Consider the following 57,671-nt stretch of genomic DNA (forward strand, 5'->3'; position numbering starts at 1 on the left):
TCCAACGCCCTGGCCGCGCACTTCGACCGGGTGGTGGGCGTGGACATCTCCGCGCCCATGCTGGACGAGGCGCGCCGCCTGGACCGCTCCGGGAGCCGGATCGACTTCGTGCTGAACGAGCGCCCGGACCTGTCGCTGTTCTCGGACGACTCCTTCGACCTCGTCTACACCGACCTCGTCCTCCAGCACCTGCCGACCGACCTGGCCGAGGGCTACCTGCGCGAGTTCGCCCGGGTGGTCCGCCCCGGCGGCGCCCTGGTGGTCGGCGTGCCCGAGTCCGAGCGGCGCACCTTCAAGGGCCTGGTGTTCCGGTACGCGCCGTGGCCGCTGGTGGCCCTGGCCCAGCGGGTGATCCTGCGCTACCCGGCGCCGATGCGGATGCACACCCTGCGGACAGGACGGATCGCCGAGCTGCTGCCCGGGTCGCGGATCGCCGCCTCCGACGAGTACTGGGGCGGCGACCACTGGCGCCACCTGCGCCACTACGTCGAGGTCGGTGGCGCGCAGTGACCCCGACCGCCACCCGTACCGACGGCACGGTGCCCTTCCGCGCCACCCTCGCCCGCTCCGTGGGGCTGTTCACGGCCTTCCGCAGGGAGCAGACCGACCCGGCGTTCTTCTACGGCAGGCTGGCCCGCGACACGGTCGACCAGTTGCGGTCCTACACCCCGTTGGCCGGGGAGCTCGTGGTGGACGTGGGCGGCGGCCCCGGTTACTTCGCCGACGAGCTCCGGGCCGCGGGCGCGCGCTGCCTGTGCGTGGACTCCGACGCGCACGAGATGACCCTGCACGGCCGCGAGGCCGACTCGGGGGCCGTGCAGGGCAGCGCTCTGGACCTGCCGCTGCGCAGCGGGACCGTGGACGTGTGCTTCTCCTCCAACGTGCTGGAGCACGTGCCCGACCGCGTCCGGATGGCCGACGAGATGGTGCGGGTGACCCGGCCGGGCGGTCTGGTGTACCTGTCGTACACCCTGTGGCTGTCGCCCTGGGGCGGGCACGAGACCTCGCCCTGGCACTACCTGGGCGGGTCCTACGCGGCCGAGCGCTTCACCCGCAAGCACGGCCGGCGGCCCAAGAACGACTTCGGCCGGAGCATGTACGCGGCGCACGCCAAGGAGATGCTGCGCTGGGTGCGGGGGCGTTCGGACGTGGACGTGGTCGACATCCGGCCCCGGTACCTGCCCTCGTGGATGAAGCCGGTCGTGCACGTGCCGCTGCTGCGGGAGGTCGTCACCTGGAACCTGCTGATCGTCCTGCGCAGGCGCTGACCGGTGCCGACCCCCGCGTCGCCCGCACCCCGGCCCCCTCGGGCTTTCGCGGGGTTCCGGCGGGCCCCGGAAGGGCTTTTGGGTCGCCGGAACCGTTCCGTGTTCCGCCGAAACCGGGACACGGGGAGCACACGCGGTTACGCTCCCCCGGGAATGATCACGGTGAGACGCTGGGGGCGGCTGGTGCGGGAGATCGAGGCGAAGTACAGGACCGGTGACCTGGAGGCCCTGCTGGCCGCGTTGAGGTCCGCCGGGGTGGTGGTCGCCGACCCGGTCTTCCAGGACGACCAGACCTATGCCCCGGCCGGGTGGGAGCCCGGGTACGGGAAGGTCGGGCACACGTTCGCCCGTCTGCGCACGGAGGACAACACCCACGTCCTCACCACCAAGACGCCGCTGGGCAACGCCATGGAGTGCATCGAGTACGAGACCGTGGTGGCCGACCGGGAGCAGACGCACGGTGCGCTGTTGGCGCTGGGGTACGAGCCGTTCGTGCGCATCGTCAAGGACCGGCGCAGCGGGGCCGTCGGGTCGGTGGGGGTGTGTGTCGACGTCGTCGAGGGCGCGGGCACCTTCCTGGAGCTGGAGCTGGTGGTCGACGACGACCGGGACGGGCGGGCCGCCCAGGAGGAGCTCGATGCCTGGGCGCGGGGGCTCGACGTCGAGCTGGAGCGCACCACCGAGACCTACGACGCCCTGGTGCGGCCCGGCGCGCGGTCCCGATGACCCTTCCCCGCACGGGTTTCCCCGTCCCCGACCCTCCGTGATCTTGCTACCGGGGGCGATTCCGGCGCCGGAATCGCCCCCGGTAGCAAGATCGCCGCGAAGAGGGGGCCACCCTACTCCGCCTGGCTGGCGCGGGGGCGCGGCACGACGCCGCCCTCGCCCCGGTCCAGCAGGGACAGCGCCCGGCGCGGGGACCTCGCGTGCCTGCGCATCCCCGCGAACGGGCACTCCCGGCGTTCCAGGCCGATCGTGAAGTCCCGCGACGAGGTGAGCTGGTCCAGTTCCTCCCAGGTCACCGGGGCGGCCACCGGGGCCCCGGGCCTGGCCCGGACCGAGTACGGCGCGACCGCGAGCTGGGCGGGCCCGTTGCGCAGGTAGTCGACGAACATCCGGCCGCGCCTGGCCGCCTTGCGCACCCGGGTGGTCCACTCCTCGGGCGCGCGGGCCGCGACCCGGTCCGCGACCGCCTTGGCCAGCCGCCGCACCTCCAGGTCGCCCGCCTCGGGTCGCAGCGGCGAGTGGACGTGCAGCCCCCGGGAGCCGGTGGTCATCACGTACGCGGCCAACCCGAGTTCGGTCAGGACCTCGCGCACGCTCCAGGCGGCGTCCCGGCAGGACTCGAAGGCGTCCTCCCCCTCGCCCACCGGGTCGAGGTCCAGGACCATCCGATCGGGCAGGCCCAGGCGCGGAGTACGCGAGGACCAGGTGTGCAGGGTGATGGCGGCCTGGTCGGCGCACCACACCAGGGCGGCCGCCTCCTGGCACTCCATCATCCGTCCCGAGGAGGTCCACACCGTACGTATCCACCTGGGGTGCGGCGGGTGCTGGGACAGGAAGCCGGAACCGTCGATGCCGTCCGGGAAGCGCTCCAGCGCGACGGGCCGGTCCCGGACCAGCGGCAGCATGAGCGGCGCGATCCTGGCGTAGTAGTCGGCGAGGTCGGCCTTGGTCGCCCCGTCTGGCCCGAAGAGCGGCTTCTCGGCGTGCTTGACCTCCACCTTGCGCCGCCCGGCCCGTACCGTCGTCCGCATCGACCGAACCCCCTCCGGTCAGGAACATCGTGCGCCGGACTTACCCGGACATACCACGCGAAAACCACACGGAACCTTTCACATAGGGCAAACCACCTGCCCTTCCGCACACAAAAGCCAACGCCCGGCCGGACGGGAACGGGCACGGCCCGGTGAACGGTTCCGGGCGGGCGAACGTCGGAAGGAATGTGAACGGCAGCCTTGCGGTGACGGCCCTCCCTGAAGCCGCACCCTGCCCCGGCCCCGGAGGAGCCCCGTGCCCGACCAGTTCGATCTGCGCGGCAGCCGCGCCCGGGGTGATGTCATCGGCAAGCAGGTCAATCAGTACCCGGCACCGAAACCGCACGGCCTGAACGCACTCCCCGCCCCGCCAATCGGCTTCAGCGGACGCGAGAGGGAACTCACCGGGCTCCTGGCCCTGCTCGACCCCTCCGCCTCACACACGTCAGGCGGGGGGCCGGTGTCGGCGATCACCGGAATGGGAGGAGTCGGCAAGACCGCCCTTGCGGTGACGGCAGCCGACACCGCGTTCGAGCGAGGCTGGTTCTCGGGGGTTCTGTTCGTCAACCTGCGAGGCTACGATCCCGAACCGCTCTCCCCCGAACAGGGTCTGAGCTCGCTGCTGAGTCTTATGGGAAACCAGGACCGGAACGTGGCGGACCGTGGGGCCCTCTACCGGCAGGAACTCACCCGGGCCGCGTCAGCACTCGGCGGCCCGATCCTGGTCGTGGCTGACAACGCCTCGTCGGTCGCCCAGGTGGAAGCTCTTGAGCCAGGAGGATCCCACCGGCTCCTGGTGACCTCACGCTCGCCTCTGCCCGCGCTCTCTCCTCGGCGCGTCGAGCTCGATCCGCTCGGCGAGGCGGCATCGCGGGAGATGCTGAGCTCACTACTGACCGACCCCGATGACGAACTGGCCCTGGTCCAGGAGCCAGAGGCAGCGCGGTCGATCATCCGGGCCTGTGAGGGTCTCCCCCTGGCCCTCCGTGTCTGCGGGACCCTGATCCGTTCCATCCCCTACCCCGACCGTGTGCTGGCCGAACTCGCGGCGTCCCTCGCTCCGGAGCGGCGTCTGGAGACCCTCGACGACGGGCATCTGTCGGTCTCCCACATGCTTGACCGCACGGTCGCGGGGCTCAGCTCCGAGCAGGTCCGGATGTTCGCCCTCCTGGGCACGGCGCCCGTGGAGAGTGTGCCACTCGGTGCTGCGACCGCCCTGTCCGGTCTCACCGGGGCGGAGACCAGGGCGCTCCTCAACGGTTTGGAGAACGCCCAGCTCGTTCAGTGGGCCCCGGAACAGCGCTGGTCCATGCACGGACTGACCCGTGACCACGCCCGGCTCAGAGCACCGCGTCCCCCGGCCGGGGAAGTCCGCGCGGCGCTGGTCAGGCTGGTGGAGTACTACGCGGACACCGCCAGGAAGGCCCTGGCCTGCCTCGACAACGAGGGGGACGACGACCTCGCGCTCAGCCGGAGCGGCCGGGCCAGCTCCTGGTTCGATGACGAGATCGACAATGTCGCGGAGATCGTGCGAGCAGCGGACGCCCTCGGGCGCACCGACGTCTCTGTGAACCTGCCGCTTGAACTGGGCGAGGTCCTGTTCCCGAACTGCGACACGGGTCCGGGCACGACCATGCTCACCATCGCGCGCGACAACGCCCGAAGGGCTGGCGACCGGGCCGGGGAAGCCCAGGCGTCGTTGCTGTTGGGATCACACGAAGCAGTCTGGGGAGCGCCCTCGCGGGCCGAGACGGACCTCCGGCACGCTCTGGGGCTCTTCGAGGCGGACGAGGACCGGATCGGTCAGGCCATCGCCTGGACGGACCTCGCTCTGCTCTTCGCCAGGACCGGCGAGGACCGCAGGGTCCTCCCAGCGTTGGAGAGGGCCCTGTTCCTGACCGACGGGACGGAGTCACCGTTGGCCGAGGACGTCCGTGCCCTCATCGACGAGCACCGTCGCAGCTGAACGAAAGCCAACGCCCGGCCGGGGCGGACCCCGGTCGGGCGTTGGCTCGGATACGCGAAGCGCTCGCTACTACTTGCGCTTGTTGATCTCCTCGGTCAGCTGCGGGGCGACCGTGTGCAGGTCACCCACGACGCCGAAGTCGGCGAGCTCGAAGATCGGGGCCTCGGGGTCCTTGTTGACCGCGAGGATGTTCTTCGAGGTCTGCATACCCGCCCGGTGCTGGATCGCGCCGGAGATACCCAGGGCGACGTACAGGTTCGGGCTGACCGTCTTACCGGTCTGGCCGACCTGGAACTGGTTCGGGTACCAGCCGGAGTCGACGACGGCGCGCGAGGCACCGACGGCGGCACCGAGGGAGTCGGCCAGGTTCTCGACGACGGTGAAGTCGTCGGAGCCCACGCCGCGGCCACCGGAGACCACGATGGCGGCCTCGGTGAGCTCGGGGCGCGCGCCCTTCTCCTGGACGACGCGCTCGACGACCTTGGCGCCCTTGGCGGCGTCGGAGATGTCGACCGAGACGGCCTCCTCGGCGGCAGCGCCGGCGGCGGCCTCCGGGACGACCGAGTTCGGGCGGACCGCGACGATCGGCACACCGGTCCGCACGCGGGCGTGGGTGACGGTGGCGCCACCGAAGATGCTGTGCTCGGTGACGAGCTCAGCGGTGACGTCGACGACGTCGGTGAGCACACCGGAGCCCAGCTTCACGGCGGTACGGCCGGCGACCTCCTTGTTCTCGGCGGTGGCCGAGACGAGGATGGCGGCGGCGCCCTTGTCCTGGGCGAGCTTGGTGAGCAGCTCGGCCTTGGGGGCTACGACGTAGTCGTTCACCTCGGCCGGAGCCACGTAGACCTTCTCGGCGCCGAACTCGGCCAGCGCGGCCTTGCCCGACTCCGCACCTTCGCCGACCCACACCGCGGCGGGCTCGCCGATGCGGCGCGCAGCGGTCAGCAGCTCGGTGGTGACCTTCTTGACCTGTCCGTCGACGTGGTCGACGAGGACGAGGACCTCAGCCATAATCCTTGAACCTTCCTGAGTCTCTCGCCTGACCTACACGAACTTCTTCTCGGCGAGGAAGTCGGCGGCCTTGGCGCCACCGTCGCCCTCGTCCTTGACGATCGTGCCCGCGGCACGCGGCGGCGCGGCGGCGAAGTCAACGGTCTCGGTGGTGGCGTTGGCCAGACCGACCTTGCCGGTGTCGATGCCCGCGTCGGCCGCGGACTTCTTGTCGACCGGCTTCTTCTTCGCCTGCATGATCAGCTTGAAGGACGGGTAGCGGGGCTCGTTGATCTTCTCCATGACGGAGACGACCGCCGGGAGCTGAGCCTCGACCACGTCATAGCCGTAGTCGGTCTGACGCTGGATCTTGATGGCGCTGCCGTCGATGTCGACCTTGCCGGCCAGCGTGAGCTGGGGCAGGCCGAGGTACTCGGCGAGCGCGGCACCGACGACACCGGTACGGGCGTCGGTGGACTCCGAGCCGAGGACGACCAGGTCGTACTCGATGGTGCCCAGGGCCTGCGCGAGCGCGTAGGCGGTCTGGATCGCGTCGGAGCCGTGCAGCGCCTCGTCGTTGACGAAGACGGCCTTGTCGGCACCCATGGACAGGGCCTTGCGGATCGAGTCCGTGGCCTGGTCCGGTCCCATCGTCAGGATGGTGACCTCGCCGCCGTGCTTCTCCTTGAGCAGGAGAGCCTCTTCGATCGCGTACTCGCACAGCTCGTTGATGACGCCGTCGGACGCTGCGCGGTCCAGCGTCTTGTCATCGGCGTTGAGCTTCCGTTCGGTCGCCGTGTCCGGGACCTGCTTGACCAAAACGACAATATTCATGGCCGGTGGCCGACCTCCCTGCACTCCCATATCCGCCGTCAGGCGGGTGGGCGCTGGCGCGCCCCGTTACTGCCAACAATGCCGAATGCCGTTCGGTCATCCGACGGCGGGTCCGGTGTACACGTCTACACCCGCCCCGCCAGTGCTCATAACACAGATGTTACTCGCTAGTAGCTTGAAGGCCAACCCGTGACCCCAAGTTCGACTTAGGAAACCCTAACCAAGATGCCCGCGGCGGTCGTCGCCGGACCGCGGGCACTGCGCCCACCAGCGTCGACGGACCGGGAACGCGGGGCCCCTGCCCCCACCTTAGTGACCGGTTCCACGCCGTTGGCGGGCGCACCACCGCCAACGGCCGGGGCGCTCCCCTCCCGGTGGGAGTGGGAGCGCCCCTGATCGCCCCGTGCCCCGGCCGGGGCCGGATCGCCGCCCGCTAGTCGCTGAACCAGTCGGACGGGCCGCTGAGCGAGCCCATCGTCCAGATCGGCAGCGAGGTGAGGCCGGTCGACAGGACGAGCATGGTGAGCAGGATGATCGCGATCACCACACCCGCGTACACGTACAGGTTGCTGAACCGGATCCGCTCCACCAGCCAGACCGCCTGGTGACGAGTCTCACGCCCGCTCGGCATGATGTAGCTCAGCAGGATCATCACGAACACCGCGAAGGCACCCGTGTAGTTGGCCCCCTCGCCCGGCGTGTCCATGATCCTCGCGTAGACCATCCCGATCAGGATGCCGCCCAGCAGGTAGATCAGGCCGAACCCGACCGTGCGCACCGCCATGCGGCCGAAGGCCCACGGGAAACTGAGCGCCACCACCATGCTGTCGGAGTTGCGCGGCCCCCGGGTCTGGAGGCGCCGGGCGTGCTCGGACTTGACCACGTCCAGCGCGCCCAGCCCCGCGATGACCACGATCCCCAGGAAGATACCGATCCACGGGAACCACAGGGCGATCCCTGCCAGCATGAGCATGACGGGGACGAGCACCAGCGGGTGCATCCGCCAGGACTCCTCGTACTCGTCGTCCTCGTCGTCGTAGTCCTCGTCGCCGCCCCGGAAGTAGTCACCGAACCGGTCGCCGCCGCCGCGCCGGAAGCGCGCCAGCAGGCCGCCGCGTTCCTGGTAGTCCTCCTCGTCGAACTCCTGGGTGCTGTTGGGCCTGTTGTCCCGGCCCACCGGGGTCAGGATGTCCTGGAAGGCGTTCGGGTCCAGCGGGGAGTTGAAGAACTGGGTCTGCGGGGCGTCCTGCGGCCCGCCGCGGTCGTGCTGGGGCTGGCCGGGCTCGACCGGGCCCATCATCATGGTCCCGGCCGGGTCCTCGGGCCGCACCGGGTCGCCAGGGGCGATCCGCTGGGTGCCCTGGACGTCGTTCTGGACGGGCTGGATCCGCGTCGTGCCCTGCGGGTCGTTCAGGTCCTGAGGGGAACGCGGGGCGATCCGCTCCGTGCCGGGCAGGTTGTCCGACAGGTCGTCGGTGGCCTCGTCATCGGAGGCCCGACCCGAACCGGAGGCGGGGCCGGCACCGGCGGAACGGGCGCCGCTCAGGTCGTCGGTGGCCTCCTCGTCGGAGTTCCACCCCGAACCGGTGTTGGCGGGCCGTCCTCCGCCCAGGTCGTCGGTGGCCTCGTCGTCGGCTGCCCAACCGCCGGAGCGGGCGTGGCTGGTCTGCGGCGCCGAGGGGTTGGACCAGGCGCTCACGGTGTTGGGCGGGGTCGCGGCACGTGTGTGGGAGGGCCCCCAGCCCTCGCTGGCCCGGCCCGCGAGGTAGCCCGCGGCACCGCCCATCCCGGCGCCCGCCGCTCCGGCCGCGGCCGCGCCGCCCGCCCCGGGGCCGCCGGCGCCGCCGTCCCGGGTCCCGGGTCCGTGGGCGGGCGCGGGCGCCTGCATCGTGTGGTTGCCGGTCAGGCCCGTGTCCGGGGCGGTTCCGGTGGTCTCGGTCCAGGGCAGGTCGAGGTTGAGCCGACCGGTCTCGGCGACCAGCTCCGCGGCGGTGGGCCGCGCCGACATGTCCCGGGAGACCGCGCGGTTGACGAGCGGGCGCAGCGCCTCGTGCATCCCGTCCATGTCGATCTCGCCGTTGAGGATCCGGAAGAAGATGACCTCGAACGAACCCGCGCCGTAGGGCGGGCGCCCGGTCGAGGCGAAGGCCACGGTGCCGCCCCAGGCGTGCACGTCGGTGGCCGGGCCCAGGTCCGTGCCCTCGATGACCTCCGGGGAGAGGTAGCTGGGCGTGCCGACGAACGTGCCGGTCTGGGTCAGCTTGGCGCCGTCCACGGCGTGCGCGATACCGAAGTCGATGACGATCGGCTCACCGTTGGAGATGATCACGTTGCCGGGCTTGAGGTCGCGGTGGATCACGTCCACCGCGTGGATGTCCTTGATCGCCCGGGCCATGCCGGTGACGAAACGGGTCAGAGCGCGGCCGCGCAGGGGCCCGTGGTCGGTGACGGTCGCGTCCAGGGTGGGCCCCGGAATGTACTCGGTGACCACCCAGGGCAGTTCGGCCTGGGTGTCCGCGTCGATGACCTCGGCCACGTTGGGGCTCTGTACACGACGCATCGTCTCGACCTCGCGGGCGAGCCGGGCGCGGGCGATGTGGTCTCCGGCGACCTCGGGCTTGAGGACCTTGACCGCGACGAACTGGTCCGTCCGGGTGTCCTCCGCCTGGTACACCACGCCCATCCCACCGGCACCGATGCGACGACGGATCACGTAGTGGCCGATGCGCTCCGGCAGCTCTTCACCCGTGGGGAAACCTGCCGACATTGACATCGAGAACTCATCCCCTCAAAAGACCGCATACCGCCACGTCCAGCTTATCGGCCGGGGGGATGGGTCAACGTTGGCTTGTGTGGCCCCTCCGAGGGGCGCGTGCGGTCTTCCCCGGCCCCCGCCGGAGGGTGCGGACGCGGCGCGCACCACCGGGAACTCCGGGCGGACCGTCCGCCTCGGACGACCATTGACGAGTATGACGGAAAAACCACGTGAGCGGTTCCCCGCCCTGTGTCCCGGTTGGCCGGATCCGGACGTCCTGCCCGGTTCGAGCGCTGCCGGGCGGCCGGGAACCGGCCGCCCGGAGCCGTCAGCGGCCGTTGAAGACGGCCTTGCCCGGACCCTGCTCGACGAAGCTGCGCATACCGGTCTTCTGGTCCTCGGTGGCGAAGAGGCCGGAGAAGTGGAGGCGCTCGATCTCCAGACCGGTGTCCAGGTCGCTCTCCAGGCCGCGGTCGATCGACTCCTTCGCCGCGGCCAGCGCCACGGCCGGGCCGTCGACGTACCGGGCGACCAGGGCGACGGCGGCCGAGTAGACCTCCTCGTCGGCCACGACCTCGTCCACGAGGCCGATCTCCCTGGCCTCCTCCGCGCGCACGTGACGACCGCTGAACACCAGGTCCTTGGCCCTGGCCGGGCCGACCAGGCGCGGCAGCCGCTGGGTGCCGCCCGCGCCCGGGATGACGCCCAGCTGGATCTCGGGCTGACCGAGTCTGGCCTTGGTACCCGCGACCCGGAAGTCGGCGCACAGCGCCAGCTCGCAGCCGCCGCCCAGCGCGTAGCCGCTGATCGCCGCGACCACGGGCTTGGGGATGCGGGCGACCGCCGTCAGGGCGCGCTGGAGGGCACGCGAGTACTCCAGCATCCGGGCGTGGGTGAGGTCGGCCATCTCCTTGATGTCGGCCCCGGCCACGAACGCCCGCTCACCGCCGTAGATCACCACCGCCCGCACGGAGTCGTCGGCGGACACGGCGGCGGCCGCCTCCCCGATCTCCTTGGTGACCTGGCCGTTCAGCGCGTTCAGCGCCTTGGGACGGTCAAGCCGGATGACGGCCACACCGGGGTTCTCCGGATCGGCCTCGACTCGCACGAACTCGCCCACGTTGGACACCTTCCTCACTTCGACGTCTGTGTCAGTTTCCCACCCAACCACCAGGGTCAGGAGAACAGCAGCACCAGGGTCCCCAGCCGGGCGGACAGGGCGTAGGCGCCCACGAGCAGCAGGACGGTCCCCGCCAGCAGCAGGGTGTCGGCCGCGCGCCAGCGGCTGTACCGCGCGTGCGTGCGCCTGCCCGTGCCGAAGGCGCGCGCGTCCATCGCCGTGGCCAGCAGGGTCCCGGTCCGGATGGAGCGCACCAGCAGCGCGAACAGCCGCCCGAAGAACAGCGTGACGATCCGCACCGGATTCCGTCCGGCCTCCAGCCCGCGGGCCCGACGGGCGAGCGTGATGGTCCGCCACTGGTCGGCGAGCAGCGGGATGAGCCGCAGCGCCGCGAGCACGCCCATGGCGGGCCGCTCGGGCACCCTGAGCTTCTGCACGAGCCCGTCGGACATCTCCGTGGGGTCGCTGCTGACCGCCGCGAGCAGCCCGGGCAGGGCGATGGCCAGCAGGCGCACCGCCGCGCCCACCGCGCCCTCCAGCCCGTGTTCGCCGTACAGGTAGTTGACCGCTCCGCTGCTGAGCCCCATCAGCAGGAAGGGGCCGCCCAGGACGAGCAGGGTGCGCCGGTCGACGCCGCTGAACGGCACTGTCAGCAGGACCGCGAGCAGGACCACGCCGCCGGTGACCGCGTCCACGGCGGGGATCAGCCCGACCCCGATCGCCAGCGCGGCCAGCAGTTTGGCGGCCGGGTTCAGGCCGGTGAGCCAGTAGCGGGCTCCCCCGCCTCCGGGCACGTCCAGGGTCAGCGTGTCCCCGCCCGTCGCCCGGGTGTGCTGTGGGGTGCTCACGAGTCCCCCTTCCGCGTCTGGGCCGGGACCGCGGCCGGGGGTTCCGCCGCGGGGCCGGGGACGGCACGGCCGTCGGCCACCCGCACGCGCACGTCCGTCAGACTGCGCAGGAGCAGTCCGTCGTGCGTGGCCATGGCCACGGCCCGGCCCTCGGCCCGCAGGGCGCCGAGCAGCTCCACCAGCTCCGTCCAGGTGCGGGTGTCCTGGCCGAAGGTCGGCTCGTCCAGGGCCAGCACGTCGGGTGCGTGCGCGGGACCCGAACTGAGCGCGGTGGCCACCGAGAGCCGCCGCTTCTCCCCGCCGGAGAGCGTGTACGGGTGCGCGTCGGCCAGGCCGCTGAGCCGCAGCCGTTCCATCAGCTCACCGACCCAGCGTTCCGTCCCGGCCTCGTCCAGCCCCGCGCGCAGCGGGGCGAAGCGCAGCTCGTCGCGGACGGTGCCGGTGACGAACTGGTCCTCGGCGTGCTGGAAGACCGTGCCCACGTGCCGGGCCAGTCGCCGTGCTGGCCAGCGCACGAGCGGACGCCGGTCGGCCTCGGCCAGCGGTCCGCGCGGCAGCACCCGGCCCCGGTGCGGTTTGGACAGGCCGGCCAGCATCGTGAGCAGCGTGGACTTGCCCGCGCCGTTGGGGCCGGTCAGGGCGGTCGCCGTTCCGGCCGCCAGGGAGAGGTCCACCCCGTCGAGCACCGTCCGCCGGGGTGCGGCCCGCACGCCCACCTGGAGGGGGGTGCGGGCGGTGACACCGACGGCCTCGACCAGGGCCGGGCCGCCGGGCGCGGGCGGCACCTCGGGCACCGGTTCGTTCCCGGGGATCCACACGCCCTGTCGGGCCAGGGAGCGGCCGTGCTCCGCGAACACCCTCCCCGGCGCCCCGTCGGCGATCACTCCGCCGCCCGGCTCGACCACCACGACCCGCTCCACCAGGTCCACGACGTCGGCGACCCGGTGTTCGACCAGCACGAGGGTGGCCTCGGTCTCGGTGAGCAGACGGGCCAGCAGCGCGCGTACCAGTCCGGCCCCGGCGGGGTCGAGGTTGGCGGTGGGCTCGTCCAACAGCAGCAGGCGCGGACGCATCGCCAGCGCCCCCGCGATGACCAGGCGCTGCTTCTCACCGCCGGACAGGGCCCCGGTGGAGTGCCGGAGCCCGTAGGGGAAACCGACCTCGGCCATGGACCGCTCCACCCGGGGCCAGATCAGCTCCGGGTCCACACCCAGGTTCTCCAGACCGAAGGCGACGTCGTCACCGGCTCGGGCCATCACCAACTGGGTCTCGGGGTCCTGGCTGACCAACCCGACACCTCCCCTGCCCCGGTCGGCCGGGCGGCCGTTCACGAGCAGCGAGCCCTCCTGGTCTCCGCTGATGGCGCCGTCCTGGCCGGTGAGCCCGGCCAGGGAGTGCAGCAGGGTGGACTTACCCGCCCCGGAGGCGCCCAGCAGCAGTACGCGTTCCCCGGGTTCGACGGTCAGGTCCACGCCCCGCAGCGCGTGGGCGGCACGGCCCGAGTGCTTCCAGCCCCACCCGGAGAGTTCCACGCGCGCGCCGCGGGCGTTGGGTCCGGCCACGGGTCAGCCCTTGGCCGACGGGAAGGGCGCCAGGGCACCGGAGCGGGCCAGCGCCGTGGTGAGCAGACGCGCCCCCACACCCGCGATGACCGCCGCGCTGATCACCACGATCACCCCGTAGGTCACCTGGTAGTGGAGCGGCCAGGTGACGTTGTAGGCGATGTTGTCGCGGATGGCCGGGGAGACGCCCGCGACCGCGGCCGCGAGCACGGCCACGCCCATGTTCCACCGCCGGTAGGCGAAGGCCAGGAAGACCAGTTCGGGCAGCAGCCCCTGGAGGGTGCCGTCGAGGATGACCATGATCCCCCACTGGGTGCCCAGCACCGCCGAGACCGAGGCGGCCGCGACCGAGGTGAGCAGGGCCGCGCCCGGCTTGCGGATGATCAGGCCGCCGAGCACGCCGGAGATCAGCCACATGCCGTAGACGACGGCCTGCCCGGGCGGGAAGGCGACGAACAGCGGCGTGGTGACCGACCAGACGATGTTCCACAGCCAGAAGACGACGCCGACGGCGACGCCGATCACGGCGGCCACGACGATGTCGACGGTGCGCCAGCTCCGGAACCTCTCGCGGATCTGACGGACGAAGCCCGTCCGCCCGGTGCCGGTTCCGGGGTCGGATTCGGTACTCATTCTGGTGATGTCCCTTCGTCGGGGGTGACGAGGGCCCATGTGGCCAAGAGCGCCACACCGGCGTACCCGGGTACGCGCACGGTGACGGGTTCCTATGACTTCCTTCGCTGGCATGACCCAGATCAGGTGTGTAAGGGTCTGCGGCTCGGTGCCGCACTCTCAGCGCTCACGCGCTCCCCTGTCGGATTGGCTCCATTATGGGGCAACAAGGAGGGCTGTGGGATGTTTCCGCCCCACAGCCCTCCCTGTGACCGTTTGGAGGTTCAGCCCAGTGACGGCCCCGTTCCCGTTCCCCGCAAGGGATCCGGTCCGGGTGTCGAACCCCGTTCCAGGCCTCGGATTCCGCCCTAGGCGTCGGAGTCGTCCTCCTTCTCCTTGGGCGGTTCGGCCTTCGGGTCACCGAAGGCGCCCGGCGAACCGGCGAAGCCCTCCGCGGGCAGCGAGGCGGTGGCGCCGCGCATGCTCTCCTGCCAGATCGGACCGGGCAGGGTGCCGCCGTAGACGATGCCGTAGTAGCGGCCGCCGATGCTCACGCCCTGGAGCGGGTGCTTCTCACCGCCGCGCACGTCGCCGACGGCCACCGTCGAGGCGAGGTTCGGGGTGTACCCGGCGAACCAGGCGTAGGCGGCGCTGTCCGTGGTGCCGGTCTTGCCCGCGACCGGACGGCCCAGGCCCAGACCGTTGGCGGTACCGCCGTTGAAGGTCTGCTGGAGCAGGTGGTTGACCCCGTCGGCGGTCCGCTTCTTGATCACCTGCTCGCACTCGGAGCTGGCCTTGGTCTCCTCACCCGTCTCTTCGTCGGTCACCGAGCGCACCGGGCGGGGCTCGCAGTACTCGCCGCGGGCCGCGAAGGTCGCGTAGGCGGCGGCCATGGTCAGCGGGGAGACCTCCTGGTCACCGAGGGTGAACGAGCTCCACACCCCGAGTTCGCCGCCGTCGGCGCGGTGCACACCGAGCTTCTTCGCCATCTCCGCGGTGTCGCACAGGCCCACCCGCTTCTGCAGCTGGGCGAAGTAGGTGTTCACCGACCCCTTGGTCCCGCTGATCATGTTGTGGCTGCCCCCGTCGCTCTCACCGGCGTTGCGCACGCTCCACGAGGACATCGTGCCGCCCTCGCAGTTGGTCATACCGCTGATCGACATGCTCTTGGGCGCGGAGAAGCTGGTGCCGTACCCCAGGCCCTCGTCCAGCGCGGCGGCCAGCGTGAAGGGCTTGAAGGTCGACCCGGCCTGGTATCCGGTGGAACCGCCGTCGGCCTGGTCGACCGCCAGGTTGATCGAGGTCGTGCCGACCTGTTCGTCGTCGAACCCGTGGCGGAGGTTCTGGGCCAGACCGCGCACCCGGCCGGAGCCGGGTTCGACGAAGGCCTGGGCGGCGAACTTGGTGGAGTCCTCGTGCGGGACCCGCTTGTCGATGGCGGCCTGCGCGGCGTCCTGCGTGGCGGCGTCGAGCGTGGTCCGCACGGTGAACCCGCCCCGGCTGATGAGCTGTTCGCGTTCGGCCTCGCTCCCGCCGAGCAGGTCCGACTCCTTCAGCCAGCGCATGGTGTACTCGCAGAAGAACGGGTAGTCGCTCTCCGAACAGCTGCCCGCCCGCGGGGTGGGGTCCAGACCCAGGTCGCTCTCCTTGTACCCGGCGGCCTCCTCGGCCCCCAGCACCTCGGTGGCGACCATGCGGTCGAGCACCAGGTTCCGGCGCTCCAGCGCCGCCTCCGGGTTGCTGAGGGGGTCGTAGAACGAGGGTCCGCGGACCAGGCCGGCCAGCAGGGCGGACTGCCCGGGGTCGAGTTCGGCGGCGGACACGGAGAAGTACCGTTGCGCGGCGACCTCGATGCCGTGCGCCCCGGCGCCGAAGTAGGAGAGGTTGAGGTAGCCCTCCAGGATCTCGTCCTTGGTGTGGCGTTCCTCGATCTCGATGGCGTAGCGCAGTTCGACGAGCTTGCGGTTCAGGGTCTGCGCACTGGCGCTCTCGATCTCCTCCTCGCTCTCCGCGGTCTCGATGAGGAGGTTCTTCACGTACTGCTGGGTGAGGGTCGACCCGCCCTGTGTGTCGCCCTGGGCCGTCCGCGTCGCCGCACGCAGGACACCCCGCAGGTCCAGGCCGCTGTGCTCGTAGAAACGGTCGTCCTCGATCGCCATCAGGGCACCGGTCATCCACGGACTGATCTCGTCGAGGCCGACGACCTCGCGTTCGCGTTCGGCGACCTCCGCGAAGGGCTCACCGCCGTCGGTGGTGAGCAGGACGCGCGAGGACAGGGGCGGGACCTCCAGATCGCTGGGCAGGGCCATGAACCCGGCGGCCGTGTCCCTGGCGACCAGCCCGATGCCGCCCGCCCACGGCAGGACCAGGGCCGCCGACAGGAGTCCGGCCACCACGCCGAGCCCTGACAGGCGCAGCAGCGCGTCGCCCCTCCCCTTGAGCGGGTCACCCTTCAGGAACTCCCGGGCCCCCCGGAACGGACCACTCCGGTTCGACTCCGTCACGTCGCCCCCCTACGGCCGTGTGCTGTCCGTCCGCGGTGCGGAACGAACACTGCGCCGCCCACACTCGCAGGGACGCCGTAAAGGGAACTCCGCCAAATCGGGCGTGTCGCCGAAAAGCTTCCCCAATCTACGGCAAAACACACAGATCACCCATGAGGCACGAGCAAGGGCGCATCACACGAAACCCACCACCCTCTTTCTTGACGTCAAGAAGAGTTGGCCAACAAAGTCGGCCCCGGAGCGCCAGCCCGACCAGATATGGGGCGAATGCTTCGCATGGGACCCAACGGACACAAGGGGATGTCCGGAATACGGCTCGACTCCCGCTGGATACATTCGGTCATCCCTACCCGCCCCGAAGGCATCGACAACATGCGAGGGGAATTTTCCGACTTTTCATGAGGGGGAATGCGAAAACAACCACAGAGACCCCTGAATCGCATGTGTACTTATGCCCGCTTTGAGAGGTTCGCCCGGGCGAAACGCGGCAAATACCAGGTCTTGGCACTGACAGCGAGTGTGATGAGTATCACATAAATTATCCGGCCCCGACACTCCGCCAAACCCCGCCAGAGGACCGACGATAGACAGGGGAGAGCACCGAAGCCGCAATCCGGACAGTTTTCGATCCAGCACTTCGTTAACTCCACCTCACCCCGGATTAAGTTCCGATTATTTCCGCACGCAAGCCACTGCGTGCTGCCCCATAACGCCCGAACCACGACAATTACGGTGTAGCCAGTGATCGGACGCCTGCCCATCCTCGATATCTCTCCAGACAACGACCTGGGACCGGTGAAAGCCGTTCCCGGAGAGCGCTTCACGGTGAGCGCCACCGTGATCCGGGAGGGGCACGACTCCCTCGCCGCGGGAGTGGTGGTCCACCCGCCCAAAGGTCGCCGGAGGGTCCTGGCGCCGATGCGCGAGAAGGCCCCCGGAACCGACCGCTACGAGGCCGAGATCAGCATCCCCCGGGAGGGGGACTGGTCGTTCTCGGTCGAAGCCTGGAGCGACCCCTTCACCACCTGGCTCCGCGTCGCCCGCGTGAAGCTGCCCCTGGACACCGACACCGACCTCGTCCTGGAGGAAGGCGCGCGCCTGCTGGAGCGGGCCGGCCGCCGGGTCCCCCGCGTACCCGCCCTGAACAGGGCAGCCAAGATCCTGCGCGACACCTCCCTGCCGCCCGTGGAGCGTTTCGCCGCCGCCGTCACAGACGACGTCCTCGCCCGGATGGAGCGCAACCCCCTGCGCGAGCTCCTCACCCGCTCCAGGCGCACCAGGGTCGTCGTCCACCGCGAACGGGCCCTCTTCGGCTCCTGGTACGAGTTCTTCCCCCGCTCCGAGGGCGCCCAGGTGGACACGGCGCCCGGCCAGGAGGTGTCAGGGACCTTCCCGACCGCGGCCAAACGCCTGCCCGCCATCGCCGACATGGGCTTCGACGTCGTCTACCTGCCGCCGATCCACCCCGTCGGCGAGTCCCACCGCAAGGGCCGCGACAACACGCTCCGGGCGGGCCCGGGCGACCCCGGCTCGGTGTGGGCGATCGGTTCGGCCGACGGCGGCCACGACGCCGTCCACCCGGACCTGGGCACCCTCACCGATTTCGACTCCTTCGTCGCGGAGGCCCACGAGAACGGCCTGGAGGTCGCGCTCGACCTGGCCCTGCAGTGCTCCCCCGACCACCCCTGGGTGGCCGAGCACCCCGAGTGGTTCACCAGGCGCGCCGACGGATCGATCTCCTACGCCGAGAACCCGCCCAAGAAGTACCAGGACATCTACCCGCTCTGCTTCGACCACGACTTCGAGGGGCTCTACCGGGAGTGCCTGCGGGTGGTCAGGCACTGGATCGACCACGGCGTCCGGATCTTCCGCGTCGACAACCCGCACACCAAGCCGGTCGCCTTCTGGCAGCGGCTGCTCGCCGACGTCGCCGAACGGGACCCGGACGTGCTCTTCCTCGCCGAGGCCTTCACCCGCCCCGCGATGATGCGCACCCTGGCCAAGGTCGGCTTCCACCAGTCGTACACCTACTTCACCTGGCGCAACGGTAAGGACGAGCTCACCGAATACCTCACCGAGCTCAGCCAGGAGACCGCGCACTACCTGCGCCCCAACTTCTTCGCCAACACACCGGACATCCTCAACGCCTACCTCCAGGAGGGCGGACGCCCCGCCTTCGAGGTGCGCGCGGTGCTCGCCGCACTGCTCTCCCCCACCTGGGGCGTCTACTCGGGTTTCGAGCTGTGCGAGAACACCCCCGCCGCCCCGGGCAGCGAGGAGTACCTGCACTCGGAGAAGTTCGAGTACCGGCCCCGAGACTGGGCCGCGGCCGACGCCTCCGGCGAGACCATCGCCCCGCTGATCACCAGTTTGAACAGGCTGCGCCGGGCCCACCCCGCCCTGCGCGAGCTGCGCAACCTGCGGTTCCACCACGTGGACCGGCCCGAGCTGATCTGTTTCTCCAAGTACCGCCCCGGATCCCCCGGCGAGCCCGACGACGCGGTGATCGCCGTCGTCAACCTCGACCCGCACCACGCCCGCGAGGCGACGGTGCATCTCGACCTGCCGTCGATCGGCCGCACGTGGGAGGAGGACCTCAGGGTGACCGACGAGCTGACCGGACGCGACTACACCTGGCGAGCGGACAACTACGTCCGTCTCGACCCGGCGACCGGACCCGCGCACGTGTTCACCGTCAACGGCAGATGAGGGGCCGGGGCGGAGTGCCCGGCCCGAGCGCCGTGCTCCCGCCCGAAACGCCTGTTGATCAGATGTCGAACATTCTTGGTGGGGAGCAGTAGATGAGCAACGACGAGCCCGGACCCGGTGCCCGCGAGCACGCCGAACACGGTCCGCTCGCCCCAGCCACCGGGGCCGCCACCGGCCCGCTCATGTCCTCCGGCGGTACCAGTGACCCCCACTGGTTCAAGCACGCCGTCTTCTACGAGGTACTCGCACGGGGTTTCTTCGACTCCAACGGCGACGGCACCGGCGACCTGGCCGGGCTCGTGCAGAAAATGGACTACCTCCAGTGGCTCGGCATCGACTGCGTCTGGCTGCTGCCGATGTACGAGTCCCCGCTGCGCGACGGCGGATACGACATCTCGGACTACTTCAAGATCCTCCCCGAGTTCGGCAACACCGCCGACTTCGTGGAGCTCCTGGACGAGGCGCACCGCCGCGGCATCCGCGTCATCACCGACCTGGTCATGAACCACACCAGCGACCAGCACCCGTGGTTCAGGGCCTCGCGTGAGGACCCGGACGGCCCCTACGGCGACTTCTACGTGTGGTCCGACACCGACGACCGCTACGACGAGGCCCGGATCATCTTCGTCGACACCGAGACCTCCAACTGGACCTACGACGAGGTCCGCGGCCAGTACTACTGGCACCGGTTCTTCTCCCACCAGCCCGACCTCAACTTCGAGAACCCGGCGGTCCAGGAGGCGATCCTGGAGGTGCTGCGCTACTGGCTGGACCTGGGCATCGACGGGTTCCGCCTGGACGCCGTGCCGTACCTGTACGAGCGCGAGGGCACCAACTGCGAGAACCTCAAGGAGACCCACGAGTTCCTCAAGCGGGTGCGCGCCGAGGTGGACCGCCTGTACCCGGACCGGGTGCTGCTGAGCGAGGCCAACCAGTGGCCGTCGGAGGTCGTCGACTACTTCGGCGACTTCGAGTCCGGCGGCGACGAGTGCCACATGAACTTCCACTTCCCGCTGATGCCGCGCATGTTCATGGCGGTGCGGCAGGAGCAGCGCTTCCCGATCTCGGAGATCCTCGCCCAGACCCCGGAGATCCCGCGCAACTGCCAGTGGGCGATCTTCCTGCGCAACCACGACGAGCTGACCCTGGAGATGGTCACCGACGAGGAGCGCGACTACATGTACTCCGAGTACGCCAAGGAACCCCGCATGCGTGCGAACGTGGGGATCCGGCGGCGGCTCGCCCCCCTCCTGGACAACGACCGGAACCAGATCGAGCTCTTCACCGCGCTCCTGCTCTCCCTCCCGGGCTCACCGGTCCTGTACTACGGCGACGAGATCGGGATGGGCGACAACATCTGGCTGGGCGACCGGGACGCCGTGCGCACACCCATGCAGTGGAGTTCGGACCGCAACGCCGGGTTCTCCCGCGGCGACCCCGCCCGGCTCTACCTCCCCCTGGTCCTGGACCCGGTCTACGGTTACCAGGCGCTCAACGTGGAGGCCCAGCGCGACAACCCGGGCTCCCTGCTGCACTGGACGCGCCGGATGATCCAGATCCGCAAGCGCCACCCCGTGTTCGGCACCGGGGAGTTCACCGAACTGAACGCCACCAACCCCAGCGTGCTGGCGTTCATCCGGGAACACGGCGACGACCGCATGCTGTGCGTGAACAACCTGTCCAGGTTCCCGCAGCCCGTGGAGCTGGACCTGCGCCGCTACGCCGGAGTGAGCCCGGTGGAGTGCGTGGGCGGGGTCCGCTTCCCGGAGATCGGTGAGCTGCCGTACCTGCTCACCCTCCCGGGCCACGGCTTCTACTGGTTCCAGCTCCCGCCGGAGCACACGGGTGAACCGCGCTCCGAAAGCCGCGAGGGCGTGCCCTCCTACGGGCTGCCCGAGGCGGGGGTCAGCGCCCGGGACGCCTTCGACACCGGCCGCCCCACCGCGACCACCACAACGTCGGACGCCCAGCGCAGGGGCGGCGGGAAGGGACACAGGGCTGTCTGAGATGTCGCAACTAGAGGAACTCCTGGCAGTCTGGCTACCCCGGCAGCGATGGTTCTCCGGCAAGGGGATCCCGATCCGGCAGATCCGGGTCGAGAGCAGGTACACCCTGGTCTCGGCCGGTCCCGGCGGGCCGGACCTGAACGTCCTCGTCGTGCAGGCGGGGCAGCGCGGCCTCAGCTCCCGGTACCAGGTGCTGCTCGGTTCACGGCCGCCCCGGTCCCTGCCGCCGAACCTGGCCCGCGCCGCGATCGGTGTGTGCCAGGTCGCGGGCGGCCGCCCCAGGGTGGTCTACGACGCCGCACACGACCCGCAGCTCACGGCCCTGCTCCTGGAGCGGTTCACCGTCGGGGAGGACCCGGGGCGGCGCGGCCGGGTACGGTTCCGCACGCTGCCGGGCACCACCGTCGACGCCCGCGGACCGGGGCGGCTGCTGACCGGGGAGCAGTCCAACACCTCACTGGTCTACGGCAGCGAGTACGTCCTCAAGACCTTCCGCAGGCTCTGGCCCGGCCGCAACCCGGACCTGGAGCTCAACGTGGCTCTGTCGGGTTCGCCGTACGTGGCGCGCCCCTGCGGGTGGATCGAGGCGGACCTGTCCGGCCACACCACGCCGACCACGCTCGCCCTGCTCCAGACCTTCGTCCCGAACGCCGCGGACGGCTGGGTACTGGCCACGGAGAACGTGCGCACCCTGGTGGAGGGCGAGGACGCCGACTTCAGCGAGGAGGCCGCCCGGCTCGGCCACACCACCGCGCAGGTGCACAGTTCGCTGGCGCAGGCGCTGCCCACCGACGTGCTGGCGCCCACCTCGGCGGCCGAACTGGCCGACGCCATGGTGGAGCGCCTGGCCATGGCGAGCGCGGAGGTCCCGGAACTCGCGGAGCACGCGCCCAGGGTGCTGGAGGCCTACGCCGACTTCGCCCGGGTGGACGAGCCGCTGCCCATCCAGCGCATCCACGGCGACTACCACCTGGGGCAGGTCATCCGCCCCGAGCGGGGGTGGGTGCTGCTGGACTTCGAGGGCGAGCCGACCGTCCCGGTGCGCGAACGCCAGCGACTGTCCAGCCCGCTGCGGGACGTGGCCGGGATGCTGCGTTCCTTCGACTACGCGGCCGGTTACCTGCTGGTCGGCGAGGAGGAGGACCCGCAGCTGTCGTGGGCGGCGCGGGCCTGGGCCCGGCGCAACCGGGAGGCGTTCTGCCGGGGCTACGCCGACGGCGGCGGGGCCGACCCCGACAAGCACCTGACGGTGCTGCGGGCCTTCGAGTTCGACAAGGCCGTGTACGAGGTCCTGTACGAGGCACGCAACCGGCCGAACTGGCTCCGGGTGCCGTTGGAGTCCATCGCCACCGCGGCCATGGCGGCCACGGGAAGCTCGGGGCCGCCGATGCCCGGCTGATTCCCGGGCGGCCGCCGTTCGCGCACGGCGGCCGCCCTCCCGCACCCCCGTTGGCCCCTCCCCTCTCACCACCCGTCCACCACGAGTCACCACGGAGTCGAATTGTCACCGCGTCCGACCAACAAGTCCGCCACCGCCGACGAGCAACCGACGGCAGCGGAGTCCGCGGCCGCGAAGAAGGCGTCCGCCAAGGCAGCGCCGGGGAAGGCTGCGCGGACGGCACCGGAGAAGAGCTCGAAGACCGCGGAGAAGGCCCCGGCCGCGAAGAAGACGACGGCCAGGAAGACGGAACCGAAGAAGACCGCCGCGAAGAAGACCACTGCGAAGAGGACCGCGTCCGGGAAGGCGGCGCCCAAGCGGACCCGCACACCCGCCGCCCTCGCCCCGGAACTGGTCGCCGAACTGGACCGGGTGGTGGACGGCTGGCACCACGACCCGCACTCCGTTCTCGGACTGCACGGCCGCGACCTGCGCGTGCTCCGACCGGGAGCCGTCGAGGTCGACGCTGTCCTGCCCGACAACACCCGCGTCACCCTCCCGCACCGCCACCGCGGGGTGTTCGCCGCCCGCCTCCCGAAGCAGACCGACGACTACCGGATCGCGGTCCGCTACGAGGAGGGCGGACCTGAGCTGGTCGAGGCCGACGCCTACCGGATCGCGCCCACACTGGGCGAACTGGACCTGCACCTGATCGGCGAGGGCCGCCACGAGGAACTGTGGCGGGCTCTGGGCGCGAACACGGCGACCGCGGACAGCCCCATGGGAGAGATCGCGGGTACGGGCTTCGCGGTCTGGGCTCCGGACGCCCGCGGGGTGCGGGTGGTCGGTGACTTCAACCACTGGAACGGAACCGCGCACCCGATGCGCAGCCTCGGTTCCAACGGCGTGTGGGAGCTGTTCGTGCCCGGGACGGGCGACGGCGACCTGTACAAGTTCCAGGTCCTGGGCGCCGACGGGCACTGGCGGGACAAGGCCGACCCGATGGCGCGGCGCACCCAGATGCCCCCGGCGACGGCGTCGGTGGTCACCACCTCCGAGCACGTGTGGTCGGACGAGCAGTGGATGGCCGAGCGCAAGGGCGTGCAGGCGCACCGCGCGCCGATGAGCGTGTACGAGGTGCACCTCGGTTCCTGGCGCCCCGGGCTGGACTACCGGGAACTGGCCGAACAGCTGGTGGAGTACGTCAGCGACCTGGGCTTCACCCACGTGGAGTTCCTGCCGGTGGCGGGCCACCCCTTCGACGGTTCCTGGGGTTACCAGGTCACCTCCTACTACGCGCCGACACCGCGTTTCGGTTCACCGGACGAGTTCCGGCACCTGGTGGAATCGCTGCACCGGGCCGGTATCGGGGTGTTCCTGGACTGGGTGCCCGCGCACTTCCCCAAGGACGAGTGGGCGCTGGCCCGGTTCGACGGCACCGCGCTGTACGAGCACCCGGACCCCCGTCGCGGCGAACACCCGGACTGGGGGACGCTCATCTTCAACTACGGGCGGACCGAGGTGCGCAACTTCCTCGTGGCCAACGCCCTGTACTGGCTGGAGGAGTTCCACATCGACGGCCTGCGCGTGGACGCCGTCGCCTCGATGATCTACCTCGACTACTCGCGGGACTCCGGGCAGTGGGAACCGAACATGTTCGGCGGCCGGGAGAACCTGGAGGCGATCGACTTCATCAAGGAGCTCAACACCACGGTCTACCGGCGCAACCCGGGCGCGGTGATGATCGCGGAGGAGTCCACGGCGTACACGGGTGTGACCCAGCCGGTCGACCTGGGCGGACTCGGCTTCGGGTTGAAGTGGAACATGGGCTGGATGCACGACTCCCTGGAGTACGTGAAGAAGGAGCCGATCCACCGCAAGTACCACCACAACGACATCACGTTCTCGATGATGTACGCCTACAGCGAGAACTACGTGCTGCCGCTGTCGCACGACGAGGTGGTGCACGGCAAGCAGGCCCTGTTCAACAAGCCGCCCGGTGACGAGTGGCAGCGCGCGGCCACGCTGCGGGCCCTGCTGTCGTTCATGTGGTCCCACCCGGGCAAGCAGCTGCTGTTCATGGGCGGCGAGATCGCTCAGGGGGACGAGTGGTCGCACGAGGCCGGGGTGCCGTGGTGGCTGCTCCAGTTCGAGCACCACGCCGGGACGCAGAAGCTGGTGAAGACGCTCAACGACACCTACCGCCCCCGCCCCGCGCTGTGGTCCCTGGACACCGACCCGGCCGGTTTCCGCTGGCTGGACGGGGGCGACCACGAGGGGAACACCCTCAGCTACCTGCGCCACGGCGAGGACGGCTCGGTGCTGGCGTGCGCGGTGAACTTCTCGCCGGTGCCCCGACCGGGCTGGCGGGTCGGCCTGTCCTCCGAGGGCCGGTGGACGTCGGTGCTCAACTCGGACGACCGCCGTTTCGGCGGCTCCGGGTACGAGGCGCCCTCCTCGGTGGTGGCCGAGCCCCGGGAGTGGCACGGCCAGCCGTACTCCGCGGAGATCACCCTGCCCCCGCTGGGCGCGGTCTGGTTCGAGCCGGAGCGGTAGCCCGGACGCGGCCGGTCCGCGGCTCCGCGAGGCGAAGGGCCCCGGAACGCTCGCCCGACGGTGAGCGTTCCGGGGCCCGTCTTCGCTCCGTGAGGAGCCGGAGCGGAGCGTGGGCTACGCCCCGGCCCCGTGCCAGGCGGTCAGGCGGCGGACCGCCTCGTCGAGGACCCCGTCCTTCTTGCAGAAGGCGAAGCGCAGCAGGTGCCGCCCCTCCTCCTGGTGGTCGTAGAACACCTTGGCGGGCACCGCCGCCACACCGGCCTCACGGGGCAGCGCCCGGGCGACGTCCTCGCCGTCCAGGTAGCCCAGCGGGCGGATGTCGGCCATCAGGAAGTACGTGCCCTCGCAGACGTTCACGTCGAAACCGGCTTCGGCCAGCCCCGTCGCGAGCCGGTCCCGCTTGTCCTGGAGCGAACGGCGCTGCTGCTGGATCCACTCCCACTCGGAGTCCAGTGCGTCGGCGACCGCCAGCTGGAGGGCGCCGTTGGCGGAGAAGGTGAGGAACTGGTTGACCGTGCGCACCGCCCGGACCAGCGGTTCGGGGCCGGTGACCCAGCCGGTCTTCCACGCGGTCACCGCGAACGTCTTGCCCGCGGAGGAAACGGACAGGGTCCGCTCCCGCATCCCCGGAAGCGTGGCCAGCGACACGTGCCGGCGGTCGTCGAAGGTGAGGAACTCGTACACCTCGTCGGTGACCGCGAGCAGGTCGTGTTCACGGCACACCCGGGCGATCTCCTCCAGCTCGGCAGCGGTGAACACCGTGCCGGTGGGGTTGTGCGGGGTGTTGACCATGATCAGCCTGGTACGCGGGGTCACCGCGGCGCGCAGTTCGGCGGGGTCGAAGGTGAGGCGCCCGCTCGCCGGGTCGCGGCGCAGGGCCACCGGACGGCGCACCCCGCCCGCGAGGGAGATCATCGCGGCGTAGGAGTCGTACATCGGCTCGAAGACGACCACCTCGTCCCCGCGCTCCACCAGGGCCAGCAGCGAGGCCGCGATCCCGGCGGTCGCGCCGACGGTCACGTACACCTCGGAGTCCGGGTCGAAGTCCAGCCCCTGGTGGCGGGACCGGTACCGGCTCACCGCCCGGCGCAGCTCGGGGCGGCCCGGACCGGGCGGGTACTGGTTCACCCCGGCCGTGATGTTGCGGGTCGCGCCCTCCAGCAGGGATCGCGGCCCGTCGGTGTCGGGGAAACCCTGCCCGAGGTTGACGGAATCGGTCTCGACGGCCAGGCGCGTCATCTCGGCGAAGATCGTCTCACCGTAGGCGCGCATTCGTTCGATCAGCGGTTCTTCCACCCGTCGAGCGTATCCATCCGGGCGCGCACGGACGGCAGCCCGCCCCCGGACACGGCGAAGGCCCCCGGTCTCGTGGCATCCGGCCGGTTACCGGGTGCCACGAGGCCGGGGGCCGGTCCCCCGTCTAGGGAAGGAGGAGGCTCAACACGACCCAGACCACGGGACCCGCGATGAGCAGCGAGTCCATGCGGTCCATCAGGCCGCCGTGGCCCGGCATGAACCGGCCCATGTCCTTGACCCCGAGGTCGCGCTTGAAGAGCGACTCGATGAGGTCCCCGACCGTGGCGGCCAGCACGACGGCCAGACCCAGGACCACGCCGACCCACCAGGGGCCGTCCAGGAGCAGGGTCACGCACAGCGCGCCCGCCACCGCACAACCCAGCACGGAGCCGCCGAAGCCCTCCCAGGTCTTGTTCGGGCTGATCACCGGGGCCATCTTGTGCCGCCCCAGCATGATCCCGGCGAAGTAGCCGCCGATATCGCTGGAGATCGTCACCACGATGAACACGAGGAGCCGGTACTGGCCGTCCTCCGGATGCGCGATGAGCAGCAACCAGGTGGCCAGCAGGAACGGCAGGTACACCAGGACGAACAGGTTGGCCGACGCGTCGGCGACGAACCCCTCCGCGCCCCCGCGCAACCGCCAGACCAGGCAGACGATCGCGGTGAGGGCGGTGATGCCCACCAGCCACTCCGGCCCGCCGAAATAGGCACCGGCCTGCATCGCGACCCCGCCCGCGGCCAACGGGGCCAGGGCCAGGGTCACGCCCTTGCCGCCGAAGGCCCGGTTGAGTTCGCGCAGCCCGATCAGCGCGGCCAGGGAGGTGATGACCGTGAACAGCTCCGGTCGGGGGAAGACCGAGAAGAAGACGAGCGCGCCCAGGACGCACCCGCTGGCGATGGCCACCGGGAGGTTACGGCCGGTCTTGACCGGATCGCCCCCCGGTTTGTGCAGCACGAAGCGCTGCCCGGCGGCCGTGTCCGTCACGGAGGACTCCGCCTCGGACGGGGAGGTGTCGTCGGGTCTGTGCTCCGGCGATTGGTCATCGCCTCCGGAGCCGTTGGAAGGTGTGGTCACCGGCTAAACCTCGAGAAGTTCAGATTCCTTGTGCTTCAGCAGCTCGTCGACCGAGGCCACGTACTTCTGCGAGAGCTCGTCCAGTTCGGCCTGGGCGCGGTGCGCCTCGTCCTCACCGATGTCGCCGGCCTTGACCGCCTTCTCGAAGCTGTCCTTGGCGCGGCGGCGCACGTTGCGGATCGAGACCTTGCTGTCCTCGGCCTTGGTGCGCGCGACCTTCACGTACTCCTTGCGGCGCTCCTCCGACAGGTCCGGGAACACCACCCGGATGACCTGGCCGTCGTCGGAGGGGTTGACCCCGAGGTCGCTGTTGCGGATCGCGTTGATGATCGAGGTGCGCGCACTGACGTCGAACGGGGAGATGACGACCATCCGCGGCTCGGGCACCGAGAAGGAGGCCAACTGGTTGATCGGGGTGCGGGCACCGTAGTAGTCGACGGTGATCTTGTTGAAGGTGGCGGGGGTGGGACGGCCGGTCCGGATCGTCGCGAAGTCCTCCTTCGCCACGGTCACGGCCTTCTCCATCTTCTCTTCGGCCTCAAGGAGGGTTTCATCGATCATTGGGGCGCTCCCGGATTCTCGGCTGGATGTTCGTGGCTTGGTGCGTGGCCCGACGCCGTCTAGACGGAGGCCGGACCGACGATGGTGCCGATCTTCTCACCGCGGACGGCTCGCAGGATGTTGCCCTGGCTCATGAGGTCGAAAACGACGATGGGCAGACCGTTGTCCATGCACAGGCTGACGGCCGTGGCGTCCATGACCTTCAGGCCGCGGGTGAGGACCTCGTTGTAGTTGAGCTTGTCGAACCTGACCGCGTCCGGGTTGCGCTGCGGGTCGGCGTCGTAGACCCCGTCCACCTGGGTGCCCTTGAGGACCGCCTGGGCACCGATCTCCAGCGCCCGCTGGGCGGCGGTGGTGTCGGTGGAGAAGAACGGCGCGCCCAGACCGGCACCGAAGATGACCACTCGGCCCTTCTCCAGGTGGCGAATGGCGCGACGCGGGATGTAGGCCTCGGCGACCTGGCTCATGTGGATCGCGGTCTGCACGCGCGTGTCCACGCCCAGGCGCTCCAGGAAGTCCTGGAGGGCGAGGCAGTTGATGACGGTGCCGAGCATCCCCATGTAGTCGGCGCGGCCGCGCTCGATCCCGCCCTCGGTGAGCTGCGCGCCGCGGAACATGTTGCCGCCGCCGACGACAACGGCGACCTGGATCCCCTCGGAGACCGCCTCGGCGATGGACTCAGCAACGTACTGGACGACCTCGGGCTCTATCCCGAGACCGCCACCGCCCGCGAACGCCTCCCCCGAGAGCTTGAGCATGACACGCTTCCAACCGGAATTGTGCATGGCGGGTGCGGTGGTCATCGCTTCGTTCTCCGACACGGCCTGCGGCCTCCCTTATTGTCCCCGAGTGGCACAGGGTCCCCCGAGTGTTCCTGCTGCGGGCGGGGCGCACGACAACGACCCGAATCCGCCCATATCCACCGAAGGTGCCGGGGAGAGAAGTCTCCCCGGCACCTCCATCATCCCAAAGCCCTAGGCCTGGCCGACCTTGAAGCGGACGAAGCGCTTGACGGTGACGCCGGCCTCGTCGACGACCTTCTGGACCGTCTTCTTGTTCTCCTTGACGAACGGCTGGCCGAGCAGCGTCACGTCCTTGAAGTAACCGTTGAGGCGGCCCTCCACGATCTTCGGGATCGCCTGCTCGGGCTTGCCCTCCTCGCGGGTGGTCTCCTCGGCGATGCGGCGCTCGTTGGCCACCACGTCGGCGGGAACCTCGTCCTTGCTGACGTACTGGGGGGCCAGCGCGGCGATCTGCTGGGCGAGGTCCTTGCCGACCTCCTCGTCCTTCTTGTCCAGCTCGACCAGGACACCCATGGTGGGGGGCAGGTCCGGGTCGGACTTGTGCAGGTAGCTCGCGACGTAGGCGCCGTCGAACTTGGCGATGCGGCGGAACTCGAGCTTCTCGCCGATGATCGCGCTCTTGCCCTCGATGTAGGCCTGGAGGCTCTTGCCCGGCTCGATCTCGGCGGCGGCGACGGTGGCGAGGTCATCGCTGTCCTGCTCGGCGACGAAGTCGGCGACCTGGTTGGCCAGCTCGATGAACTGCTCGTTCTTGGCGACGAAGTCGGTCTCGCAGTTGAGCTCGACCAGGGTGGCCTTGCCCTCGCCCTGCTCGCGCAGGACCACGGTGCCCTGGGCGGCGGTGCGGTCCGCGCGCTTGTCGACGGACTTGGCGCCCTTGATGCGCAGGGCCTCGACGGCCTTGTCGTAGTCGCCGTCGGCCTCGGTCAGGGCCTTCTTGCAGTCCATCATGCCGGCGCCGGTCGCGTCGCGCAGCTTCTTGACGTCCGCGGCGGTGAAGTTCGCCATGACTCTTCTCGGTTCCCTTGGAGTGAAGTCTGATCTGGAAGTGGAGCGACCCGGGTGAACACCGCGCGGGCCGCCCCGCCCACGGGGGCGAGGCGGCGCTCAGGCGACGGTGCGCCCGGAGGGGGCCGCTGACTACTCGGCGGCCTTGTCCTCGGCGGGGGCCGAGTCCTCGGCGGGAGCCTGCTCGGGAGCGTCCACCGGGGACTCCTCGGCGACGGCCTCGGCCGGAGCCTCGGCAGCGACCTCGTCGGCCGGAGCCTTGGTGGGGGTCTCGTCCGGAGCCTGCTCGGCGGCGGCCTCGGCGGCAGCCGTCTCGCTCTTGCCTTCGAGGAGCTCGCGCTCCCACTCGGCCAGGGGCTCCTCGGCGGCCTTCTCCTCGGTCGCGCCGGAGGCACCGGAGCGGACCAGCAGACCGTCGGCGACGGCGTCGGCGACGACGCGGGTGAGCAGGCTGACGCTGCGGATGGCGTCGTCGTTACCCGGGATCGGGTAGTCGACCTCGTCCGGGTCGCAGTTGGTGTCGAGGATCGCGACGACCGGGATGTTCAGCTTGCGAGCCTCGCTGATCGCGATGTGCTCCTTCTTGGTGTCCACGATCCACACGGCGCTGGGCACGCGGGCCATGTCGCGGATACCGCCGAGGGTGCGGTCGAGCTTGTCCTTCTCACGGCGAAGGTTCAGCAGTTCCTTCTTGGTGAGCGTGGAGCCGGCGACGTCGTCGAAGTCGATCTCCTCCAGCTCCTTGAGGCGCTGGAGCCGCTTGTGCACGGTGGAGAAGTTGGTGAGCATGCCGCCCAGCCAGCGCTGGTTGACGAAAGGCATGCCGACACGGCGGGCCTGCTCGTCAATGGCCTCCTGCGCCTGCTTCTTCGTGCCGACGAACAGGATGGTGCCACCGTGGGCGACCGTCTGCTTGACGAACTCGTAGGCGCGGTCGATGTACGCCAGCGACTTCTGGAGGTCGATGATGTAGATGCCGTTGCGCTCGGTGAAGATGAAGCGCTTCATCTTGGGGTTCCAGCGACGAGTCTGGTGCCCGAAGTGGACGCCGCTCTCCAGGAGCTGGCGAATCGTCACGACTGTGGCCATGACCTGGTCCTCCTTGCGGTGGCGAAAGCTTTCTCCGCCGTCGGTTGATCCTGACGCCCCGGCCGTACCGCCACCCCGCCGAAGCGGTGTGGACCGTAGGTGCGGCCCCTCCCGGAGGAGGCGGGTGGGCGTGCGTATTGTGGTTTGGCCCAACGGGCCACGGATGATTCTATCCTCCCTCGGACACACCGTGGAACGGCCTCGTGTCCAGGGAGATCACCGGATGCGCGGGGGCGCGCCGAGGGGGTGTCGGAGGGCGGCGTACCGGGGCCCCGGCGGGGGTTTTCCACAGGCTCGGGACGGGTCTGGCGAAGGGCGTCCGTCCAGCACACCCTGAATACATGAGACACCGCCGCATCTGGCACCTCCTGCTCTCGCTCTCGCTCCTGCTCTTCCCCCTTTTCCCGTACCGAACCGCGCTGGCCGCGACCTCGCCCGAGGCCCCGTGGCGCTGGCCGGTGGATCCGCCGGTGCAGGTCCTGCGCCGCTTCGATCCCCCGGAGCAGCGCTGGCTGCCCGGGCACCTGGGGGTGGATCTGGCCGCCGAACCCGGGCAGCCGGTGCACGCGGCGGGCCCCGGCCGGGTCCACTTCGCGGGCCGGGTGGCCGGGGTCGGCGTGGTGAGCGTCTCGCACGGCGGGCTGCGCACCACCTACCTCCCGGTGGACGCCGCCGTCGCCCGCGGCGACCCGGTCACCGACCAACCCCTCGGCACCCTGGCCGCCGAACCCGCGCACTGCCCCGCACGCCCCTGCCTGCACTGGGGCCTCCTGCACGGCGACGGTTACCTCGACCCGCTGTCCCTCCTGGGCCGGGGCGAGATCCGCCTGCTGCCGTGGGGAACCGTCTCGAAGGCCGTCAGCGTCGCCGCAGCAGCCCGTACACGCCGAACGCCCCTGCGGCGGCCGTCGGCACGGCCAGGAACAGCCCCGCCGCGGTCCGTCCCCGGCGTACGTGAGCGCACTGTTCCCTCGTCCAGGAGTTGAACTGTTCGTTGTCGAAGCGCGGATCGTCCGGTGGGAACAACCACGAAACCACGGGGCGGCAGGGGCTGGGTTCGTGTGAGCCCAGGTGGTGGCTGGACGGTGTCACGAGCAACAGGAGCACACCGACCAGCCCGAGAGCGGCGATCACCGAGCTCGCCGACACCACGGGCCGCAACCGTGCACCCCCGCGGGGGCGTCTCTGCGCACCTGCGGGTGTTCGCTCTCCTGGCGCTCGCATACGTGGCCTCAGCATTCGTGGGGTGTCGGAACCGCCGGTCGCGTCACGGATTCCTCGTCGACCACCCGGTGAGACGGCCGGTCGGCCGTTCGGGTTCGGGCCCGGGCACCACCGTCGCCCCGAACGCCTGCGGTCCTGGCGCCCGGACCGGCAGATCGATCAGGCTCTGGGGTGGGCCTGCTGGTAGGCGGAGCGCAGGCGGTCCACGGAGACGTGTGTGTAGATCTGGGTACTGCGCGGGCTGGAGTGGCCCAGGAACTCCTGGACGCTGCGCAGGTCCGCCCCGCCGTTCAGCAGGTGGGTGGCGGCGCTGTGCCGCAGACCGTGCGGGGCGCTGTCCATCCCGGCCGCGCGCAGGTGGGCGTGCACGTCCTCACGGGCCTGGCGGACACCGAGGCGACCGCCGCGCGCCCCCAGGAAGAGCGCGCCCCCGCTGTTGGTCCCGGTGGCGGGGACGGTGAGTTCGGGGCGGCCCCGGATGATCCAGGCGTCCAGGGCGTCCAGGGCCGGGGCACCCACCGGGACGGTGCGTTCCCTGTCCCCCTTGCCCAGCACCCGAACGGTGTCCCGGGAGCGGTCGACGTCGGCCAGATCCAGGGCGCACAGTTCGGCGACCCGGATACCGGTGGCGTAGAGCAGCTCCACGACCGCGTGTCGGCGCAGCTCCACCGGGGACTCGGGGGCGGCCGCCGACAGGGCGGTCCCGACCTGTTCCTCCTGCAGAACCGCGGGCAGGGAGCGCTGCTGGGCGGGTGTGGCCAGGCGGGGACCGGGATCGACGGCCAGAACCCCTTCGCGGTGCAGGTAGCGGGTGAGGGCCCGCACCGCCGCGACCCGGCGGGCGACGGTGGAGCGGCTGGCCCCCCGGGCGCGGGCGTGGGAGAGCCAGGCCCGGACCAGCGGCACGTCCAGGTCGGCCGGGGTGTGTCCGTGCTCGTCGAGGTGGGCGAGAAGGGACCGAAGGTCGGCCAGGTACCCGCGCACGGTGTGCGGTGACCTGCCCAGCTCGCCGGACAGGTAGGCGGCGAAGCGCTCCAGGACTCCGGAGGGGGGTTCGGGGGCCGTCACGCCCTCTCCCTGGGCAGGCAGGCGACGGCGTCGATCTCCACCAGGAAGCGGGGGTCGACCAGTCCGCTCACCTCGACCAGACTCGCCGCCGGGAGGTGCCCGTCGGGCAGGGAGTCCAGGAGCGCGGCGCGGAACTCGTCCAGGTCGGCGATGTGCCGGAGGTAGTAGGTCAGTTTCACCACGTGGCCGAGGCCGGCACCGTGTCGGGCCAGGATGGCCTCCATGTTCCGGAAGATCTGCCGGGTCTGCCCGCCCGCGTCCCCCACGACGCCACCGTCGGGGGCCGTCGGGGTCTGTCCGGAGACGAACAGGAGCGGGCCGTCGGCCAGCAGGGCGTCACTGTACGGTTTGGCCATAGCGGAACCGTACCCGCGAGGCGGCCCCGGTATCCTCCCGAAGCCCCGCCCGCACGACCCGTTCCGGCGCGTCCCGCCGGTCCCGGCCGGTTCACCGGGGACCCCTCCGGCCGCCGCGCCCGGGCAGACGCCACCCGGCCGGGCAGCGTTCCGCCAGGCCCGCGGCGGCCAGCATTCCCAGGGAGCGGATCGTGCCCTCCAGGTCCCCGCCGCTGTTCAGGGCGACCGTGGCAGTCCCCGCCCCCTGCGGTGTGAGCGCCGCCAGGACCCGGGTGGTCTCCGGGGCCAGGTCGGCGTCGATCCGCGGCGGCCCCTCCTCCACCAGGGCCCCGTCCAGGGGAGCGACCTGTTCCACCACGTCGTCGACACCGGTGACGCAGGTGGCCCTGCCCTCGCGGAGGAGCCGGTGGCAGCCCACCGAGGTCGCGGAGGTCACGGGGCCCGGGACCGCCATCAGGGCCCGGTGCAGGTCGTTGGCGTGCGAGGCCGTGTTGAGCGCGCCGCTGCGCCGACCGGCCTCCACCACCACGGTGCCCGGGGTGAGTGCCGCGATGACCCGGTTGCGGACCAGGAAGTCCGGGGCACGCGGGGTACGGCCCACCGGGCGTTCGCTGACCAGCGCCCCGGTCCGGGCCACGTCCGCGAACAGCCCCGCGTGCCCGCGCGGGTAGTCCATGTCCAGGCCGCAGGCCAGGACCACCACGGTGCGTCCCGCCGCGTGCGCGGCCCGGTGCGCGGTTCCGTCGATCCCGTAGGCCCCGCCGGAGACCACCGTGTAGGAGCGTTCGGCCAGCCCGTAGGAGAGCTCCGCCGCCACGTGCGCACCGTAGGAGGTGGCGGTACGCGAGCCCACCACAGAGACCGATCTCAGGCACAGGTTGCGCAGGTCGCCCAGGCCCCGGACCCAGAGTCCGTAACAGAGCCGACGGCCCCGGGGCTCGTCGAGCCGTCCCGGCCACTCCGGGTCCCCGGGAGCCACGAATCGCACCCCGGCCTCCGCGGAGGCGTCGAGCAGCCGGTCCGGATCCACCTTCACGGACCGCTGTGCCCAACCCCGCCACCTCCTGGCGGCGTTCCCCCACGCTTCCACCGGCGGCGAACCCGCCAGCCCCGGTGGCGGCGCGCCCGAGACCAGGGCCGACCACACCGGGGCCGCACCGTGTTCGGCCACCACGGCCCCCAACCAGGGGTCGCTCGGCGGCGCCACCGCCGTCAGGCAGACCCGGGCCCGCACCTCGTCCTCGTCCCCCACACGTCCCCCTCACCGTTCCCGAACCCGCAGCGACGGGCGGCCCTCCCCGCCCCACCGGCTGTCGCACACCCTCACCAGGCACGCCCGGACCACAGGGCGTAGGCGTAGGCGGTCTCCTCCTCACCCGGGCGGTCCCGTCCGGCGAGGTCCGCCAGGGTCCAGGCCACCCGCAGCGCCCGGTCCACACCCCGGGCACTGATCTGTCCCCGGTCCATGGCTTGGCCCAGGACCCGCAGGGCCCTCGGCTCCACCGGGAAGTCCCGGCGCAGCCGCGCACCGGGGATGGCCGCGTTGGTGTTCCACGGGGTGTGTTCGAGCCGTTCCCGGGCGCGGCAGCGGGCCTGCGCCACCCGGGCGGCCACCGTCTCGGAGGACTCGGCGAAGGCCCGGTCGGCGAGCAGCTCGGCCCGGGCCACCGGTTGGAGCTCCACCTTGAGGTCGATCCGGTCCAGCAGCGGACCGGACAGCCGGGAGAGGTACCGGCGGCGTTCACCGGCCGGGCAGGTGCAGAGGTTCCCCGGTTTGGCGCAGGGACACGGGTTGGCCGCCATCTTATGGAGGGGCTTCAAGGTTGTTCAGTGTTCAAGATCTGAGCCGAGTGACTGCAGCCACTCGCCGGAACCAGGACTCCACAACACAACTCATGCTGTGCCGCGCCTAGTGGCAACCTGAGCTGGGAAGCTGCAGGCTGGTCCCATGGATGAAATGACAGCATCCGACGAGGGCCTACGTTGGTACTGGGCGGCCTTCCAAGGAGAGGGGCTGCCCGACCCTGGCGCACAGCCAATCAGCCAAGGAAGCCTGGCTTTGGGGGAGGGCATGCCTGACGCGATGGCCCTGGTCAAGGGCCTCGAGCGTGTGCTTGCCGAGCTAGGCTCTGACCCCAACGAGGGTGATGCAGTGATGGCAAGCACAGGCCGGCTCTTCTGGATCTTCGCAGCCGGGACCAGCAAGCACGCCATCTCGGAGTCCTTGGCCAAGAGGAATGCCTAGTCAAGGCGGTGTTCTGCGTGATCGAAGCTCGCGCTCAGGCCTCTGAACAGCCCTGATCCTTGACTCGACGGTCACAGAGGGTAAGTTGACATCAGGCGCCAGATGAGCGAATGTGGGCCCACAGCTAGTGGTTCGCGAAGGATCGTGTGGCCACAGTCTGATGCCGCTGCTTCGAGGAGCAGTAGGAAGTGAGCTCGGGAAGGTCCCGCCGGAGACGGGGTCCCGGGCTCGCGCTATGTCTAAGCATCGATCTCGTGTAGCTCAAGACAAGACCCAAGGGCATCCAGAAACTCTGCATTGCCGCAGCGCTTCGCTGTGACAGCGCCAGCGACCGCATCAGCCACCCAGAGAAGCTCTTCAGCGGGCCCTGGAAGATGTTCGATTCGAAACCCTGTTCGCAAGAGCTGGCGCGAGCGCATGTTTTGAAGCATCTGCACATCATATTGGTTCTGCTTATGCTCACGCGCCTCCAGAACTGCCTTAGCAACGTCGGCAGATTCCAGCTCACAGAATAGTTTCTCCAAGCATTTTCGTCTGCGCCTCTCTGACCGCTCTCCTGGACGACCATTCCTCACGATCACCATGTGGATAACTTCTAGGTCAGATATGCTTGATACGATCTTCCGCCTTCGCGAATCTGACTCCTGATGCCAATGGAGCTTTTTATCCCCCCTCAATTTCAGACCTTGCATTATAGAACGAGCATCATCGCAAGTATGAGCCTCGAAAACTGCGGCTGCCATTAGGTATGAGTTTGGGTCTTTTCGGCGGTCAGATTCCGACTCGTCCACAAATGAAATCCAACTCATGGAGCCACATCTCCCCGAGGTAGCCCCGAGGCTTCATCTGACGGCCAGTCGATCTTCGCGAAGCCTGTACCCGAGTCATCCCAAACCTTCTTGAGTCTCCGAGCGAATTCATTAGGCGACAGATTATTTTCCTCGCTTTGCTCCACCCAGACACTAAAGGAGAGAGACTCCCCTGGCTCGTTAAGAAAAGGAGGTGGAGAGGATAGTCGAATCCAGACCGGAAATCCCCCTCTTGCGAGGTCGCTCACAAACCAAGCAAGCCACTCTGTCACTGCAAAGCCATCACGGTGAGGGCCTGCGTCGAAGACCGTGGCCCTCGCTTCTGCTGGCAGAATCTTCCAGGAGATCCACCAGCCTAGATCCGCCCCAGCATCGTCATCCCAGAGTGATCCGTCGACGATCCTAATCCCTGGAAGCGCTCCTACTACCTGAGCAGCATGCAACACAGAGGGAGAAAAGGAGCTCCAGTCTTCCTGGCTATCTGCCAGAGTAAGGCGCCATGGCTGCAGGTTTTCATGAGGGATTTCCGAAGTAAAGAGAATCCTTCTTGCACGATCTACAGCGGCTTGAACAAGGTCATATTCACCATCTTCTAGGCGCTTGATCTCCATCTCATGCTCCGCAGAGACCACGACCCTTGCCTGCAGAAGAACATCCCTCGTTCGGAGCGCGGAAGCCAAGGACTTCATCGAGGTCCTGGTGGCGTCCTTCTCGAGCAAGACGCCCAAAGCGGCCCGAAAAAGGCGCTGATCTTTCGCTCGGAACGTCGAGATTGCCGAGGACACTGCTTTCGCAGATATTCCAAGATCAGCTGCAACAGATCCGCCGTTGGCGCCAGGCCTCAGAGTCGCTTCGTAGATTGCACGCTTTCTGATCATGGATATTTCGGACTGGACCCCCCGGGCTTGGTCCGCCAACTCGTCCGCGGCACGCACACGTTCCAGAGGGTTGGGGATGGATTCAAGGTTCGCGAGCGCGCGCTCAACCTTTAGTCCATGCTCGTAGTCATCGAGAACCGAATCAGACATGCCAACCCCCATCCAACCTAGAAGTTCCCCCCAGCCCCCTCGCAGGTTACCCCCGGGGTGGACTGGTACGCAACTGGCTTCACTCTGACCTCAGCAGCCGAGTCCTTCGGCGCAGGTAGCGAGGCTCCTCATCACACGGGAAGGCGACGGGGGCTCAGATCAGGTCGTCAAGCCGCCCCTTCATGACGACGTAGGGCGGCATGAGAGGGTCGCGGAACCGGTAGCGGAAGCGCCGTGTGGTGCCGATTCGCTGAAGGATGCGACCACGGGTGCCGTCTTCAGATGAGAAGTCCTTCAGGTGCGCCGCGAACGCCGGGATGTCGTAGTCCGTATCCGTGATCTTGCGGAGGTGCTCGCGCACGTCGGGGGCACCGAAGGAGCCCATGTCGTCCTTGTCTGCCATCGCACAGGCAAGCAAGACCTCCCTGTAGAGGGTCTTGCGGTTGCTGAAGGTCGCGTTGTGGTAGCGCTCACGGACAGACTGGGACGCCTGGCTCAGGGCATCCTCGAGAGCGTCATTGAAGTCAGCCTTGTGGACGGCTGCGCGCCCCGCACTGATGGCGCGAACCGCGCCGTGCTGACCCAAGAGATGGGCGAAGTGCGGGAACCCCTGAGACAAGGTTGCGACCTCGTCAACGAACGCCTCGTCTACCTCCAAGCCGACGGCGGACATCCCGCTATGGATGATGTCACGCAGCTCGTCCTCGGTCATACGCGGCATCTGCACCTGCGTCAACGGCCGCTGGATCGACTCATGCTTGGCGATCAGCTCTTCGACTGTGTCCGCCACCCCAACGAGGACGATCGTCGCCGGAACGCCTCCGTCAGCGAGAAGCTTGATCGTGTCGGCCATGAGAGTACGGGTCCGCTCACTGGTGGGCCGGTCGAACTCATCGATGATCACGACCAGAGGAAGATCCCGGCTGATCAGCTGGGCTGCACGAACGACATTGCGCGGCCCAATCTCACCAGCAAGGAGCTTCGCTGCGGAGACCACACTCTCCTGAACCTCCGTGGAGAAGCCGAACCCGGGGGCCTTGGCTGTGAAAGTGATGTCCTCGAAAAGCCCCTGCCAGATGGTGTCGAAGTCATCCTCGGAGTTGCACGTGTAGTAGGACGTCAGGACCGTGTCCCCCAGCATGTCCTGGGTGACCCTTGCCAGGGAGGTCTTTCCAACACCCCGTTCTCCGTAGATAAGAGCGTGCTCCCCCCGCCGCAAGACCACCTCCATCAGCCGCTCAAGCTGCGCGGTCCTTCCAGCGAAGAGGTCCCGGTCGGTGATCGGAACGGCTGGACTGAAGACCTGCCCGACCTTCATCCGCAGCTTCATCTTCTCATGTCGATCCATCTTCTTGCCCAATCTAGTCGTCGAATTAGACCTTACCCGCCTCATCATACACCATCATCGCAAGTTACTGCTAGAAGTAAGATCTTGATGCTAGGAGAAGGAGCTTAACTGTCTGAATCTTGGCCGGTCGTGTGTTCCCGACGTCGCATCCGATCACGGAGAGGAACCACCGACGCTCCGGAGGCCTGGGCTCGGAGCACCTCGTTCTCCAGGGCGATCCTCTGGATGACCGCTTGGGCCGCGTCAAGCTCCGCGGTCAGGCGGTCGTGGTCGCGCTTGAGCTGGGCGTGTTGCTTCTGGAGCTGCTGGAAGCGAGTCGGGCCGTCGCTGACCGGCTTGTCGAAGAGCGCCTTCTCCCGCAGTTCCTGGACGATCTCCGGGAAGTGCCTCCGGAAGGTCGCGTTGTCCAGACCGAGTTTGCGGGCGAGCGCGATGACGGTCGGCCGTCGTCCGTTGTCGCCGGCATCGGCGATCACCTCTGCCATCATCTGGCGCACGTGGTCTTCAGCGGGAAGGTTGATGCAGCGGCTCAACGTGAGGGCTCCTGGTCGATGTGGCGGTCGAGGAAGTCGCGGATCTGGTCCTGGCGCTGGCGGAGCCGCTGTTCCAGGACGGGGGGAAGTCGGGGGCGGTGGGCCAGGTGCTGGTCGATCTTGTCCGCCTCGGCCTTCCACGTGGCGATGTTCTCGGCGGTCAGGGCGACGTTTCGACAGTTCAGCGGCTTGCAATCGGTGAGTGCGGGCAGTGCTTGGCCTGTTGCGCTGTTCCGAGGGCGGCAGAGCGCCTTGTCGTGCCGGTAGACGCAAGTCACGTAGGTGCCGGGATAGACCGCAGGGTCGTTGCGTTTCATGAGGCGCAGCAGGCGGCGCTGGTCGGTCAGGATGCTTCCCTCGAAGCCGTCGGCGTTCAGGTTGAACTCCTCCAGACGGCGGGCCGCTTCTTCAGCGCCTGGGCCTTGGAATTGGTGCCGGTGGGTGTCGGCGAGGTCGATGAGGTGCTCGCCGCGGGCGAGTGCCTGCTCGCTTTCGACCTCGGCTCGGAAGCCGGAGTCGCTGGTTCCGGCGTATCCCTCGAACATCTGGACCGAGAGGTGGCGGTAGGCGATCGCTCCGGCGATGGCCCCGCCGGGGCGGCGGGCGATGAACCAGGCCAGTGTGCGGCGGAACTGGCGAGTCATCAGGTGGAAGGGGCGGCCGTCAACGTTGGGAACCGCGTCAGGACGTCCGCGTTCGGCGCAGTAGGTGTTGACCCACTCGACGAACCGGTTGAGCCACCTGCTGGTGCCACCGCTGTTCATGGCCCGTCCGGCGTGTTCGTCGGCCCACCCAACTCCGTAGGGCAGGACCTGGAAGAGGATGTCGGCGCCCTCGGGCTGGAGCTGTTCCAGGACCCGGATCGCGCGTGCTGCTGGTTCTCCGGCGGCCCAGGTGGCCGGCACTCCGGTGTGGTCGCGTTCGCCTTTGAACGCGCGGCTGTGGAGCTTCCACCGGTAGGCGTTGCCCTCAGCGTCGCGCTGGATGTTCAGGCAGCCGCGGTGCAGGTGCTTAATCTCGCCGTCGCGCATGCCGGAGTAGAACGCGATCAGGATGTAGCAGGCGGTCTGCAGCAGCCGGGAGAGTGTGGGGAGGCTGTGGTCGCCGTACTCGTTGGAGATCTTGGGCAGCCATGGCTCGCCGTCGAGCAGAGCGGTGGTGGGGGTGTAGAAGTAGGTCTCCTGGTCGATGCCCACGGTCTGGGCGGTGGTCTGGATTCGCTCGATGTAGGCGGGCGTGCGGTCCAGCGAGGACCGGCTGCAGATCAGGGCCTTGCTGAGGAACGAGTAGTTGACCGCCCCCTTGCGCCCGGGCAGGGGCCGGTTCTCCTCCAGGTGGCGGGCGAGGAGCTTCTCCAGGGCGGGAAGCAGGTCCGGTCGCCTCTGTCCGTGTGCCTTGGGCACTGAAGCGGCGTTACGGCGCAGCTGCGCCCACTCGTCCGCCATAGCGATGATGTCGGGGGCAAAGACATCGACGAAGCGTGTCGCCCAGACGACGAGCGGTCCGAGGACCTTCTCGGGGATCCGGTCGGTGCGGTTTTCCACTGTCCGATGGATTTTGGGCAGTGCCCAGCCGTCAACTTGCTGAGGGTCGAACATCAGACGGTCCCCGGGCAGTACCGTGCGGAACCGCCAGATCCGCCGGACCACGGCGAGCGACTTCGCCCTGCTCGCCTGGGGCTGGAAGACCTCGCGGATGAACCGGACGTATGCTTCCAGGTCCGCGGCGGTCAGCTCGGCCAGGGCTGGCGCTCCTCGCTGGTCCTGCAGCCAGCAGAAGAAGCGTTTGAGCTCGCTGAAGTGGCTGCGGATCGTGAAGAGGTTCGGTCGCAGCTCCCCGTGCGGCAGGGGCATGGCCATGTAGGCGCAGTTCAGTTCCTTGGCCAGCAGCCGGTAGCGCTGCGGGATCGTGGTGAAGTCCAGGCTCAGGTTCCGTGCGTGGTGCTGGTGGCGTGCCGGGCCGAGCTTCCAGACCTCATCGGCGAAGCGGGAGGTGTCTGCCAGCTCATAGCCGTCCCTGAGCTGGTATTCGCGCAGCACCTGGATCTTGTTCCAGGGATGCGTGGGGCTCGGGATGCGGTGAGGGGTTGCGGTCACTCGGTGTTCTCCCAGGGCTCTTCAATCAGGTCCAGCAGGGCGTCATGGGGCTGCTGCTTCTTGGCATCGGCTATCTCGGCGGGGGTGAAGTGGCGGCCGTCGAGGATGTCTCGGCGGATCGCGACCCAGGCGGGCCCGTAGCGGCGCCACCAGTCGGCCTCGCTCATCTGCTGGCGCCGTTGGGCGAACGCGTCCAGGAGCGCCAGCAGTCGTGGGAGGTGGTCGCGGGTGATCAGGCAGTTGCCGCAGTGGAAGCAGTCCAGCAGCGATGGTGTGCGGCAGGGCTCGCCGGTGGCGGGATGCTCGTCGGGGTCCGCGCAGGCCGTGAACGCGGCATCCTGTTGGCCGGGTGCGCTGTTCAGAGCGTCTCGGCTGTCGGCCTCTTCCTCTTGCTCTGATCGCTCGGCGGTGATCACGCGTAGATGGCCGCCCGAGCGCTCCAGCATGGCCCGGTGGGCCTGCCAGGCAGCTTCTTCGGCGTCGGTGAGCGCCTGGGCCATGACGTCCTCAGCCCACTGGCGGGCGGTGGCGTCCCCGCTCAGATAGCTGGAGAACAGCACCGGATAGCTGTTGGAGCGGGCCGCTGAAGGAAGGTGACCGCCCATCTGGCGGGTGCGGCGAACTTCGATGCTCTTCCTCAGCCGCATGGTATTGAGCTGTAGGCGGGTGCGTTCTTGCTGGCCAGGGACCGGATCGGCCCACAGCCCTTCTTGCTCTGCGGACCACTGGGTGGAGCAGTAGGGCAGGTCGAGGTTGTCGGCGAACGCGTCGTAGTGCTCGGCCGTGGTCCCGGCCGTGCGGTCGCGGTGTCCGTTGCGCCAGGTGGCCCAGAGTCGGTCTGCTCCGCTGAAGCTGCGGCTGAGGTCGGTCAGCCGCTGGACCATGAGGAAGAGTCCTCCGGGGTGGTGCAGCTCCTTGCCGGGCGGGCCGATCTCCCAGGCCACCGTCTCGAACCACTGGTTCGGGCCGCGGCGTCGTTTGACCAGCCGGACCTCGATGGCGTCGTCCCCGAGCCTGCGGAAGGTCGCTGGCAGTTCCTTGATGGTCTCGATGTTGCGGCCCGAGACGGCGACGAACAGGGCGGTCAGGGGCACCAGGTCGTGCGGAACGACGAAGAGGTGCCCGGCGAGCCTCCTGCGCTGGGAGATACGTGTCGTCACCGAGCCGCCGGGGATGGGGACTATCCCAGTCTCGGCAATGGCGGCGAGTGTCTGGGCTAGGTCCCGGTCCTCGGGCGCGATCCGGTGGGGCTCACGGCGGAACCGCTCTGCCAGGCTCTGCCCCTGCTCGATCCGGTCGCGGATGTGCTCTGCTTGTTCGCGTAGCCGTGTGAGGAGTCGGCGCAGCTCACCGTCGCTGTAGCCGCTCAGGTCCGCCGTTTTCCCGGTCCCTGCGGCACGGGTGCTGAGGTAGTCGAACACCTCATCGTCGATCAGCTCCTGTATCGGGGGCTCACGCAAGATGGCGCCGACCTGCCGAAGACGCCCCCAGCTGCTCCGATCATTGCCCGGGGTGACCTTGAGCGTCTGATGGTAGCCCTTCAGGTGGGCCAGCCTCAGTCGGTTCGGGCCGCTCGGAGGGTCAGGAAGCGCGGCTAGGTAGTCGGTGAAGTGCACCAGCGTGATCCAAACGCCTTTGGCCGAGGAGTGGGTGCGGATTCGCCCCGCCGGACCGATGCGGGCCGCCAGCGAGTGGGCCAGCGGGGTGCGCCATCCGGGCAAGATGATCCGTCCGAGGTCGAAGACCGCCTCGCGGTTGTCCTCGCCGGTGAACCTCACCGCCAGGGTGCCCGAGACGCCCTGCTCCACCTCGGGGGGCGGAGTATAGCTCTCCGGCGGCATCGCTGCCCGCCGTCCGGGCCCAGTGATCCCGCGCTGGTCGCCGTCTGCAGGACTCACTCGCCCTCCCCTGCCTCGGTGTGGTCATCGGCCTGGGGCAGTGGCATGGCCCGGGGGTCGTCCCAGGTGTCGGGCACCAAGGCCATACGTGTCTCCATCTCCAGTTCGGCCAGGGCGTGCAGGTAGGTCTGTGTGGTGGTCACTGAGCGGTGGCCGAGCCGTCGGCGGACCCAGTCCAGCGGGTCACCGAAGACTCGGGTGTAGTGCGTGCGCTGGTCGGCGGTCAGCTCGCCCAGCTCGCGCAGGTGGCCGCGCTGCAATTGCTCCAGGGTGATGACGGCGAAGGTGTGGCGCAGCATGTGCGGATGTGCCCGCAGGTCCAGACCCCTTCTAGCGCAGCGGGCGTTGGCCTCGGCGAACACGGTTTTCCAGGTGGAGACGGCCATCGGCCATCCGTCCTCGCTCAGCCAGAACGCGGCCGGTTCCAGCCCGTCGGGGGTGTCGATGAGCACTCGGCGGCGATCGCGGGAGCCGAGATGCTCAAGCTTCACGTGCTGTCGGCCGGCCCTGCCGATAGTCGTGGCCACCGGCCGGTCGGGGTTCTCGATGACCAGCGGGCGGCGCAGCTTCTCATAAGCCCGCTTGTCCCGGGCCGTCTCCACCGCCTCGGTCCGGTCCAGCTCCCGGTAGAGCTCCAGCTCCTTCACCAGTGTGGAGGGGACGTAGACCCACCGGGCTGAGCCGCCCTTGGCGATCGCTGCGGGCAGCCAGAATCGTCGGTATCCCCGCCCGCCGGGTGCCGGGGTGTGGGGCAGGTCGAAAACGCTCAGGCTGGCCTGTTCGCTCAACCGCAGCCCGGTGCGCACCTTCAGGTCGGCGAACGCCGCGTTGCGCGCGGACCACCGACCTCGGAATCCCGCGCGGGGCAGCCCATCGGCCCCATACCCGCGCAGGCCCACGTCCCTCCACCTCCGGTAGTCCTGCGGTGGCAGCCACGCCAGCCGCTCCCGGCGGGCGTTGTGCGGCGCGGTCGCCGGTGTCGTTCCCTGGTCTGCTGCACGGCCTCTGACGCCGTTCGGAGCGGGCCTGCGGGTTCGCTGGGGGATCGGGTTGGCCCTCACCAGGTCCTCGCGGAACGCCCAGGTGTAGAAGGCGTTGACCGTGGCGACTTCCCTGCCCCAGGTGCTGCCCGAGCGGCCCAGTTCCCGTGTCCGCCATGCCTTGTAGGCCAGGTGGTCAGCGGGTTCAGCGTTCCTCCACCCCTTCCGGCCTCGGGCCTGCCACAGGAAGGTGAAGAACCCCGCCATGTCGCGGGCATAGGCGTTCAGGGTGTTCTGCGGGCGTCCGTACAAGGGACCGGCGGTGAAGAAGGCGTTCAGTTCGGTGTCGTAGTCGAAGTCCGGGGCCAGCAGGTAAGGCGTGCCCTCCACGATTCCAGACTGTTCGAACCACTCGTCCCAGTCCCGGCCCCACGGCTTGAACGCTTCGGTTTCAGGCAGGTCCCGTCGGGTGAAGCACACCCGCCATCGTTGCTCGATCACGGAAAGAAGCTACGACCGTCATGTTCATCCGTGCATAAACCAGGACCAGTTGGAAGCGGGCGGGGAAGGTCACCGTGGAGGACGCCCTGGCGATCACCACCTCGCCGCGTTCCAGCGGTTCGCGCAGCGAGTCCAGCACGCCCCGGCCGAACTGCGGGGCCTCGTCCACGAAGAGGACCCCCTGGTGGGCCTTGGACACCCAACCCGGCTGCGGGCTCCCGTGTCCGCCTCCGATGATCGAGGCGCGGCTGGAGGTGTGGTGCGGTGCGGCGAAGGGCGGAACGGTGACCAGCGGGGATCCGGGAGGGAGCAGCCCGGCCACCGAGTGGATCGCGGTGGCCTCCAGGGCCTCGCCCGGGGTAAGCCTGGGCAGCACCGTGGGCAGGCGTTCGGCCAGCAGACTCTTACCGGTGCCCGGCGGACCGAGCATCATCAGGTTGTGGCCGCCCGCCGCCGCGACCTCCACCGCGCGCCGGGCCACCGGCTGCCCCAGCACGTCGGCGAGGTCGACCCCCCGCGCTCCGGGTCCGGTCCGCTCCGGTAGCGGCCCCTCCCCCGGGTGGTCCGGTTCCCGGCCCTCGCGCAACCAGTCGCACAGCTCTGCGAGGTCGGCCACCGCAGTCACCTCGACGTCGGGTACCAGCCGGGCCTCCGCCGCGTTGCCCGCAGCCACCACGAACCGTTTGAACCCCTGCCCCGCGGCTGAGGCCATGGCTGGCAGCACCCCGTGCACGGGACGGGCCCGACCGTCCAGACCGAGTTCGGCGATGAGCACGGTGTCGGCCAGCCGCCCGGCGGGGACCTCGCCCGCGGCGGCCAGGACCGCACCCGCGATGGCCAGGTCGAAGAGGCTTCCGGACTTGGGCAGGCTGGCCGGGGAGAGGCTGACGGTGATCTGGCCGCTGGGCCAACTCTCGGAGCTGTTGGCCACGGCGGCACGGATCCGGTCCCGGGCCTCGCGCAGGGCGGCGTCGGGCAGGCCCACCAGGGTGACCCCGGGGTCACCGCCGCCCAGGTGCACCTCCACCTCGATGATGTGTCCCTGCACGCCCAGCAGGGTCACGCAGTGGGTCCGGGAGAGCGACATCAGGTCATCCCCCGTTCGTGGGAGACGAACACGCGGCCGCCGGTGACCAGCACACAGACCCCGTCGATGCGCAGCGGCCCCGGGGCGCAGCGGTGCTGCGCGGCCCAGGCCCGGCCCAGCCCGCGCAGGCGGTGCCGTTTGCGCGCGGTGATGGCCTCCACCGGGTGTCCGTGCCTCAGCGAGGTTCTGGTCTTGACCTCGGCCACGACCAGGACGGGGCCGTCCCGGGCCACGATGTCGATCTCCCCGGCCCCTCCGGGGGCGCACCAGTTGCGGGCCACCACCCGCATCCCCGCGCGTTCCAGATAGGACGCGGCGAGTTCCTCGCCTCGGCGCCCCAGCTTCCTTCGGTATCCGGCCCACCGATCCACCGGCGACCACCTCCCGTTACCACGGTCGGTGATCGGCGTCCGGCGCACCAGGGGTCAGTTTTTCCTGTGGAAAACCCGCGCCCGGGGCCGCCTCGGAGCACCTGCTCCCCACCCCAGCCGTAGGAGAACTTCCCACCCGTGCACCTGAGCCACAGCAGGAGCAACATCCCCGCTGACCTCAGCCACAGGGGGTGCCCCTGCTCCCCCACCTTCACCTCAGGGGGAGCGCTCCCCACTCACCTCGGCCATGGGAGAACCCCCCGCCCACCCGAGCCACGGGGATGCCCCTTCCCGGTCACCTCAGCCACAGGGGGTGCCCCTGGCTGCCCTCCTTCACCCCAGGGGGTGTTCTTTCGTTCGGGCGCGGGAGTCTGGGTTTCAGCAAACACAGTGCAAGACGAGTCAAGCCGCCAGCGAGGAACGAGCAAGGCGCGGACGAGGATGAAGAACGCTCCCCTGAGGCGCCCGAACACGGTCCGAAGCGAAGCGGAGGACCCAAGCAAACACAGGGAGGCCCAAGGCAAACACAGCAAACACCGCCCTAGTCGGTCGGGGGCAGTTCGAGGTCGGACTTGGTGATCTCCTCGACGTTCACGTCCTTGAACGTCACCACGCGCACGTTGCGCACGAACCGGGCGGGACGGTACATGTCCCAGACCCAGGCGTCCTCCATCACGACCTCGAAGTACATCTCCCCGTTGTCGGTGGTCCGGGGTTGCAGGTCCACGTGGTTGGTGAGGTAGAAACGGCGCTCGGTCTCCACCACGTAGCCGAACAGGCCGACGACGTCGCGGTACTCGCGATAGAGCTGGAGCTCCATCTCGGCCTCGTACTTCTCCAGGTCCTCAGAACTCATGTGCGCGCTCGCTTTCGTCAGCACTCTCCGGGCGTGGTCTGCCGGTTCCCCTCACGTGGACACCGCCGCAACCCGGCTTGTTCCCGCCGCGACCGTGTGCCACGCGTTCGGAGAACGCCAATACGATCCGAGATCCATGATGCGTCACGGAACGGGCTTTTGTGCCTCATCGAGCGAATTTCCTTCGACGAATCAGTCACCCGCACCACGGGCACCATCGTCACCTGTGACAGTGCGTCATTGGTCGGCCTCGTTCAGCTCATCGAAGGACGGCGGGATGCTCAACGCCCCGGCCTGGTCGAACGGCCAGATGATGACGAAGGCGCGCCCCACGACGTGGTCGATCGGCACGGCCCCGCCGCCGGGGTTGTTCTGGTTCAGCCGGGAGTCGTAGGAGATGGCGCGGTGGTCGCCCATCAGCCACAGGTACCCCTCCGGCACCTCGATGGGGCCGAACTCGGTGTGGCTTTCGACGCTCCCCGGGTACAGGTAGGCGTCCTCCTCCAGGGGCACCCCGTTGACCATGACCCGGTTCTGCTCGTCGCAGCACTCCACGGTGTCGCCCGGCAGACCGATGACCCGCTTGATGTACTCCTTGCCGGTGGGGGCCGCGCCCAACTGCTGCTGCACCCAGGTGAAACCGCGACTGATCGGGTTGGGCGACTCGGGGGGCTGCACGATGGTCGGGTCGTCCCACGACCCGTCACCGTTGAAGACGATGACCTCGCCGCGCTCGATGTCACGGACCTGGTAGACCACCTTGTTCACCAGGACGCGGTCACCGACGAGGAGGGTCTCCTCCATCGACGACGAGGGGATGTAGAACGCCTGCATCACCCAGGTTCTGATCACGAACGCCAACACGAGGGCGATCACGATCAGGATGGGCAGTTCCTTCCAGAACGACCCCTGCTTCGCACTGCTCTTGGACTCGCCCATGCCAGCGTCCGCCCTTTCCTCCGGCTCCTGGCCAACGGCTTCGGAAACACCACTGGCTCCCAGGCGCTCATGCGTCTGGGAGCCAGTGGCGGAGCTGTGCTCCTCCGGGCCGGGCCGGGCGGAATCCTCGTGCTGGACCCCGTCCGCGCCGAGGTCCCTCTCGTCTTTGCTCATCGGCCGAAAGCCTATCCTGCCGCCCGGCGGGGCGGTGTGGTTCCGGACCGATCAGGCAAGACCTACTTCTTGGGCTCGCGACGCTCGCGGATGCGGGCGGCCTTGCCGCGCAGGTCGCGCAGGTAGTACAGCTTGGCGCGACGCACGCGACCGCGGGCGGCGACCTCGTACTTCTCGACGGCCGGGGTGTGGATGGGGAAGGTGCGCTCCACGCCCACGCCGTAGCTCACCTTGCGAATGGTGAAGGTCTCGCGGTTGCCCGCGCCCTGGCGGCGGATGACAACGCCCTTGAAGACCTGGACACGGGTACGGGTGCCCTCGGTCACGCGGACGTGAACGTTGAGCGTGTCACCCGGACGGAACTCCGGAACGTCGGTGCGAAGCTGAGCCTTTTCCAGCTCCTGAATGGCGGTGTGCATCTCGCGAATCCTCATCAATAGCGCGCCGCGTCCTGCTCCCAGGCTGTTCCGGGGAGGGGGTTCACGGGCGAGGCCCTGTACTTGGGTCTGACCAGTCGAACCGCCCGGTGACCGACACAGAGGCCGACGTCGTGCCGCCGGCATGCGGATGCCTTGGGGTCACCAGGGGGGAACTCACCTAGTTTGCCACATGATCCCCGCCGCCCTGAACCGGCTGGTCTCCAGCGGCACGATCCGACCGGGCCCCGACGCCTCGGACCGCCTCCTCGGCGAGGACCTCGCGGTCCCGGCCGTCCAGGCTGTCGGCGGGCATGGAACCGATGAGGTCGGGGCGGTTGCGGGCGGTCTTTCGCAGCGCCTGGTCCCGGCGCCAGCGGTCGACGGCGCCGTGGTTCCCGGAGAGCAGCACCGGCGGGACCTCCTGGCCCCGCCAGGTGCCGGGTTTGGTGTACACCGGCCCCTCCACCAGGTGTTCCATCCCACCGGAGGCGAAGGAGTCCTGGACGTGCGACTCCCGGTTCCCGAGCACTCCGGGCAGCAGCCGGGTGATCGCCTCCACCATGACCAGCGTCGCCGACTCACCCCCGTTGAGGACGTAGTCACCGATGCTGACCTCCTCGACCGGCATGCGTCCGGCGGCCTCGACGGCGACGCGGGAGTCGATGCCCTCGTAGCGCCCGCACCCGAACACCAGGTTCTCCTCCCCCGCCAGGCGTTCGGCGTCGGCCTGGGTGAAGGGGCGTCCGCTCGGGGTCGGCAGGATCAGCCGGGCGGGCCGGTCCGCCACGACCTCGTCGAGGGCCTCTCCCCACGGCTCGGGCTTCATCACCATGCCGGGGCCGCCGCCGTAAGGGGTGTCGTCAACGGTGTTGTGCCGGTCGTGGGTCCATCCACGCAGGTCGTGGACGTGCACGTCGAGTAGGCCCGCCTCGCGCGCCTTTCCGATCAGCGACAGTTCCAGGGGGGCGAAGTAGTCGGGGAAGATGCTGATGATGTCGATGCGCACTGCGTACTCGTTCAGTCGGTGTTCTGCAGGTCGAGCAGGCCGGGCGGCGGGTCGAGCACGATCCGGCCGGCTGCCACGTCGACCTCGGGGACCAGGGCGGCGACGAACGGCACCAGGACCTCGTGTCCGGCCTCGGCGGTGATGACGAGCACGTCCTGGGCGTGGTGCAGGACGTCGTCGACGGTGCCCACCGTCTCGCCCCCGGTGGTGACGGCGGTCAGGCCGACCAGTTCGTGGTCGTGGAACTCGTCGGGGTCGTCCAGGGGAGCGATGTCGGCGGAGTCCACCAGCAGGGCGGTGCCGCGCAGCGCCTCCGCGGCGTCCCGGTCCGCCATCCCCTCGAAGCGGACGAGCAGCCTGCCGCTGTGCCGCCGGGTCGAGGCGATCGTCAGCGGACCGGCCGAGGCGGGGTCCGTCTGGAGTACGGCGCCGACGGTGAACCGGGCGTCGGGGTCGTCTGTGCGCACGTCGACGGCGACGTCGCCGCGGATACCGTGCGCGCGGCCGATCCGGCCCACCACGAGTCGCATGAGTGCTTTCCTTCGATCGTTGTCGGTGTTCCCCGGTGTCCCCCGTTCGGGAACGGCCCGCGGGGAACGTCGTGCCCGGGTCCGTTCACACGGTCCCCGGGCACGAGTTCGGGGCGCCGACCGTCAGCGGTCGGCGCCCCAAGAGGCGCGTCAGCGCACTTCGTTCAGGTCCAACAGGTCCACACGGACGTAACGGCCGCCGGCGAGAGAGCCGACGACGGTCCGCAGTGCCTTGGCGGTCCGACCGTTGCGGCCGATGACCTTGCCAAGATCGTCTGGGTGGACCCGGACCTCCAGAACCTTGCCCTTGCGGAGCCGTTTGGCTCTCACCTGGACGTCCTCGGAGTTCGCAACGATCCCCTTCACGAGGTGCTCAAGCGCCTCTTCCAGCACGATTAGGCCTCGCCCTCGGACTTCTTCTCAGCCTCGGCGTTCTCGGCGGGCTTGTCGGCCGCCTTCTCCGCCTTGTCCGACTTCTTCTCGGCCTTCTCGGCCTTCTTGGCCTTCTTCTCCTGGCCGGGGAGCACGAGCTCCTTCAGCGCGGCCTGGAAGGCGGCTTCCTTGGCCTCGGGGTCCTTGGGCTCGGCGACCTGGAGCGGAGCCGGGGCGGCCAGGCCCTTGAACTTCTGCCAGTCACCGGTCTTGCGCAGGAGGACCTTCACCGCGTCGGACGGCTGGGCGCCGACGGACAGCCAGTACTGGGCCCGCTCGGAGTCGACCTCGATGAGGCTCGGGTGCTCCTTGGGGTGGTACTTGCCGATCTCCTCGATCGCCTTGCCGTCACGCTTGTTGCGGGCGTCGGCGACGATGACACGGTACTGGGGCGTACGGATCTTGCCCATACGCTTGAGCTTCAGTTTGACAGCCACTGGAGTGGTCTTCTCCCGAATAACGGTGTTAGGCGCCTGACAGGCGGCCCACGTGGGGTTGTGGAACCCGTCGAGGCAGGACGTGGGTGGCGGGCTAGTTAGAGGGCCGGCCCGGCCACCGTTAGTCGACTACTCATTGTGCCAGACGCGGACGTGTTCCTCGGACAGGACACCGCCACGCGTGCGACTTCGGCGGAGAAACACCCGCGGCCCGGCCGGAGGGTTCCGGACGGGCCGTGGCGGGTCTCACTACTTCTTGGGCAGCTTGAAGTTCGACAGGTCGGGCATGTTGGGCCCGCCCAGACCGGGCGGAAGGCTGGGCTGGCCGCCGCCGAGGCCAGGGGGGAGCTGGGGCATCTCCTGGCCGCCCTCCTCCTGGCGCCGCTTGCGTTCGGCCTCCCGTTCGGCCTCCTGCTGGCGGGCCTTCAACGGGTTGCCGCTGCGCTGCTTGCCCTTCTTGCCCTTCTTGGCCTGGGCCTTGGCCTTCTTCTTGTTGCCGCCGCCCATGCCCGGCATACCGGGCATCCCCGGCATACCGCCACCGCTCTTCATCTTGCGCATCATCTTCTGCGCCTCGAAGAAGCGGGTCACCAGGCCGTTGACGTCGCTGACCTGGGTACCGGAACCGTTGGCGATCCGCAGGCGACGGGAGCCGTTGATCATCTTCGGGTTGGCCCGCTCACCCGGCGTCATCGACTGGATGATGGCCTGGATGCGGTCCAGGTCCTTGTCGTCGATGCCCTCGATCTGGTCCCGCATCTGGCCCATGCCGGGCATCATGCCGAGCAGGTTGCCGATCGGGCCGAGCTTGCGGACCATCGCCATCTGCTGGAGGAAGTCGTCCAGCGTGAAGTCGTCGTCCGAGGCCATGGTCGAGGCCATCTTCTCGACCTCGGCCTCGTCGAACGTGCGCTGGGCCTGTTCGATGAGGGTGAGGACGTCACCCATGTCCAGGATGCGCGAGGCCATCCGGTCCGGGTGGAAGAGGTCGAAGTCCTCGAGCTTCTCACCCGTGGAGGCGAACATGATCGGGCGACCGGTGAGGTGCCGGATCGACAGGGCCGCACCGCCGCGGGCGTCACCGTCGAGCTTGGTGAGCGCGACCGCGTCGTAGCCGACACCGTCCAGGAAGGCCTGGGCGGTGTTGACCGCGTCCTGACCGATCATGGCGTCGACGACGAAGAGGATCTCGTCGGGGCTGACCGCGTCGCGGATGTCCGCGGCCTGCTGCATCATCTCGGTGTCCACACCGAGGCGGCCCGCGGTGTCGATGATGACGACGTTGTGGTTGTTGCGCCGCGCGTGCTCGATGGACTCCCGAGCGACGCTGACGGGGTCGCCCACGCCGTTGCCCGGCTGGGGGGCGAAGACGGGGGTACCCGCGCGCTCACCGACCACCTGGAGCTGTGTGACGGCGTTGGGGCGCTGGAGGTCGGCCGCGACCAGCAGCGGGGTGTTGCGGTCGTCGGAGAGCCACTTGGCGAGCTTGCCCGCGAGGGTCGTCTTACCCGCGCCCTGCAGACCCGCGAGCATGATCACGGTAGGCGGGTTCTTCGCGAACCGGACCTGCCGGGTCTCGCCACCGAGGATCTCGACCAGTTCCTCGTTGACGATCTTGATGACCTGCTGGGCGGGGTTGAGGGCCTTGGAGACCTCTTCGCCGCGGGCGCGCTCCTTGATCCGCGAGATGAACTCGCGGACCACCGGCAGCGCGACGTCCGCCTCAAGCAGCGCGAGACGGATCTCCCGCGCGGTCGCGTTGATGTCCTCCTCGGACAGCCGCCCCTTGCCGCGCAGCGAGGAGAAGACCGATGTCAGCCGGTCGGAAAGCGTCTCGAACACGAGTTTGGCCAGTCCTTCGTCGTCGGAATTGACTTCCTAGCCTACCTGCCAGCCCCCACCCGCAGGAGCCGGTGCTCCCCCGGGACGGGTACCGCTACTCTCCGCCGGTCTCCTCGGCCTCCTCGGTGCCCTCGCCGCCGGTCTCCTCGGCGTCTTCGCCTTCGGCGCCGCCGGTCTCCCCGTCCGAGCCCGAGAGGGTGGCCTCGCGCTGTTCGGCGAGGGCGGTGAGCATCTCCTGCTGCTGCTCGGAGCTCAGCCCGCTGGTGGACAGCCGTGCCTCGCCCTGGATGTCGTCGTAGGTCCGCGGTTCGGGGGTGGTGATGTCGTAGTTGGCGTCACAGGCCAGGTCGAGGGTGCCGCCCGCCTCCAGGGCCCCGTTGTCGGAGCACTCCTGGTCGCCGATCTCCTCCTGGCTGAAGGTGACGTCCATCCGGACCAGGACCGTGCCGCTGCCCGAGGCCCCGGCGTCGCGTACGGTGCCGGACCAGGTGCAGTGCGGCCCCTCCTCGCACTCCATCGCGGGCTGGCCGTCCCAGCTGACCTCGATGCGCGCGTCGCGGGAGGACGTGAGCTCCTCCTCGACGGTGGTGGTCAGACCGGTGTACAGCTCCTCGGCCGCGGTCTCGTCGGCCCGGGCCAGGTCCAGGCGGACCTGGGGACCGGTCTCCCCGCCCTCGGGGACCAGCTCCTCGATCTCGATGCGCAGGATCTGGTTGGTCTCGGCGTCGACCCACAACTGGTTGCGTTCGCCGTCGAGGTCGATCCGGTAGGCACGGGTGTCGTCGAGGTTCTCCTCGACCGCCTCCTCGTCCTCCAGGCCGATCCCCTCCAGGATCGTCGAGAGCGCCGGCGGAGCGAGCGTGTTCTGCGGGTTGATGCCCGCCTGTTCGGCGGACGAGCGCACCCAGGTGCCGCCGAACTGGTCGCTGTCCGGCCCGAAGACCCCCTTGTCCAGCCAGAACTCCTCGTCCGCGCGCAGGAAGAGCCTGTCGTCCGCGGCGACCAGCTCGGCCTCGATCCCGTTGGCGCGGACGGTCCCGCTGGACGCGCCGCCGTCGGCGACGGTCAGGGCGGTCTCCTGGATGCTTCCGCCGACGGTCGAGGCGACCTGCCCCTCCGCGGTGAGCGCGGGGTAGGCGGCCAGGTCGGTCAGGGCCTCCTCGAGCAGGGGCGCCGCCTCGACCGGCTCCGCGGCCTCCTCGGTGGGCTCCGGCTCCTCGTCTGAGCCGCCGAGGCCGCATCCGGCCAGTCCCAGCACGGCGATGGTGGACACCGCGGCGAGGGCGAGCCGTCGGCTCCCGGAGCCGGTGTCCACCGAGTACGCCCTGGGGCCCCTGTTGCGAGTAACCGGCGCCATCTTGCCTCCTGACCCCGACCTGTGGGGTGCTGATCCGAATGCGCGTGAAGTAAGCCGTCGGGAGGGCCCGGGCGTTGGCACCGCCCTGCCTCTCCGCGGTGTGGGATGCGGGTGCCGATCCGCCGGTTGCGTCCGATGGAGCACTGCTCGGACCGCCCCGGCGCCCTGCGCCGTTCCCCCGGAACCGGGTCGGCCGCCGCACCGCCTCGAAAGGGTATCGAACAAGGGCGCGGCTCATTGCCAACACCACTCCATGAATACGTACATATGAGTGGAATCCGTCGGCCGCACGCAGGGCGAACACGGACGGGGCCGACGGGGAAATCCCCGTCGGCCCCTGAGCCGCCTCACCGCGTCATCGGTTCAAGGCCCGCGGCCTCGACATTGAGGGTCAGGACTTGACCTGCGGTGAGGCCGTCTCCCCGCCCGGAGGCGTCGACGAGGAGACCGCTTCCTCCTCCAGCTCGTCGAGCTCGTCGAAGGCGTAGGCCGACTCCGCGTGCAGCTCGTGGTCGAGGCCGTTGGTCTCGACCTCCTCGGCGATCCGGAAGCCGATGACGAGGTCGATGACCTTGGCGATGACCCAGGTGACGACGAAGGAGTAGATCATCACACCGATGACCGAGATGGCCTGGGCGGCCAGGAGGCCGATGCCGCCGCCGGTGAACAGGCCGGTGTCGCCGCCGCCGGGCACCGCGGAGGAGGCGATGAAGCCGATGGCGAGGCAGCCGACGATGCCGCCGACCATGTGGATGCCCACCACGTCGAGGGCGTCGTCGTACTTGAACTTGAACTTCCAGCTGATCGCGTAGGCGCAGACGGCACCGGACAGGAGGCCGACGACGATGGCGCCGACCGGGGTGACGCTGGCGGCCGCGGGGGTGATGGCGACCAGGCCGGCGATGGCACCGGAGGCGAAGCCCAGGGCGCTGATCTTGCCGTAGCGGATGCGCTCGACGAGCATCCAGGCGGCGGTCGCGGCGGCGGTGGCGACCTGGGTGTTGACCAGGGCCAGGGCGGCCTGCTCGTTGGCGGCGTAGGCGGATCCGGCGTTGAAGCCGAACCAGCCGAACCACAGGAGCGCGGTACCCAGCAGCACGAACGGCAGGTTGTGCGGGCGCATCGACTCGGAGCCGAAGCCCTTGCGGCGGCCGAGGACCAGGACCAGGGCCAGGGCAGCGGCGCCGGCGTTGATGTGGACCGCGGTGCCGCCGGCGAAGTCGATGACCTCGGGCAGGCCGGTCCACTCGTGCATGGTGGCGACCCAGCCGCCGCCCCAGACCCAGTGGGCGACCGGGAAGTAGACGATCAGGGCCCAGACCGGGGCGAACAGCAGCCAGGCGCCGAACTTGGCGCGGTCGGCGATGGCACCGCTGATCAGGGCCACGGTGATGACGGCGAACATCAGCTGGAAGCCGGCGTCGACGAGGAGCGGGTAACCGCCCTCGCCGCCCTCGGCGGGCTCGATCTCACCGAGGAGGCTGGTCAGCCCCACGTAGTCGAATCCGCCGACGAACATGTCGAGGGCGCCGTAACCGGGCGCGTAGGAGAGCGAGTGCCCGACGAGCACCCACAGCACGCTGACGATCGCGATACTTCCGAAGCTCATGAGCATCATGTTCAGGACGCTCTTCGCCCGCGACATGCCTCCGTAGAAGAAAGCCAGGCCCGGGGTCATGAGCATCACCAGCGCGGCGCTCATCAGCAGCCACGCGGTGTTGCCTGTGTCGATCATTTCGTCGCCTCCATAGGACGGACGGGGGATTGTCTTGAAGGGCGGCAGTCAGCGAGCGCATCATCGGGCCCGGTGCGCTGGCCACGGCGTCCACTGTCCGTCCGGGGTGTTTCTCTGCCGGACCCGACGTGTTGCGCGGGCGTAAAAGGACAGACAGAAGTGTTAAGGCGGCGTGAACCGAACGCGCAGGCCGCGCCAATGCACGTGCACGGGCACAGGAGACGCACACCACAGGGACCGAGGGGAAGCATGCGACGACGCTCGGTGACTTCTCACGTCGGCGGTGTCGGCGCGGTCAGGTTCCCGGCCCCGGTGTTTCCCGGGGGTTGCGCCCCGGTGAACCCTCTTCCGGGGCGTGGTGGACGCGAAAAGGCCGGACACCCGGGTGCGGGTGTCCGGCCGGAGGGCTGGCGGTTCAGCCGAGGATGGCGTCCACGAAGACCTCGGGGTCGAAGGGCGCGAGATCGTCGGGGCCCTCGCCGAGCCCCACGAGTTTGACGGGCACGCCCAGCTCGCGCTGGACCTGGACGATGATGCCGCCCTTGGCGGTCCCGTCGAGCTTGGTCAGGGCGATGCCGGTGACGTTGACGACCTCGGCGAACACGCGCGCCTGGCGCAGGCCGTTCTGGCCGGTGGTGGCGTCCAGGACGAGGAGGACCTCGTCGACCTGGGACTTCTTCTCCACCACGCGCTTGACCTTGCCCAGCTCGTCCATGAGGCCGGTCTTGGTGTGCAGGCGCCCGGCGGTGTCGATGATGACGGTGTCCGCACCGTCCTCGATCCCCCGCGCGACGGCGTCGAAGGCCACACTGGCGGGGTCGGCGCCCTCGTCCTTGCGCACGACCGGGGCGCCCACCCGTCCGCCCCAGGTCTGCAGCTGCTCGGTGGCCGCGGCGCGGAAGGTGTCCGCGGCGCCCAGGACGACGCTGCGGCCGTCACCGACCAGGGCACGTGCGAGCTTGCCGGTGGTGGTGGTCTTGCCGGTGCCGTTGACGCCCACGACCATGATCACGGCCGGGCGGCCGCTGTGCGGTTCGGTGCGCACCGCGCGGTCGGTGTCGGCACCGATCTGGTTGAGGAGTTCCTCGCGCAACAGGCCCCGCACCTCCTCGGTGTCGCGGGTGCCGAGCACCTTGACCCGGGTGCGCAGGTTCTCGACGATCTGGGTGGCCGAGGTGACACCGATGTCGGCGGTGATCAGGGTGTCCTCGATCTCCTCCCAGGTGTCCTCGTCGAGGGTCTTGGCGGAGAGGAGGGTGAGCAGGCCCTGCCCGAAGGAGCTCTGGGAGCGGGCCAGGCGGGCGCGCAGGCGGACCATGCGCCCGGCCGACGGGGGCGGGGTCTCGATCTCGGGTGCGGCTGGTTCGGCGGGGGCCGGGACCGCGGCCTCCTCCGCGGGAGGGGCGTGGGCGGGGGGTGTGCTGACCGTCCCCCCGTCCCGTTCCCGGTCCTCCTCCGGGGCGGCCTCCTTGGGCTCCCCGGTGACCTCGGGCTTGGTCTCCTCCTTACCCGGCGTGACCGATCGTCGGGTCCTGACCAGGAAGAACCCGCCAACCGCCAGGAGGGCGACGACGACGATGATGCTTACGAGCAAGGTGATGTCCATAGCGTGAACCAGTCTCCCAGAGTGTTCGACGCCTTCGCATCACGCGGGGTGGCGTGCCGTCAGGTACCGCGGTGGCGGGTGGTCCGCAGGA

At 69.5% G+C, this 57,671-nt stretch carries 49 protein-coding genes, 1 pseudogene and 1 riboswitch (2 of these 51 only partly in view); of the genes and pseudogenes, 10 read left to right on the forward strand and 40 right to left on the reverse strand.

Annotation, left to right across the window (positions count from 1 at the left end; translation table 11 throughout):
• The 3 genes from AC0VYD_RS21120 to AC0VYD_RS21130 all read left to right on the forward strand — a co-directional run.
• Window positions 1-510: the 3' portion of a class I SAM-dependent methyltransferase gene (locus AC0VYD_RS21120; protein WP_475477165.1), read on the forward strand. 225 nt of this gene lie to the left of the window's left edge; the window shows 510 of its 735 coding nt (coding positions 226-735); its start codon lies off the left edge, out of view; its stop codon occupies window positions 508-510.
• Window positions 507-1,268, forward strand: coding sequence for a class I SAM-dependent methyltransferase (locus AC0VYD_RS21125; RefSeq protein ID WP_475477166.1), 762 nt, complete (start codon window positions 507-509; stop codon window positions 1,266-1,268). Before AC0VYD_RS21120 ends, AC0VYD_RS21125 begins: the two co-directional genes overlap by 4 nt.
• Window positions 1,269-1,451: 183 nt before the next feature.
• Window positions 1,452-1,994 (forward strand): class IV adenylate cyclase, encoded by a 543-nt coding sequence (locus AC0VYD_RS21130; RefSeq protein ID WP_475480331.1) that lies wholly within the window; start codon window positions 1,452-1,454, stop codon window positions 1,992-1,994.
• A gap of 113 nt (window positions 1,995-2,107) precedes the next feature.
• Here the strand turns inward: AC0VYD_RS21130 and ligD are convergent, their stop codons facing one another.
• Window positions 2,108-3,025, reverse strand: a complete 918-nt coding sequence (gene ligD, locus AC0VYD_RS21135) for a non-homologous end-joining DNA ligase (RefSeq protein ID WP_475477167.1) — start codon at window positions 3,023-3,025, stop codon at window positions 2,108-2,110.
• Between the two features lie 256 nt (window positions 3,026-3,281).
• On the opposite strand from ligD, the gene AC0VYD_RS21140 reads away from it, so the two are divergent.
• The gene (locus AC0VYD_RS21140; protein ID WP_475477168.1) at window positions 3,282-4,991 is read left to right on the forward strand and encodes a hypothetical protein; all 1,710 of its coding nucleotides are present in this window, start codon (window positions 3,282-3,284) and stop codon (window positions 4,989-4,991) included.
• 69 nt (window positions 4,992-5,060) lie between these two features.
• Here AC0VYD_RS21140 and AC0VYD_RS21145 read toward each other — a convergent pair whose 3' ends face one another.
• From AC0VYD_RS21145 to AC0VYD_RS21180, 8 genes are all read right to left on the reverse strand, one after another.
• Window positions 5,061-6,005: an electron transfer flavoprotein subunit alpha/FixB family protein gene (locus AC0VYD_RS21145; RefSeq protein WP_475477169.1), complete on the reverse strand. Its 945-nt coding sequence runs from the start codon at window positions 6,003-6,005 to the stop codon at window positions 5,061-5,063.
• A 33-nt stretch (window positions 6,006-6,038) separates the two neighbouring features.
• Complete coding sequence (locus AC0VYD_RS21150; protein ID WP_475477170.1) at window positions 6,039-6,818, reverse strand: electron transfer flavoprotein subunit beta/FixA family protein; 780 nt, start codon at window positions 6,816-6,818, stop codon at window positions 6,039-6,041.
• A 433-nt stretch (window positions 6,819-7,251) separates the two neighbouring features.
• Window positions 7,252-9,591 (reverse strand): protein kinase domain-containing protein, encoded by a 2,340-nt coding sequence (locus AC0VYD_RS21155; protein ID WP_475477171.1) that lies wholly within the window; start codon window positions 9,589-9,591, stop codon window positions 7,252-7,254.
• A 310-nt stretch (window positions 9,592-9,901) separates the two neighbouring features.
• Window positions 9,902-10,711 (reverse strand): enoyl-CoA hydratase/isomerase family protein, encoded by an 810-nt coding sequence (locus tag AC0VYD_RS21160; RefSeq protein WP_475477172.1) that lies wholly within the window; start codon window positions 10,709-10,711, stop codon window positions 9,902-9,904.
• Window positions 10,712-10,749: 38 nt separating this feature from the next.
• Window positions 10,750-11,541: an energy-coupling factor transporter transmembrane component T family protein gene (locus AC0VYD_RS21165; protein ID WP_475477173.1), complete on the reverse strand. Its 792-nt coding sequence runs from the start codon at window positions 11,539-11,541 to the stop codon at window positions 10,750-10,752.
• Window positions 11,538-13,103, reverse strand: coding sequence for an ABC transporter ATP-binding protein (locus AC0VYD_RS21170; RefSeq protein ID WP_475477174.1), 1,566 nt, complete (start codon window positions 13,101-13,103; stop codon window positions 11,538-11,540). Before AC0VYD_RS21170 ends, AC0VYD_RS21165 begins: the two co-directional genes overlap by 4 nt.
• Before the next feature lie 3 nt (window positions 13,104-13,106).
• On the reverse strand, window positions 13,107-13,736 hold the full coding sequence (locus AC0VYD_RS21175) for an ECF transporter S component (RefSeq protein WP_475477175.1): 630 nt from the start codon (window positions 13,734-13,736) through the stop codon (window positions 13,107-13,109).
• 82 nt (window positions 13,737-13,818) lie between these two features.
• Window positions 13,819-13,926: riboswitch (TPP riboswitch) on the reverse strand.
• Between the two features lie 157 nt (window positions 13,927-14,083).
• The gene (locus tag AC0VYD_RS21180; protein WP_475477176.1) at window positions 14,084-16,219 is read right to left on the reverse strand and encodes a transglycosylase domain-containing protein; all 2,136 of its coding nucleotides are present in this window, start codon (window positions 16,217-16,219) and stop codon (window positions 14,084-14,086) included.
• A gap of 741 nt (window positions 16,220-16,960) precedes the next feature.
• Here AC0VYD_RS21180 and AC0VYD_RS21185 point away from each other — a divergent pair.
• The 4 genes from AC0VYD_RS21185 to glgB all read left to right on the forward strand — a co-directional run bounded on the left by AC0VYD_RS21185 (window position 16,961) and on the right by glgB (window position 24,868).
• A complete protein-coding gene (locus AC0VYD_RS21185) occupies window positions 16,961-18,928 on the forward strand; it encodes an alpha-1,4-glucan--maltose-1-phosphate maltosyltransferase (protein WP_475477177.1) in 1,968 nt (655 codons plus the stop codon).
• Between the two features lie 92 nt (window positions 18,929-19,020).
• Window positions 19,021-20,934, forward strand: a complete 1,914-nt coding sequence (treS, locus tag AC0VYD_RS21190) for a maltose alpha-D-glucosyltransferase (RefSeq protein WP_475477178.1) — start codon at window positions 19,021-19,023, stop codon at window positions 20,932-20,934.
• 1 nt (window position 20,935) lies between these two features.
• Window positions 20,936-22,333: a maltokinase N-terminal cap-like domain-containing protein gene (locus AC0VYD_RS21195; protein ID WP_475477179.1), complete on the forward strand. Its 1,398-nt coding sequence runs from the start codon at window positions 20,936-20,938 to the stop codon at window positions 22,331-22,333.
• Window positions 22,334-22,723: 390 nt separating this feature from the next.
• Window positions 22,724-24,868, forward strand: coding sequence for a 1,4-alpha-glucan branching protein GlgB (gene glgB / locus AC0VYD_RS21200; protein ID WP_475480332.1), 2,145 nt, complete (start codon window positions 22,724-22,726; stop codon window positions 24,866-24,868).
• Between the two features lie 114 nt (window positions 24,869-24,982).
• On the opposite strand, the gene AC0VYD_RS21205 is transcribed toward glgB, so the two are convergent.
• The 6 genes from AC0VYD_RS21205 to rpsB all read right to left on the reverse strand — a co-directional run bounded on the left by AC0VYD_RS21205 (window position 24,983) and on the right by rpsB (window position 30,703).
• Window positions 24,983-26,164: a pyridoxal phosphate-dependent aminotransferase gene (locus tag AC0VYD_RS21205; RefSeq protein ID WP_475477180.1), complete on the reverse strand. Its 1,182-nt coding sequence runs from the start codon at window positions 26,162-26,164 to the stop codon at window positions 24,983-24,985.
• 124 nt (window positions 26,165-26,288) lie between these two features.
• Window positions 26,289-27,242, reverse strand: coding sequence for a phosphatidate cytidylyltransferase (locus tag AC0VYD_RS21210; RefSeq protein ID WP_475477181.1), 954 nt, complete (start codon window positions 27,240-27,242; stop codon window positions 26,289-26,291).
• Window positions 27,243-27,245: 3 nt separating this feature from the next.
• Window positions 27,246-27,803, reverse strand: coding sequence for a ribosome recycling factor (frr, locus tag AC0VYD_RS21215; RefSeq protein WP_191274340.1), 558 nt, complete (start codon window positions 27,801-27,803; stop codon window positions 27,246-27,248).
• 59 nt (window positions 27,804-27,862) lie between these two features.
• Window positions 27,863-28,606 carry a UMP kinase gene (gene pyrH, locus AC0VYD_RS21220; RefSeq protein ID WP_191274687.1) on the reverse strand — a complete coding sequence of 248 codons (744 nt, stop codon included), beginning with the start codon at window positions 28,604-28,606 and terminating at the stop codon, window positions 27,863-27,865.
• Window positions 28,607-28,777: 171 nt separating this feature from the next.
• Window positions 28,778-29,614 carry a translation elongation factor Ts gene (gene tsf, locus AC0VYD_RS21225; protein WP_191274338.1) on the reverse strand — a complete coding sequence of 279 codons (837 nt, stop codon included), beginning with the start codon at window positions 29,612-29,614 and terminating at the stop codon, window positions 28,778-28,780.
• A gap of 132 nt (window positions 29,615-29,746) precedes the next feature.
• Entirely contained in the window at window positions 29,747-30,703 is a 957-nt protein-coding gene (gene rpsB, locus AC0VYD_RS21230) for a 30S ribosomal protein S2 (protein WP_191274336.1), read from the reverse strand.
• A 341-nt stretch (window positions 30,704-31,044) separates the two neighbouring features.
• On the opposite strand from rpsB, the gene AC0VYD_RS21235 reads away from it, so the two are divergent.
• On the forward strand, window positions 31,045-31,689 hold the full coding sequence (locus tag AC0VYD_RS21235) for a M23 family metallopeptidase (protein WP_475477182.1): 645 nt from the start codon (window positions 31,045-31,047) through the stop codon (window positions 31,687-31,689).
• 397 nt (window positions 31,690-32,086) lie between these two features.
• Here AC0VYD_RS21235 and AC0VYD_RS21240 read toward each other — a convergent pair whose 3' ends face one another.
• From AC0VYD_RS21240 to AC0VYD_RS21255, 4 genes and pseudogenes are all read right to left on the reverse strand, one after another.
• Entirely contained in the window at window positions 32,087-32,995 is a 909-nt protein-coding gene (locus AC0VYD_RS21240) for a tyrosine recombinase XerC (protein ID WP_475477183.1), read from the reverse strand.
• Window positions 32,992-33,351 carry a Rid family hydrolase gene (locus AC0VYD_RS21245; RefSeq protein ID WP_473038276.1) on the reverse strand — a complete coding sequence of 120 codons (360 nt, stop codon included), beginning with the start codon at window positions 33,349-33,351 and terminating at the stop codon, window positions 32,992-32,994. The genes AC0VYD_RS21240 and AC0VYD_RS21245 overlap by 4 nt, the downstream gene beginning before the upstream one ends.
• A gap of 91 nt (window positions 33,352-33,442) precedes the next feature.
• Complete coding sequence (locus tag AC0VYD_RS21250) at window positions 33,443-34,603, reverse strand: DNA-processing protein DprA (protein ID WP_475477184.1); 1,161 nt, start codon at window positions 34,601-34,603, stop codon at window positions 33,443-33,445.
• Between the two features lie 71 nt (window positions 34,604-34,674).
• Window positions 34,675-35,154, reverse strand: a pseudogene (locus AC0VYD_RS21255) (magnesium chelatase subunit ChlI family protein); the annotation flags it as partial.
• 268 nt (window positions 35,155-35,422) lie between these two features.
• On the opposite strand from AC0VYD_RS21255, the gene AC0VYD_RS21260 reads away from it, so the two are divergent.
• Window positions 35,423-35,596: a hypothetical protein gene (locus AC0VYD_RS21260; RefSeq protein WP_475477185.1), complete on the forward strand. Its 174-nt coding sequence runs from the start codon at window positions 35,423-35,425 to the stop codon at window positions 35,594-35,596.
• 239 nt (window positions 35,597-35,835) lie between these two features.
• Here the strand turns inward: AC0VYD_RS21260 and AC0VYD_RS21265 are convergent, their stop codons facing one another.
• From AC0VYD_RS21265 to AC0VYD_RS21365, 21 genes are all read right to left on the reverse strand, one after another.
• On the reverse strand, window positions 35,836-36,120 hold the full coding sequence (locus AC0VYD_RS21265) for a hypothetical protein (protein ID WP_475477186.1): 285 nt from the start codon (window positions 36,118-36,120) through the stop codon (window positions 35,836-35,838).
• Window positions 36,121-36,401: 281 nt separating this feature from the next.
• Window positions 36,402-37,433 carry a hypothetical protein gene (locus tag AC0VYD_RS21270; RefSeq protein ID WP_475477187.1) on the reverse strand — a complete coding sequence of 344 codons (1,032 nt, stop codon included), beginning with the start codon at window positions 37,431-37,433 and terminating at the stop codon, window positions 36,402-36,404.
• A gap of 154 nt (window positions 37,434-37,587) precedes the next feature.
• The gene (locus tag AC0VYD_RS21275) at window positions 37,588-38,793 is read right to left on the reverse strand and encodes an nSTAND1 domain-containing NTPase (protein WP_475477188.1); all 1,206 of its coding nucleotides are present in this window, start codon (window positions 38,791-38,793) and stop codon (window positions 37,588-37,590) included.
• Window positions 38,794-38,885: 92 nt separating this feature from the next.
• On the reverse strand, window positions 38,886-39,314 hold the full coding sequence (locus AC0VYD_RS21280) for a hypothetical protein (RefSeq protein WP_475477189.1): 429 nt from the start codon (window positions 39,312-39,314) through the stop codon (window positions 38,886-38,888).
• A complete protein-coding gene (locus tag AC0VYD_RS21285) occupies window positions 39,311-41,410 on the reverse strand; it encodes a hypothetical protein (RefSeq protein ID WP_475477190.1) in 2,100 nt (699 codons plus the stop codon). The genes AC0VYD_RS21280 and AC0VYD_RS21285 overlap by 4 nt, the downstream gene beginning before the upstream one ends.
• Window positions 41,407-43,308: a hypothetical protein gene (locus tag AC0VYD_RS21290; protein WP_475477191.1), complete on the reverse strand. Its 1,902-nt coding sequence runs from the start codon at window positions 43,306-43,308 to the stop codon at window positions 41,407-41,409. Before AC0VYD_RS21290 ends, AC0VYD_RS21285 begins: the two co-directional genes overlap by 4 nt.
• Window positions 43,305-44,789, reverse strand: coding sequence for a tyrosine-type recombinase/integrase (locus AC0VYD_RS21295; protein WP_475477192.1), 1,485 nt, complete (start codon window positions 44,787-44,789; stop codon window positions 43,305-43,307). Before AC0VYD_RS21295 ends, AC0VYD_RS21290 begins: the two co-directional genes overlap by 4 nt.
• Window positions 44,740-45,876 (reverse strand): YifB family Mg chelatase-like AAA ATPase, encoded by a 1,137-nt coding sequence (locus AC0VYD_RS21300; protein ID WP_475477193.1) that lies wholly within the window; start codon window positions 45,874-45,876, stop codon window positions 44,740-44,742. Before AC0VYD_RS21300 ends, AC0VYD_RS21295 begins: the two co-directional genes overlap by 50 nt.
• Entirely contained in the window at window positions 45,876-46,247 is a 372-nt protein-coding gene (locus tag AC0VYD_RS21305) for a YraN family protein (RefSeq protein WP_475477194.1), read from the reverse strand. Before AC0VYD_RS21305 ends, AC0VYD_RS21300 begins: the two co-directional genes overlap by 1 nt.
• A gap of 541 nt (window positions 46,248-46,788) precedes the next feature.
• Window positions 46,789-47,103 carry a DUF2469 domain-containing protein gene (locus AC0VYD_RS21310; RefSeq protein WP_475477195.1) on the reverse strand — a complete coding sequence of 105 codons (315 nt, stop codon included), beginning with the start codon at window positions 47,101-47,103 and terminating at the stop codon, window positions 46,789-46,791.
• A gap of 237 nt (window positions 47,104-47,340) precedes the next feature.
• Window positions 47,341-48,216: a signal peptidase I gene (gene lepB / locus AC0VYD_RS21315; RefSeq protein WP_475477196.1), complete on the reverse strand. Its 876-nt coding sequence runs from the start codon at window positions 48,214-48,216 to the stop codon at window positions 47,341-47,343.
• 62 nt (window positions 48,217-48,278) lie between these two features.
• On the reverse strand, window positions 48,279-48,635 hold the full coding sequence (rplS, locus tag AC0VYD_RS21320; RefSeq protein WP_191274319.1) for a 50S ribosomal protein L19: 357 nt from the start codon (window positions 48,633-48,635) through the stop codon (window positions 48,279-48,281).
• 178 nt (window positions 48,636-48,813) lie between these two features.
• On the reverse strand, window positions 48,814-49,641 hold the full coding sequence (trmD, locus tag AC0VYD_RS21325; RefSeq protein ID WP_475477197.1) for a tRNA (guanosine(37)-N1)-methyltransferase TrmD: 828 nt from the start codon (window positions 49,639-49,641) through the stop codon (window positions 48,814-48,816).
• An 11-nt stretch (window positions 49,642-49,652) separates the two neighbouring features.
• Window positions 49,653-50,171 (reverse strand): ribosome maturation factor RimM, encoded by a 519-nt coding sequence (gene rimM / locus AC0VYD_RS21330; protein ID WP_475477198.1) that lies wholly within the window; start codon window positions 50,169-50,171, stop codon window positions 49,653-49,655.
• A gap of 150 nt (window positions 50,172-50,321) precedes the next feature.
• The gene (locus AC0VYD_RS21335) at window positions 50,322-50,564 is read right to left on the reverse strand and encodes an RNA-binding protein (RefSeq protein ID WP_191274314.1); all 243 of its coding nucleotides are present in this window, start codon (window positions 50,562-50,564) and stop codon (window positions 50,322-50,324) included.
• A 2-nt stretch (window positions 50,565-50,566) separates the two neighbouring features.
• Entirely contained in the window at window positions 50,567-51,040 is a 474-nt protein-coding gene (rpsP, locus tag AC0VYD_RS21340) for a 30S ribosomal protein S16 (protein ID WP_475477199.1), read from the reverse strand.
• A 249-nt stretch (window positions 51,041-51,289) separates the two neighbouring features.
• Window positions 51,290-52,882, reverse strand: a complete 1,593-nt coding sequence (gene ffh, locus AC0VYD_RS21345; RefSeq protein WP_475477200.1) for a signal recognition particle protein — start codon at window positions 52,880-52,882, stop codon at window positions 51,290-51,292.
• A gap of 94 nt (window positions 52,883-52,976) precedes the next feature.
• Window positions 52,977-54,239 carry a hypothetical protein gene (locus AC0VYD_RS21350; protein ID WP_475477201.1) on the reverse strand — a complete coding sequence of 421 codons (1,263 nt, stop codon included), beginning with the start codon at window positions 54,237-54,239 and terminating at the stop codon, window positions 52,977-52,979.
• A 391-nt stretch (window positions 54,240-54,630) separates the two neighbouring features.
• On the reverse strand, window positions 54,631-55,974 hold the full coding sequence (locus tag AC0VYD_RS21355; protein WP_475477202.1) for an ammonium transporter: 1,344 nt from the start codon (window positions 55,972-55,974) through the stop codon (window positions 54,631-54,633).
• A 415-nt stretch (window positions 55,975-56,389) separates the two neighbouring features.
• On the reverse strand, window positions 56,390-57,580 hold the full coding sequence (gene ftsY / locus AC0VYD_RS21360; protein ID WP_475477203.1) for a signal recognition particle-docking protein FtsY: 1,191 nt from the start codon (window positions 57,578-57,580) through the stop codon (window positions 56,390-56,392).
• 59 nt (window positions 57,581-57,639) lie between these two features.
• Window positions 57,640-57,671, reverse strand: partial view of a FecCD family ABC transporter permease gene (locus AC0VYD_RS21365; RefSeq protein ID WP_475477204.1) — the final stretch only. The gene runs 1,000 nt beyond the window's last position; the window shows 32 of its 1,032 coding nt (coding positions 1,001-1,032); the start codon falls outside the window, past its right edge; the stop codon is at window positions 57,640-57,642.

The sequence above is a fragment of the Nocardiopsis sp. iso_40 genome (genome assembly GCF_056173285.1).

Coding starts and splice junctions, on each gene's coding strand:
- ligD (WP_475477167.1), bottom strand. CDS start 3,025: ATGCGGACGACGGTACGGGCCGGGCGGCGCAAGGTGGAGGTCAAGCAC.
- AC0VYD_RS21145 (WP_475477169.1), bottom strand. CDS start 6,005: ATGGCTGAGGTCCTCGTCCTCGTCGACCACGTCGACGGACAGGTCAAG.
- AC0VYD_RS21150 (WP_475477170.1), bottom strand. CDS start 6,818: ATGAATATTGTCGTTTTGGTCAAGCAGGTCCCGGACACGGCGACCGAA.
- AC0VYD_RS21155 (WP_475477171.1), bottom strand. CDS start 9,591: ATGTCAATGTCGGCAGGTTTCCCCACGGGTGAAGAGCTGCCGGAGCGC.
- AC0VYD_RS21175 (WP_475477175.1), bottom strand. CDS start 13,736: ATGAGTACCGAATCCGACCCCGGAACCGGCACCGGGCGGACGGGCTTC.
- treS (WP_475477178.1), top strand. CDS start 19,021: ATGAGCAACGACGAGCCCGGACCCGGTGCCCGCGAGCACGCCGAACAC.
- AC0VYD_RS21195 (WP_475477179.1), top strand. CDS start 20,936: ATGTCGCAACTAGAGGAACTCCTGGCAGTCTGGCTACCCCGGCAGCGA.
- frr (WP_191274340.1), bottom strand. CDS start 27,803: ATGATCGATGAAACCCTCCTTGAGGCCGAAGAGAAGATGGAGAAGGCC.
- pyrH (WP_191274687.1), bottom strand. CDS start 28,606: ATGACCACCGCACCCGCCATGCACAATTCCGGTTGGAAGCGTGTCATG.
- tsf (WP_191274338.1), bottom strand. CDS start 29,614: ATGGCGAACTTCACCGCCGCGGACGTCAAGAAGCTGCGCGACGCGACC.
- rpsB (WP_191274336.1), bottom strand. CDS start 30,703: ATGGCCACAGTCGTGACGATTCGCCAGCTCCTGGAGAGCGGCGTCCAC.
- AC0VYD_RS21235 (WP_475477182.1), top strand. CDS start 31,045: ATGAGACACCGCCGCATCTGGCACCTCCTGCTCTCGCTCTCGCTCCTG.
- AC0VYD_RS21245 (WP_473038276.1), bottom strand. CDS start 33,351: ATGGCCAAACCGTACAGTGACGCCCTGCTGGCCGACGGCCCGCTCCTG.
- AC0VYD_RS21260 (WP_475477185.1), top strand. CDS start 35,423: ATGCCTGACGCGATGGCCCTGGTCAAGGGCCTCGAGCGTGTGCTTGCC.
- AC0VYD_RS21270 (WP_475477187.1), bottom strand. CDS start 37,433: ATGTCTGATTCGGTTCTCGATGACTACGAGCATGGACTAAAGGTTGAG.
- AC0VYD_RS21300 (WP_475477193.1), bottom strand. CDS start 45,876: ATGTCGCTCTCCCGGACCCACTGCGTGACCCTGCTGGGCGTGCAGGGA.
- AC0VYD_RS21310 (WP_475477195.1), bottom strand. CDS start 47,103: ATGAGTTCTGAGGACCTGGAGAAGTACGAGGCCGAGATGGAGCTCCAG.
- lepB (WP_475477196.1), bottom strand. CDS start 48,216: ATGAGCAAAGACGAGAGGGACCTCGGCGCGGACGGGGTCCAGCACGAG.
- rplS (WP_191274319.1), bottom strand. CDS start 48,635: ATGCACACCGCCATTCAGGAGCTGGAAAAGGCTCAGCTTCGCACCGAC.
- rimM (WP_475477198.1), bottom strand. CDS start 50,171: ATGCGACTCGTGGTGGGCCGGATCGGCCGCGCGCACGGTATCCGCGGC.
- AC0VYD_RS21350 (WP_475477201.1), bottom strand. CDS start 54,239: ATGGCGCCGGTTACTCGCAACAGGGGCCCCAGGGCGTACTCGGTGGAC.
- AC0VYD_RS21355 (WP_475477202.1), bottom strand. CDS start 55,974: ATGATCGACACAGGCAACACCGCGTGGCTGCTGATGAGCGCCGCGCTG.
- ftsY (WP_475477203.1), bottom strand. CDS start 57,580: ATGGACATCACCTTGCTCGTAAGCATCATCGTCGTCGTCGCCCTCCTG.